Annotated in this window: 51 protein-coding genes and 3 tRNA genes (2 of these 54 running past the window's edge); 34 read left to right on the top strand and 20 right to left on the bottom strand. The window is 73.3% G+C overall.

What is annotated here, in order from left to right:
* Positions 1-773: the beginning of a DEAD/DEAH box helicase gene (locus ACFYUZ_RS29515; RefSeq protein WP_389314299.1), read on the bottom strand. The gene continues 3991 nt to the left of window position 1, outside the view; 773 of the gene's 4764 nt are visible here — the first part of the coding sequence; it begins with the start codon at positions 771-773; its stop codon lies beyond the left edge, outside the window.
* A gap of 532 nt (positions 774-1305) precedes the next feature.
* Here ACFYUZ_RS29515 and ACFYUZ_RS29510 point away from each other — a divergent pair.
* Genes ACFYUZ_RS29510 through ACFYUZ_RS29500 form a run of 3 tightly spaced genes read left to right on the top strand, consistent with a single transcriptional unit; the run spans position 1306 to position 5293 of the window.
* Entirely contained in the window at positions 1306-3432 is a 2127-nt protein-coding gene (locus ACFYUZ_RS29510) for a helix-turn-helix transcriptional regulator (RefSeq protein ID WP_389314510.1), read from the top strand.
* On the top strand, positions 3429-4421 hold the full coding sequence (locus tag ACFYUZ_RS29505) for a hypothetical protein (protein ID WP_389314297.1): 993 nt from the start codon (positions 3429-3431) through the stop codon (positions 4419-4421). The genes ACFYUZ_RS29510 and ACFYUZ_RS29505 overlap by 4 nt, the downstream gene beginning before the upstream one ends.
* A complete protein-coding gene (locus ACFYUZ_RS29500) occupies positions 4418-5293 on the top strand; it encodes a DUF6339 family protein (RefSeq protein WP_389314295.1) in 876 nt (291 codons plus the stop codon). The genes ACFYUZ_RS29505 and ACFYUZ_RS29500 overlap by 4 nt, the downstream gene beginning before the upstream one ends.
* A 9-nt stretch (positions 5294-5302) precedes the next feature.
* Here the strand turns inward: ACFYUZ_RS29500 and ACFYUZ_RS29495 are convergent, their stop codons facing one another.
* The 4 genes from ACFYUZ_RS29495 to ACFYUZ_RS29480 form a co-directional block, all read right to left on the bottom strand.
* Positions 5303-6535, bottom strand: a complete 1233-nt coding sequence (locus tag ACFYUZ_RS29495) for a DNA cytosine methyltransferase (protein WP_389314293.1) — start codon at positions 6533-6535, stop codon at positions 5303-5305.
* A gap of 66 nt (positions 6536-6601) precedes the next feature.
* A complete protein-coding gene (locus tag ACFYUZ_RS29490) occupies positions 6602-7573 on the bottom strand; it encodes a DNA cytosine methyltransferase (RefSeq protein WP_389314291.1) in 972 nt (323 codons plus the stop codon).
* A complete protein-coding gene (locus tag ACFYUZ_RS29485) occupies positions 7570-7971 on the bottom strand; it encodes a very short patch repair endonuclease (RefSeq protein ID WP_389314508.1) in 402 nt (133 codons plus the stop codon). Before ACFYUZ_RS29485 ends, ACFYUZ_RS29490 begins: the two co-directional genes overlap by 4 nt.
* A 70-nt stretch (positions 7972-8041) precedes the next feature.
* Positions 8042-9043 carry a hypothetical protein gene (locus ACFYUZ_RS29480; protein ID WP_389314289.1) on the bottom strand — a complete coding sequence of 334 codons (1002 nt, stop codon included), beginning with the start codon at positions 9041-9043 and terminating at the stop codon, positions 8042-8044.
* 63 nt (positions 9044-9106) lie between these two features.
* On the opposite strand from ACFYUZ_RS29480, the gene ACFYUZ_RS29475 reads away from it, so the two are divergent.
* Positions 9107-9922: a class E sortase gene (locus ACFYUZ_RS29475; RefSeq protein WP_389314287.1), complete on the top strand. Its 816-nt coding sequence runs from the start codon at positions 9107-9109 to the stop codon at positions 9920-9922.
* Here ACFYUZ_RS29475 and ACFYUZ_RS29470 read toward each other — a convergent pair whose 3' ends face one another.
* Positions 9923-11299, bottom strand: coding sequence for an MFS transporter (locus ACFYUZ_RS29470; RefSeq protein ID WP_389314285.1), 1377 nt, complete (start codon positions 11297-11299; stop codon positions 9923-9925). It lies immediately after the preceding gene.
* Positions 11300-11389: 90 nt separating this feature from the next.
* Between ACFYUZ_RS29470 and ACFYUZ_RS29465 the strand changes: the two genes are divergently transcribed.
* From ACFYUZ_RS29465 to ACFYUZ_RS29450, 4 genes are all read left to right on the top strand, one after another.
* Positions 11390-11920 carry a winged helix-turn-helix transcriptional regulator gene (locus ACFYUZ_RS29465; protein ID WP_389314283.1) on the top strand — a complete coding sequence of 177 codons (531 nt, stop codon included), beginning with the start codon at positions 11390-11392 and terminating at the stop codon, positions 11918-11920.
* Between the two features lie 269 nt (positions 11921-12189).
* On the top strand, positions 12190-12486 hold the full coding sequence (locus ACFYUZ_RS29460; protein ID WP_389314281.1) for a DUF6412 domain-containing protein: 297 nt from the start codon (positions 12190-12192) through the stop codon (positions 12484-12486).
* 86 nt (positions 12487-12572) lie between these two features.
* Positions 12573-13292, top strand: a complete 720-nt coding sequence (locus ACFYUZ_RS29455; RefSeq protein ID WP_389314279.1) for a YidC/Oxa1 family membrane protein insertase — start codon at positions 12573-12575, stop codon at positions 13290-13292.
* A gap of 137 nt (positions 13293-13429) precedes the next feature.
* Positions 13430-14287 (top strand): fumarylacetoacetate hydrolase family protein, encoded by an 858-nt coding sequence (locus tag ACFYUZ_RS29450; RefSeq protein WP_389314277.1) that lies wholly within the window; start codon positions 13430-13432, stop codon positions 14285-14287.
* Positions 14288-14422: 135 nt separating this feature from the next.
* On the opposite strand, the gene ACFYUZ_RS29445 is transcribed toward ACFYUZ_RS29450, so the two are convergent.
* Together ACFYUZ_RS29445 and ACFYUZ_RS29440 are read right to left on the bottom strand one after the other, a co-directional pair.
* A complete protein-coding gene (locus ACFYUZ_RS29445) occupies positions 14423-14899 on the bottom strand; it encodes a heme-degrading domain-containing protein (protein ID WP_389314275.1) in 477 nt (158 codons plus the stop codon).
* On the bottom strand, positions 14896-15987 hold the full coding sequence (locus ACFYUZ_RS29440) for a Gfo/Idh/MocA family oxidoreductase (RefSeq protein WP_389314274.1): 1092 nt from the start codon (positions 15985-15987) through the stop codon (positions 14896-14898). The genes ACFYUZ_RS29445 and ACFYUZ_RS29440 overlap by 4 nt, the downstream gene beginning before the upstream one ends.
* A gap of 77 nt (positions 15988-16064) precedes the next feature.
* Between ACFYUZ_RS29440 and ACFYUZ_RS29435 the strand changes: the two genes are divergently transcribed.
* The 13 genes from ACFYUZ_RS29435 to ACFYUZ_RS29375 all read left to right on the top strand — a co-directional run bounded on the left by ACFYUZ_RS29435 (position 16065) and on the right by ACFYUZ_RS29375 (position 28693).
* Complete coding sequence (locus ACFYUZ_RS29435; protein WP_389314506.1) at positions 16065-17159, top strand: ROK family protein; 1095 nt, start codon at positions 16065-16067, stop codon at positions 17157-17159.
* Positions 17160-17377: 218 nt separating this feature from the next.
* Positions 17378-18250, top strand: coding sequence for a hypothetical protein (locus ACFYUZ_RS29430; protein ID WP_389314272.1), 873 nt, complete (start codon positions 17378-17380; stop codon positions 18248-18250).
* 50 nt (positions 18251-18300) lie between these two features.
* Positions 18301-19059: a GntR family transcriptional regulator gene (locus ACFYUZ_RS29425; protein WP_389314270.1), complete on the top strand. Its 759-nt coding sequence runs from the start codon at positions 18301-18303 to the stop codon at positions 19057-19059.
* Between the two features lie 114 nt (positions 19060-19173).
* The gene (locus ACFYUZ_RS29420; RefSeq protein WP_389314268.1) at positions 19174-20295 is read left to right on the top strand and encodes a TIGR03364 family FAD-dependent oxidoreductase; all 1122 of its coding nucleotides are present in this window, start codon (positions 19174-19176) and stop codon (positions 20293-20295) included.
* Between the two features lie 5 nt (positions 20296-20300).
* Complete coding sequence (locus tag ACFYUZ_RS29415) at positions 20301-20978, top strand: phosphonatase-like hydrolase (protein WP_389314266.1); 678 nt, start codon at positions 20301-20303, stop codon at positions 20976-20978.
* Positions 20975-22027, top strand: a complete 1053-nt coding sequence (locus ACFYUZ_RS29410; protein WP_389314264.1) for an ABC transporter ATP-binding protein — start codon at positions 20975-20977, stop codon at positions 22025-22027. Before ACFYUZ_RS29415 ends, ACFYUZ_RS29410 begins: the two co-directional genes overlap by 4 nt.
* On the top strand, positions 22020-22925 hold the full coding sequence (locus ACFYUZ_RS29405) for a 2-aminoethylphosphonate ABC transporter permease subunit (protein WP_389314262.1): 906 nt from the start codon (positions 22020-22022) through the stop codon (positions 22923-22925). Before ACFYUZ_RS29410 ends, ACFYUZ_RS29405 begins: the two co-directional genes overlap by 8 nt.
* Positions 22912-23709 (top strand): ABC transporter permease, encoded by a 798-nt coding sequence (locus ACFYUZ_RS29400; RefSeq protein WP_389314260.1) that lies wholly within the window; start codon positions 22912-22914, stop codon positions 23707-23709. The genes ACFYUZ_RS29405 and ACFYUZ_RS29400 overlap by 14 nt, the downstream gene beginning before the upstream one ends.
* Before the next feature lie 23 nt (positions 23710-23732).
* Complete coding sequence (locus ACFYUZ_RS29395) at positions 23733-24791, top strand: 2-aminoethylphosphonate ABC transporter substrate-binding protein (RefSeq protein ID WP_389314258.1); 1059 nt, start codon at positions 23733-23735, stop codon at positions 24789-24791.
* Between the two features lie 146 nt (positions 24792-24937).
* A complete protein-coding gene (locus ACFYUZ_RS29390) occupies positions 24938-26488 on the top strand; it encodes an alkaline phosphatase family protein (RefSeq protein WP_389314256.1) in 1551 nt (516 codons plus the stop codon).
* A gap of 93 nt (positions 26489-26581) precedes the next feature.
* Positions 26582-27361: an HAD-IIA family hydrolase gene (locus ACFYUZ_RS29385; protein ID WP_389314254.1), complete on the top strand. Its 780-nt coding sequence runs from the start codon at positions 26582-26584 to the stop codon at positions 27359-27361.
* Between the two features lie 73 nt (positions 27362-27434).
* The gene (locus ACFYUZ_RS29380) at positions 27435-28025 is read left to right on the top strand and encodes a hypothetical protein (RefSeq protein WP_389314252.1); all 591 of its coding nucleotides are present in this window, start codon (positions 27435-27437) and stop codon (positions 28023-28025) included.
* Complete coding sequence (locus ACFYUZ_RS29375; RefSeq protein ID WP_389314250.1) at positions 28022-28693, top strand: class F sortase; 672 nt, start codon at positions 28022-28024, stop codon at positions 28691-28693. The genes ACFYUZ_RS29380 and ACFYUZ_RS29375 overlap by 4 nt, the downstream gene beginning before the upstream one ends.
* 72 nt (positions 28694-28765) lie before the next feature.
* On the opposite strand, the gene ACFYUZ_RS29370 is transcribed toward ACFYUZ_RS29375, so the two are convergent.
* Positions 28766-28839 (bottom strand) — tRNA-Lys (locus tag ACFYUZ_RS29370).
* Positions 28840-29023: 184 nt separating this feature from the next.
* Between ACFYUZ_RS29370 and ACFYUZ_RS29365 the strand changes: the two genes are divergently transcribed.
* The 6 genes from ACFYUZ_RS29365 (at position 29024) to ACFYUZ_RS29340 (ending at position 37494) form a co-directional block, all read left to right on the top strand.
* Entirely contained in the window at positions 29024-30541 is a 1518-nt protein-coding gene (locus ACFYUZ_RS29365; RefSeq protein WP_389314248.1) for a peptidoglycan-binding protein, read from the top strand.
* A 947-nt stretch (positions 30542-31488) separates the two neighbouring features.
* Complete coding sequence (locus ACFYUZ_RS29360; protein WP_389314246.1) at positions 31489-33042, top strand: SPFH domain-containing protein; 1554 nt, start codon at positions 31489-31491, stop codon at positions 33040-33042.
* 128 nt (positions 33043-33170) lie between these two features.
* A complete protein-coding gene (locus tag ACFYUZ_RS29355) occupies positions 33171-33764 on the top strand; it encodes a lytic polysaccharide monooxygenase (RefSeq protein WP_389314244.1) in 594 nt (197 codons plus the stop codon).
* Positions 33765-33817: 53 nt separating this feature from the next.
* The gene (locus tag ACFYUZ_RS29350; protein WP_389314242.1) at positions 33818-35515 is read left to right on the top strand and encodes an AMP-binding protein; all 1698 of its coding nucleotides are present in this window, start codon (positions 33818-33820) and stop codon (positions 35513-35515) included.
* Between the two features lie 72 nt (positions 35516-35587).
* Positions 35588-36901: a sensor domain-containing protein gene (locus ACFYUZ_RS29345; RefSeq protein ID WP_389314240.1), complete on the top strand. Its 1314-nt coding sequence runs from the start codon at positions 35588-35590 to the stop codon at positions 36899-36901.
* A complete protein-coding gene (locus tag ACFYUZ_RS29340; RefSeq protein ID WP_389314238.1) occupies positions 36832-37494 on the top strand; it encodes a response regulator in 663 nt (220 codons plus the stop codon). Before ACFYUZ_RS29345 ends, ACFYUZ_RS29340 begins: the two co-directional genes overlap by 70 nt.
* Positions 37495-37574: 80 nt before the next feature.
* On the opposite strand, the gene ACFYUZ_RS29335 is transcribed toward ACFYUZ_RS29340, so the two are convergent.
* Positions 37575-37648, bottom strand: a tRNA-Lys gene (locus tag ACFYUZ_RS29335).
* Positions 37649-37724: 76 nt separating this feature from the next.
* The gene (locus ACFYUZ_RS29330; RefSeq protein WP_017237127.1) at positions 37725-38483 is read right to left on the bottom strand and encodes an IclR family transcriptional regulator; all 759 of its coding nucleotides are present in this window, start codon (positions 38481-38483) and stop codon (positions 37725-37727) included.
* A gap of 315 nt (positions 38484-38798) precedes the next feature.
* Here ACFYUZ_RS29330 and ACFYUZ_RS29325 point away from each other — a divergent pair, with 315 nt between their 5' ends.
* Together ACFYUZ_RS29325 and ACFYUZ_RS29320 are read left to right on the top strand one after the other, a co-directional pair.
* Positions 38799-39872, top strand: coding sequence for an LLM class flavin-dependent oxidoreductase (locus ACFYUZ_RS29325; protein WP_389314236.1), 1074 nt, complete (start codon positions 38799-38801; stop codon positions 39870-39872).
* 275 nt (positions 39873-40147) lie between these two features.
* Entirely contained in the window at positions 40148-41854 is a 1707-nt protein-coding gene (locus ACFYUZ_RS29320) for a glycosyl hydrolase family 18 protein (RefSeq protein WP_389314234.1), read from the top strand.
* Positions 41855-41936: 82 nt separating this feature from the next.
* Here the strand turns inward: ACFYUZ_RS29320 and ACFYUZ_RS29315 are convergent, their stop codons facing one another.
* Positions 41937-43835, bottom strand: coding sequence for a putative bifunctional diguanylate cyclase/phosphodiesterase (locus tag ACFYUZ_RS29315; RefSeq protein WP_389314232.1), 1899 nt, complete (start codon positions 43833-43835; stop codon positions 41937-41939).
* Positions 43836-44189: 354 nt separating this feature from the next.
* On the opposite strand from ACFYUZ_RS29315, the gene ACFYUZ_RS29310 reads away from it, so the two are divergent.
* The gene (locus tag ACFYUZ_RS29310) at positions 44190-45440 is read left to right on the top strand and encodes a M6 family metalloprotease domain-containing protein (protein WP_389314504.1); all 1251 of its coding nucleotides are present in this window, start codon (positions 44190-44192) and stop codon (positions 45438-45440) included.
* A gap of 50 nt (positions 45441-45490) precedes the next feature.
* Here ACFYUZ_RS29310 and ACFYUZ_RS29305 read toward each other — a convergent pair.
* From ACFYUZ_RS29305 to ACFYUZ_RS29295, 3 genes are all read right to left on the bottom strand, one after another.
* Positions 45491-45564: transfer RNA gene (locus tag ACFYUZ_RS29305), tRNA-Lys, on the bottom strand.
* Positions 45555-46184 (bottom strand): hypothetical protein, encoded by a 630-nt coding sequence (locus ACFYUZ_RS29300; RefSeq protein ID WP_389314230.1) that lies wholly within the window; start codon positions 46182-46184, stop codon positions 45555-45557. The genes ACFYUZ_RS29305 and ACFYUZ_RS29300 overlap by 10 nt, the downstream gene beginning before the upstream one ends.
* A gap of 333 nt (positions 46185-46517) precedes the next feature.
* Positions 46518-46874: a hypothetical protein gene (locus tag ACFYUZ_RS29295; protein ID WP_030693847.1), complete on the bottom strand. Its 357-nt coding sequence runs from the start codon at positions 46872-46874 to the stop codon at positions 46518-46520.
* A gap of 473 nt (positions 46875-47347) precedes the next feature.
* Between ACFYUZ_RS29295 and ACFYUZ_RS29290 the strand changes: the two genes are divergently transcribed.
* Positions 47348-47515, top strand: coding sequence for a hypothetical protein (locus tag ACFYUZ_RS29290; RefSeq protein ID WP_185094555.1), 168 nt, complete (start codon positions 47348-47350; stop codon positions 47513-47515).
* A gap of 125 nt (positions 47516-47640) precedes the next feature.
* Here the strand turns inward: ACFYUZ_RS29290 and ACFYUZ_RS29285 are convergent, their stop codons facing one another.
* Genes ACFYUZ_RS29285 through ACFYUZ_RS29270 form a run of 4 tightly spaced genes read right to left on the bottom strand, consistent with a single transcriptional unit; the run spans position 47641 to position 52512 of the window.
* Positions 47641-48972 carry an AAA family ATPase gene (locus ACFYUZ_RS29285; protein WP_389314228.1) on the bottom strand — a complete coding sequence of 444 codons (1332 nt, stop codon included), beginning with the start codon at positions 48970-48972 and terminating at the stop codon, positions 47641-47643.
* Positions 48973-49032: 60 nt separating this feature from the next.
* Entirely contained in the window at positions 49033-50622 is a 1590-nt protein-coding gene (locus ACFYUZ_RS29280) for a hypothetical protein (RefSeq protein ID WP_389314226.1), read from the bottom strand.
* On the bottom strand, positions 50613-51740 hold the full coding sequence (locus ACFYUZ_RS29275; RefSeq protein WP_389314224.1) for a hypothetical protein: 1128 nt from the start codon (positions 51738-51740) through the stop codon (positions 50613-50615). The genes ACFYUZ_RS29280 and ACFYUZ_RS29275 overlap by 10 nt, the downstream gene beginning before the upstream one ends.
* Entirely contained in the window at positions 51670-52512 is an 843-nt protein-coding gene (locus tag ACFYUZ_RS29270) for a phosphatase PAP2 family protein (RefSeq protein ID WP_389314223.1), read from the bottom strand. The genes ACFYUZ_RS29275 and ACFYUZ_RS29270 overlap by 71 nt, the downstream gene beginning before the upstream one ends.
* A gap of 143 nt (positions 52513-52655) precedes the next feature.
* Here ACFYUZ_RS29270 and ACFYUZ_RS29265 point away from each other — a divergent pair, with 143 nt between their 5' ends.
* The gene (locus ACFYUZ_RS29265) at positions 52656-53252 is read left to right on the top strand and encodes a histidine phosphatase family protein (protein ID WP_389314221.1); all 597 of its coding nucleotides are present in this window, start codon (positions 52656-52658) and stop codon (positions 53250-53252) included.
* A 70-nt stretch (positions 53253-53322) separates the two neighbouring features.
* Here the strand turns inward: ACFYUZ_RS29265 and ACFYUZ_RS29260 are convergent, their stop codons facing one another.
* Positions 53323-54612: a tetratricopeptide repeat protein gene (locus tag ACFYUZ_RS29260; RefSeq protein WP_389314219.1), complete on the bottom strand. Its 1290-nt coding sequence runs from the start codon at positions 54610-54612 to the stop codon at positions 53323-53325.
* 224 nt (positions 54613-54836) lie between these two features.
* On the opposite strand from ACFYUZ_RS29260, the gene ACFYUZ_RS29255 reads away from it, so the two are divergent.
* Together ACFYUZ_RS29255 and ACFYUZ_RS29250 are read left to right on the top strand one after the other, a co-directional pair.
* Entirely contained in the window at positions 54837-55307 is a 471-nt protein-coding gene (locus ACFYUZ_RS29255) for a hypothetical protein (protein ID WP_389314217.1), read from the top strand.
* A gap of 55 nt (positions 55308-55362) precedes the next feature.
* Positions 55363-55799 carry the 5' portion of a fused MFS/spermidine synthase gene (locus tag ACFYUZ_RS29250; protein WP_356902475.1) on the top strand. 430 nt of this gene lie beyond the right edge of the window, so the window shows 437 of its 867 coding nt (coding positions 1-437); its start codon is at positions 55363-55365; the stop codon falls past the right edge of the window.

The following is a 55799-nucleotide window of genomic DNA, read 5'->3' as shown; positions in this document are numbered from 1 at the left end:
AGTTTTTCGTCACGGTCGGTGATGAGGGTCCGGCGCACGACGGGGCGCGGACGACGGTCCTCCAGAACGACCTTGGCGACGTGCGGGGAGAAGAGCTGGAAGCCGACGGGGAACTCCTCCCGGCCACCGGCCGGGGAGCCTCCGTGCATGTCCTGACCGAGCCGCTCGGCAGCTCCGTCGAGCAGGGGCAGACGCACGACGGTGGTGGCCCAGCCGAGGAGTTCGTCGAGGACGGGATCGGCCGCGCGCTCGACGGCGTCGTCCAACGGGCGGGCCATCCGGAGCACCGGGGCTTCGAACTCCTCGCCCAGACGAGCCGTGACCCCGGCGACGGAACGGATCTGCGCATAGGCCCACTCGCGGTCGAAACCGAAGGAACCGGTGCTGCTGAAGAACTGCGGGGCGTCGGTCACGACGAGTACGGATTTCACTCCCACGCCGAAGCGCCCGATCTGCCCCCCGCGCTTGCGCGACATGCTCATCCGGAGAATTGTCTCGGCGCCCTCGGGGGTGACGGGGGTGCCTTCGTTCGCGCAGTAGAGGTGTGTGTCCGTGAGAACGACGTGAACGGTCCCACCGGGTTCGGCGGCGATTTCGTCCGCCGCGTTCTGCACCAGTTCGAAGAGCTGCCGGTCGCCGTATCCGCCCTGGGTGATGCGCCTTTCTCCGTTCGCGTGCTCCGGAATGAGGCCGGGGTCGACGGCGTATGTCTGGAGGACGCGAGAGGACTGCTCGATCACGGTTTCGAGCACAGGGGTCGGTTCGAGGGACACGGGACTCCGATCCTGGAGTGGCGGCCTGAGAGCTGATGGTGATGAGACGTCAGTGATGTTCTGCAGTGCGAATGGTGGCGTGGACGGTCTCATTACGAGGGTGGTTCCGAGCGTGTGCCGAGCATTTTGGAAGGGGGTGGCGATCGCGGAAGAGGGGCGGAAGCATGACGCCGCGCGGAATGTTGCCAGGCGTCATCACATGTGCTGTCGCCGAAAGAAGACAAAGGAAAGGCGGCGCACTTCTACCAGGGCGTCGGAAATACGTTTCTTCCGAGGCGGGTGGGGCCGCTGAGGGGAATCTACTCGGCTGCGCCGAGGGGTGGCAAGGGGGGAGTGCACCCTGCGGCAGGCCTCGAAATGTCGCAGAACGAGGCAAATGTAGTGAAGGGTGCGGAGTCGTTCCCTCGGCCGACGGATCCCGACCTCGAGTCAGTGTCAAAGACCGTTTGACACGCGGTGGATTGTCAAAAGACCGAGTAGGGTGAGGGGCGCTGTACAGGACAGGTGGGGCAGGATCCGAGAGCAGGTGACCGTGGAAGCAGGCGAGGACTTCGGTCCATGGTTGGCACGGCAGTTGAGGCTCGCCGACATGACCCAGACCGAGCTGGCCCTGGCCGTGGATGTGACGCGTGCGGCGGTCTCGGCCTGGATCACCGGCAGGGCGACTCCACGTCCCGAGGCGATCGAACGTATCGCCCGGGCCCTGAACACGGATCTGGCCACGGTGCACACCCGCACCACCGACACCCAGGCCGGCCTTCCCGTGGGGTGGTACCACCGACCCGGACACGCGGACGGCGGAAGGGAGTTGGGCAACGCCGCAGCGTTCGCCTTCGACGCCGACGTGTCGGTCCTGGCCCGTGAGACCTGTCAGAACAGCCTCGACGAACGCATCGCCACCAACGGGCAGCCGGTGAGGGTGCGTTACACACTCCACGAGTTGACCGGGGAGGACCTCGCCCGCTTTCGCGAGGCCATCCACTGGGACGACCTCTACCCGCACTACGAGGTGGTACGGGAGCAGAAGCAGAAGGTCGGCAGGGTCGTCGACGCGGGCTTGCGTGACATGTACGAGCGCGACCGGCTAGTGCTGTTGAGGGTGGACGACTACAACGCGGCGGGCCTCACCGGCGACGACTACGACGACGGCCGGTTCGCGGCGGTGGTGAGGCGCCAGCTCGACAGTCACAAGTCGGGTGGTACGGCCGGTGGTTCGTACGGCCTGGGGAAGGCGACCCTCTGGGCGACCAGTCGGCTCGGACTCGTCCTCATCAACTCCACGCTGTCCGAACCGCACGAAGGGCGGACCGAGCGTCGTCTCGTCGGGCGCCTCGACCTCCCGTGGCGCCGGGTGAACGACGAGGCGTGCGCAGGGCCGGCGTGGTTGGGGCGCCCGGACCCCGACTCGCCGGGAGCGAGGGTGGCCCGCTCCTGGTGGGCGGACGAGGAGACGGTCGAATCCCTTCACCTGACGCGTGGGAGCGGTGAACCGGGAACCTCGTTCCTGATCGTGGGGGCTCACGATGTGGCAAGCCTCGCGGACGACAGCGCCGCACCTGAGGGCGACGAGGGGGAGGACGACGACAACAGCATCCAGCGGATGCACCACAGGCTCGTACGGGCCCTGGGGGAGAACTTCTGGGCCGCGATGACGGCCGGCGGGGATCGGCTTCCCCTTCTGGAAGCGTCTGTGCGCACCCTGCGCAATGGCGCTGTGGTCGTTCCGGAGGAGCGCGTGGACCCCGCGGTCGCCCAGCCGTCCCGGACGCGTGCCCTGAAGGCGTTCCTCGACGGGACGACCGTGGAGCGGCTCACCGAGTCCGGGCAGGTCGCCGCCGTCACCGTGCCCCTCAACCTGCCCGTCCAAGGCGGTGGACGCGCTTCTCTCGGGGAGCATCGTGCCGTGCTTCTGGTGACGGACGCCGAGGACGCGGACGGCAGGCTCAATCGCGTCGTGTCGATGCGCGGCAACCGTATGACGGTACGTGACACGGTGGTTCCCGGACTTTCGCCCACCAACCCCTTCCAGGCCGTGCTGCTCGCCGGTGCGGCTGCCGGCCCGCAGGCTCCGTTCGCCGCCGAGGCCGAGGTTTTCCTGCGGGCTGCCGAACCGCCTGAGCACAACAGATGGGGACAGACCGAGGAGTTGACGCTCACCTACTCGCCCTCGGCGTATCGGCGGATCAACGGGCTCACCCGGGAGACCAACGCGGCGATCAAGGCGCTGGTGGTCCGCCCCAAGAAGGGGCCCAGGCAAGGGGGCGGGCGGCTGGCCCCCAAGCTGACCATCGGTTCGGGGAAGAAGAAGCGTCGTCTGTCGGCGGTGAGCATGCCGTTCCTCGAGGAACTCGACGCGCAGGTCCTCGAAGACGGGGCCTGGCAGGTGATCGGCGAGATCAGGATCCCTCCTGGTGGTCACGAATGGAGGCTGGTCCCGGTCGCCAAGTTCGACGTGCGATCAGGCCCCCGTCCCACGATCGAATGGGACGAGATCGTCGGTGTGGACAACTGCCAGGTGGTGGAAGGCACGCTGCACTTCTCCGACGGTGCTCGCTCGGCGACGTTCCGCGGAGTGACCGATCCCGCCACACACGCCGTCAGGACGAGTCTGAGCGGCCTCGTCGTCGAACTGCGCACGGGGGAAGGGGAGTCGTCGTGAAGGTGTTCCCCTACCCGCGTCTGCGGGGCACGGTTTCGCTGCGTGTCGACTCGGCACGCGTGAAGGCGCCTGCCCAGCCCCGTGAAGAGCTCGACTCGCGTGCGCGATCCGTGATCGACCGGGTGGTGGCGCTCGGAGCCGCGGAGACGGAGGACTGGGAGACCGCTGTCCTGACCGTCTCGGCGACGATCCCTTCGAAAGCCACCGATCCGGAAGGACCGTGGTCGGAGGTGGCGGTGGTGGCTGTACTGACGGACCGGACGACCAACACCCGTGTCACTTCGACGTTGGCTCGGGAGACGGAGGACGGCCGGGACTGGCGCGGAGAGCTCCAGCTGCTGCGCTGTGATCTCCACGACCGCGCCGCGTTGACGGTGCAGGTGATCGCGACGGTGGACGGGGTGCCCGGTCGTATCGTCGGGGAAGCCGCCGAGGACTGGATCGTCGACGTGCGCAGCGATGTCCCGAGCCGGGAGCAGAGCTTCGACATCAGGGAGGTCGGCTTCACCAAGGGACCACGTTGGTTGCAGGGCTTCAGCGAGGCTCCGTGGATCGTGAATGCCTCAGGGGCAGTGCCCACCGTGCACATCAACACCGACTTCGAGGGCATGGTCGATGTCCTCGGCGCCGAGGGAGGACGAGCCGAAGGGCTGGTCAATGCCATGCTGGTCTCCCAGATGGCTGCGGAGGTGTGGACTGCCGTGTTCCACTCCGCCATCGGTGACCTGGAGCTGGAGGACGACGGCACTCCGCTCTTCCCGTACGGCTGGCAGGGCGAGGTGCTCCGCGAGATGCTGCCGGACGTGCTGCCTGAGCGAACCCTCGATGACGCGTTGCGCGAGGTGCACCGTCGGCGAGTGGGCGCCACGGGATGGACCGAGCTGCAACCACGGATCCAGTACGCGGCGATGCGTAGGGCCGAGGTGCCACGGGTGCTCTCGGAGACCGTGCGCGGCTTGGACAAGCTCAATCGTGAGGACGAGGCATGACGGAGAAGCCCGATCACCTGCCGGAGTATCTGGCACGGCTCGCCGACGAGGAAGCTGCCCGGTTCATCACGGACGGCCTGTTGTCCGGGAAGGACGACGTCCCCTCCATCGCCCTCAACCAGGCGGCTGAGCAACTGCCCGAGAGTCCGCGCCGCCGTCTCCGCGCGATCCGCGATCTGATCGACGACGCCATGTACATCCATCGGGACGAGCGGCCGACGCAAGCGGATGCCTGGCTCGCCCCGCGCCTGCACGCGATTCTTCGTCTGACGCGTGCAGAGGCGGCGGACCCCGCTCTGTGGAACTACCTGGCTCTGGGGGTAGCCCCCGACTTCGTGGTCTGGCGGCATCTGTCCGAGACGGCAAAGGCGGTCAACGCCCAGTACTTCAAGGGCCCTCACTACAAGCAGGCATTCGCCCGGCTCTGGTGGTCCGCCGAGCTTTTCCGGAACGGGCCCGACTACGAGCCGGTCGTCATCGCCTGCGGCAATCAGGACATGCTCAACACGGTGATGAGGTTGGACGTCATCGACCACCGCCCCACAGCCCAGGCCCTGGTCCGGCTGCTGCAGAGAGGGGTCGTGAGGACGGGGCGGGACGCCAACGCCTTGGCCAAGGTCGTCAACACGGCGGCCGCGACCGTGATGTACGACGTGATCGCGCAGGACGTGCCGCGAGACGGTGACGCCGTGCGGATGTGGATCGAGGAGGGAGAGGCCGGATTCACCGTTCATCACCGACCTCTCCCCACCGGTCCTGTCGAAGAGCCCGCGCCCGAGAGGTCGGTGGAGCTTCTGGCGAACAACTTCGCGGAACTGTTCGCCGATGCCCCGGTCCGAGGCAGGAGAGGGGATGAGGAAGAAGTCGAATGACCGTCCTCCCTATGGACGGTGAGGAGGGACCCAGGCCTTCAAGGCCTGGATGGCCTTCCGCTTCCTGTCCTCGTCCAGTTGTAGAGCCGTGCACAGGATGTGGACGGCCAGGAGGGGAGGGATCGCATTGCCGATCTGCTGCGCGATGTCGGTGCCCTGCCAGGGGTACTCGGCAGGAAAGGTCTGCAGCAGGCCGGCCTCGCGCGGCGTGAAGCGCTCCTGCTCGGGGCCCAGCTCGATGTCACCGTTCTCGTCGGCATGCTTGAGCTCGAACACCTTGTTCCGGCGCACCTTGCCGGTGACGGTGGCGGACGGCATGTCGGAGGTGCGGATGCCCCGCTTCGTGGGGTCGCCGCCCGATCCGTAGTTCGAGCGGACGACGAAGGCGGTGGGGCGGGTCTCCTCGAGCACGTCACGCATGGAGACCCACCCCCACGGCTGTTTCGGTCGTTTCCGACCGTCGACCTCGAAGAGTGGCTTCTGTGCGACCTCGCGGTCCGGGCCCTCGGGCATCTGGACAGGGAGGCGCTTTGCTCCCTTGCGATAGCGCTGGTGAGTCGGGTTCGGCAGAGCGAGGCTCTGTCCCGTGCCGCCCCGGTGGCGAGCGATCAGTACGGCCCTACGCCGTGTCTGGGGGACGCCGTACTCCTCGGTGTGCAGGATGTCGCACTCGGCGTCGTAGCCGATCTCGCGAAGGATGTCGCGGTACTTCTTCCAGACCGGAAGAACCGTCGGTACCTGTTCCAGCACCACCGTGTCGTAAGCGTCGCTCTTCAGCCGCTTCTCGACGATCCACCGGAGCGGCTGCAGCACAAGTCCTGTGCGCTCGTCGGTCCACTCCAGGACGCGTGCCCGCTCCTCGACCATCGCCCAGGCCTTCTCCAGCTCTCCGACTGTCTTGCTCAGCCCGACGAGCTCGGCGAGGTCCTGCACTTCGTCGAGGGCCTTGTGTCCTTCGCGGTTACCGGCCACGGAGTAGGTCTGGCACGGCGGTCCTCCGGTGAGGACGCGGGCCGAGGCCACCTCGGGGTCGAGCGGATTCACCTGCGCCACGTCGCGGATCTTCGTGGTGCGGAGTCCAGCGGCTCGTCGGGTCTCGCGGGTCGACTTCTCCCATTCCACCCCGATCGTGGGCAGGTCGAGCATCTCGGCTGCGATGTCCAAACCACCCGGACCTGCGAAGAGGTCGACGATGAGTGGCGGATTGCCCTGATCTTCGTGTGAATGAGGAGCTGAGGTCATGATGTGGGGCAGTGTAGCCGGCCGGAAGCCGACCATCGCCCCGGCGAGGGAATCCGATACCGGTGATCAGGAGCGAAGCGCCCGGGCGACAGCTCGGCCGAGGGCTTCTCCCACGGGGGGCGGCGAGGCGTGGCCGACCTGTCGATAGCGGGCCGTCTTCCTGCCGGTGATCTCCCAGGTCTCCGGAAAGCCCTGGAGCAGTGCGGCCTGGTCCACAGTGATCTTCACCAGGCCCTCTCTGCCGACATCCGGGGCCCAGACGAAATCCGCCCCCGGAATCTCGTCGCCCAGCGTGTGGGCGTTCACTCCCATTTTCTCCCACTTCCGCTTGGATCCGGTCGGCCCGAGGTCCGCTCCACCGCGATTCTTCGACCCGCCGACCAGGGTGGGGGCCACGCCGATCGCCTGTGCCGCCCAGCGGTCGGCGTCCTTCCACCCTCGCGAGCGCATGGACGGCGCCAGCGCCTCACCGAGGGACGTGTGGTCGGTCACGGTCGGGGACGGGGGCTGGAACGCCTGGAACCACTTCTTCCTGATCGCCACGAGGACTCCTTGCCTACGGTCCTGGGGCACCCCGAAGTCGGCGGCATTGAGGAGCAGCCAATTGAACTCGTACCCGAGGTGTTCGAGCTCCGCACGTGCGAACTCGTGGAAGTCGCGGAATCTGTCCGGGTCGACCAGCGTCGGCACGTTCTCGATGACCAACGCCCGAGGTCGTACCGCGTGGGCGAGATACACGGCGGCCCTCAGAAGTTCCTCTTCCTTGCCCGACCGGGCTCGGGCGGTCGTGGCACTGGACTTCACTCGCGGCAGCCCTGCGGACAGCAGGTCCACGTCGTAGCTCTCCGGATGCTCGCCGGGGTCGAGGTCCAGAAGGTCCGTCTGAAGCACGTTCCAGTGAGGGCGGTTGGTCCGAAGGGTCCGGCAGGCGTCTGCGTCCTCGTCGAGCAGCAGAGTCGGTTCGAAGCCGGCTCGCTCCAGTCCCAGGGCGAGCCCGCCCGCTCCGGCGCAGATATCGACGAACGTCAGCGCACTCATCGGTCCCCCCTCCTCCTTGCCGGTGCCCTTCGACGCTCCACCGCCTCGGTGATGTGCAGGACCACGTCCTCCGGCGGTTCATGCTCCCAGAAACGGAGTACTTCCCAGCCGGCTGCTGTGAGGTGTGCGGTCGTCTCCTTGTCCCGTGCCATGTTGCGGTCCAGCTTCTGCCGCCACCACTCGGCATTGGCCTTCGGCTGCGTGGCGTGCTCGGGGCAGCCGTGCCAGAAGCAGCCGTCGATCAGGACGGCCACCTTTACGGAGGTGAAGGCGACGTCGATTCGTCGTCGAGCCATGCCCGGCACGGGGAACTCGACGCGGTAGCGCAGGCCGGCCGCATGGAGCAGGCGACGGACCGCGAGCTCGGCGGCGGTGTCCTTGCTGACCTGCCTGCTCATGCGGGCCGAGACGGCGGGGGAGGACGGAACGGCTTCGGTCACACCTGCATTCTGCCGGAGGCCCGGTGCCTCACTCCGCTCCGTGGCACCCCCCATAAGCCCTCCCCGACCCGCACCAGCACTCCGCCCCCCGGGCCGGGGGCCAGGCTGTGGCTCGGCCTCGGGCTGCCAGGGTGGTGGCGTACTGGGGGAGGAGGTCCGCGTTCGAGGGGTGGGTGGATTCCGAGGCGGCGAAGGCCTCGTAGGAGGGGACCGTGGCGCGGACGATGCCGAGGTTCGGGGTGCCGGCGGCCGCGAGTTCGCGGAGGGACGCCTCGATGTCCGTCAGGTGGGCGCGGTACGTGGGGTACTCGGCCTCCAGCTCCGGGTAGGCCGCCAGGAGCTCGTCCAGTTCCGCTTCCGGCCAGTGGAGGACCGCGACCGGGAAGGGGCGGGAGAGGGCCGTGCGGTACGTGCCCAGTTCCGAGCGGAGGCGGGCGATCTCCGCCTGGAGCTCCGCCGGGTCCGAGGAGCCGAGCGACCACAGGCGCTTCGGGTCGTGGAGTTCGTCCAGTCCGACCGTGCCCGGGTGCAGGCGGTCCGCCAGGTCGTCCCAGTCGTCGTGGGGGAGCGCCAGCATCCGGCGGATCCGGTGCCGGGTGGTGATCAGGGAGCGGGTCGCGTGGGGGAGGTCCTCCTGCGCGGGCGGGGCCAGGAGGTTCGTCGCCTCCGTGAGCGTCGACTCCGCCGCTTCCAGTTCGTCGTGCGCCTCCAGCGTCTCCGCCGTGATCTCCCACGCCGCCGCGTCCGACGGCTTCGTCCGCCGGATGCCGTCGATGATGGCGCGGGCCTCGGCCTCGTGGCCGTACTCCCACAGGTTCGCCGCCTTCAGCGCCCTGATCAGGTGCGGGTTCGCGGGCTCTCCGGTGAGGAGCTCGTCGTACAGGGCCGTCGCGGCCGGGCGGTCCCCCGCCAGTTCGCGATGGGCCGCGGCCCGGAGGTACAGGGGTTCCCGGTCTCCCGGGTACTGAGCTGCCGTGCGCAGCAGACGCTCGGCTTCGGTGAGGTGGGCGGCAGGCGTGTCTGGGCGCATGCCCTCCACCGTACTGCTGTACGGGCCTGGAGAGTTGGCGCCCCAGCGCTTATCGTGCCCCGCGTGCGGGCCAGGGTGGGGCAGCGGGTGCCGGTCGTCGTCCAGACGGGAGGACGATCCCGTACGGGCGCCCGCGCGCTGTGGCTGGGCGCCGAGACCGCCGTCACCTGCGGGGTTCTCATCCTGCTTCTCGTCGTCCACCAGCTCTGGTGGACCAACCGGGAGGCCCGCGCCGAGGCCCTCGACCAGGTGCGCGTCCTGGAACGGGAGTGGGACGTCTCTCCGGTTCCCGGGTCCGTTTCCGAGATCGAGGACGAGGCGGCCGAGGTGGGTGAGGCGGAGGGGGTGCCCTCTGCCGGGTCCTCGGCAGAGCCTTCCGCGGGGGCCCCGGTCGAGGACACGTCCCGTGCCTCCGCGTCCTCCGCGCCCTCTCCTTCCGCCGCCTTCGCCGTCCTCCGGGTCCCGCGGCTCGGGCTCACCGTCCCCGTCGCCGAAGGCGTCTCCAAGCGGTCCGTCCTCGACAAGGGGTACGTCGGGCACTACCCCGGCACCGCCGGTCCCGGGCGCGTCGGGAACTTCGCCCTCGCCGGGCACCGGAACACCCACGGCGAGCCCTTCCGGTACGTCAACCGGCTCGGGGAGGGGGACCGGATCCTCGTGCGCACGCGTGCGCGTACCTATGTCTATCGGGTCGATCTCGTGCTGCCGGCCACCTCTCCCCGTGATGTCGGGGTCATCCGGGACGTGCCCCGGTCCCTGGTCAAGCCCTCTTACGGGTACGCGGAACCGGGCGCCTATCTCACCCTCACCACCTGCACCCCCGAGTTCAGCAGCGCCTACCGGCTCGTCGTCTGGGCGAAACTGGTGTCGGCCGGGTGATCACCCGTGGCCCCGGCCCAGGACGAGCGTGAGCGCCGCGCCCGTGACCGCGAGGGCCGCCGAGACGAGGAGCGCCGTGTCCGGGCCCGTCGTCACCAGCGCCAGCGTCAGGGCCACCCCGGCCGAGGAGCCGATGTAGCGGGCGGTGTTGTTGGCGCCCGAGCCCATCGCCGCCCGCTCCGGCGGTACGGAGTCGACCGCGAGGCGGGGCAGCGCCGCGTTCAGGAGGCCGCTGCCCGCGCCCGCCAGGAGGAGGCCGGGGACGAGTCGAACCCAGGGGCCTTCCAGGCCGCCGAGGAGGGCGAGGATCCCCGCCGCCGAGAGCGCGAAGCCCAGGGCCAGTTGGTGGGCGGCGGAGAGCCGGCCCGCCAGCCGGCGCGCCTGCAGCGCCGCCGCGAACGCCGTGCCCGACCAGAGCAGGAAGAGCCACGCCGAGCCCAGCGGTGTCATCCCCGCCCCGCCCTGCAGCAGCGCCGGCACCACGCTGAACAGGCCGATCACCGCCAGGCCCGTGAACAGCGCCCCCAGCGTCGACGCCAGGAACGCGGGCCGCCGCAGCAGCGCCAGGTCCACCATGGGCGCCCGGCTCCGGTGCTCGACCGCCACGAACAGCGCCGTCAGGGCGGCGGCCGCGAGCAGCAGCAGGCCCACCGGGGGCCGCAGCCAGCCGTCCCGGCCGAGCGTGAGGGCGGTGAGCAGCGCCGCCAGGGCCAGGCCGAGTGCCAGGGCCCCTGCGCCGTCCGGGCGTGACGTCACGTCCGGAGCCTTCGTCCCCTCCGTCTCCTTCGTCAGGGTCCGCGTTCCCGCCGCCGCGATCACCAGCGCCGCCGCGCCCAGCGTCCCGTACGCGAGCCGCCAGTCGGCCAGGCTCAGCGCGCCCGCGAGGAGCGGGCCCAGGGCGATGCCGGCGCTCACCGACGCGCCCCAGATCCCGGTCGCCCTGATCCGGTCCCGGCCCGCCGGGTACGCGTGGGCGAGGAGGCCCAGGCTGCCCGCCAGGACGGCCGCGCTCGCCGCGCCCTGGGCGATCCGGGCCAGGGTGAAGGCGAGCGTCGAGCCCGCGAGGGCGCCGAGCGCGGTGGTGAGGCCGAGGGCGAGGGTGCCGAGGAGGAAGACCCGGCGCCGCCCGTGCGCGTCGGCGAGGCTGCCGGCCACCAGGAGGAGGACGGCGAGGCCGAGCGGGGTGCCGTTGAGCAGCCAGGCCCGTGCCGAGGCCGGCGTCCCGAAGGCGGCGGCCATGTCGGGGAGGGTCAGCATCGGGGCCGTGTAGTTCATCAGCGCGACCGCGGTGGCCGCGGCCGTGACGGCGAGGGTGGCCCGGGGGCGGCCGGTGCCGGTGAGCGGCGTGGTGCCGACCGTGGTGGCGAGCTGGGGCATGGCGGGGACCTCCACCTGTCGGTTCGGTGAATGAACTCACCGTAGCAGGGTTGGTTCGTTCAATGAACCCGAATCGGTACGATGGGTCCCATGGCCCTCGGCAAGGACTACGCCCGACAGCAGTGCTCCATCGCCCGCGCCCTGGAGGTCGTCGGCGAACGCTGGACCCTGCTCGTCGTCCGCGACGCCTTCTACGGCGTCCGTCGCTACAACGACTTCCTCGTCCACCTCGGCATCCCCCGCGCCGTCCTCGCCGCCCGCCTCCAGGCCCTCGTCGAGGCCGGCGTCCTCGACCGGCGGCGCTACCAGGAGTCGCCCCCGCGCGACGAGTACGTGCTCACCGAACGCGGCCTCGCCCTCTGGCCCGTCCTGCGCTCGCTCGGCGCCTGGGGCCGGGCCGAGATCCCCGGAGCCGTACCGCTGCGCCACTTCCACCACGCCGACTGCGGCACCGAACTCGGCCCGTACGGCGAATGCCCCTCCTGCCGCCTCCCCGTGCCGCTCCCCGACGTCGAGATGCGGCCCGGCGCCGGGCTCGACCCCGACCCCGCCGATCCCGTCAGCCGCGCCCTCCTCCGGCCCCGCCGCCTTCTGGCCCCCCTGGAGCCGGAGTCCTCCTGAGTCGTCGGGTGCTCTCCTGGGGTGTCGGATGTCCTTCTGGGCCTTCGGACGTCCTTCTGGGTCTTCGGATGTCCTTCTGGGCTGTGGGGCGTCTTCCTGAGCCGTGGGGGGTCTTCCTGGGTCGTCGGGCGTCTTCCCGGGCCTCCGGGTGGGGCGGGGAGAAAATCCCGGGGGAGGTGGGAACTTCCCGGTCCCGCCGTGCGTCCTCCCCCTGAGACGACCGGCTGAAGACGGCCGGCTGAAGACGACCGGCGAGAGGAGGTGGCGGGATGACGATCAGGGCCCTGTTCCTGCGCATCGTCGCGCCGCTGTTCTTCCTGCTCGCCCTCGCCGACCTGCTCCTCTCCGACGGTGCAGGCCTCTCCGCCGCCGTCGCCCTCGCCGCGACCGGCGTCGTCCTCTCCCTCCTCGGCGCCCGTACGGCCCCCGCCGTGCCGCCCACCGCCGTGCGCACCGCCATCCGTGACCGCGAGCGGCGCACCGCCTTCCTGCCCCAGCGGGACCCCGACGCCGCCGGCCGTCGCAGACCCCGCGCTCCCGGCCGTCCCCTCCCGACGGCCGCGTAGGGAGCCCGTACAGCAAGCGCCTTCCGCGGATCCGTCATGCCGAATTCCCCTGCTCCCGGCACGACGAGACCCCACGGAGGGCTCCCTTGAACGTCTTCGCTTCCCTGGTCGAGCGGCTCGCCGACCTGCTCCAGCCGCTCTTCGCCACCACCGCCACGGCCGCCGCGATCGTCCTCTTCACCCTGCTCGTGCGGCTCGCGGTCCACCCGCTCTCCCGGGCCGCCGCCCGCGGTCAGAAGGCCCGCACCCGGCTCGCCCCGCAGGTCGCCGCCCTCCGGAAGAAGCACGCCAAGAACCCCGAGCGGATGCAGAAGGCGATCATGGAGCTGCACGCCCGGGAGAAGGTCTCGCCGCTCGCCGGCTGCCTGCCCAGCCTCCTCCAGGCGCCCGCGTTCTTCCTGATGTACCACCTCTTCTCCAGCGGGCGGATGGCCGGTCACAGCCTCTTCGCCGCCCCGCTCGGCGGCCACTACGCCGACGCGCTCGCCGACGGGGGCGTGTTCGGCCCGGCCGGCCTCGTCTACCTCGCGCTCTTCGCGATCGTCGGCGCCGTCGCCACGTACAACTACCTCCGGGCCAGGCGGCAGCCCGCGCCGGTCGCGGTGGAGCCCGGACAGCCGGGCGCCGGGGTGGCCGCGGGCCTGGCCCGCTATCTGCCGCTGCTCTCCTTCGCGACCCTGATCTCGGTCGCCGTCGTCCCGCTGGCCGCCGCGCTCTACATCGTCACCAGCACCACCTGGACCGCCGTCGAGCGCGCCTTCCTCTACCGGGACATGCCGCAGGCGGCCCTGGTTACTCCCGCGTAAGGGTCCAGTGTGTGAACGGGGTCTTGCAGAGTGACCCATTGTCTTGGAGGATCGACCAATCCTCCGATGGCCGCACTCCATCGGCCGGGGCACCTCAGGGTCCTTCCCGGGCCCACCTCGACCACAGGGAGAAGACCATGAAGCTGCTGCGTGTCGGCCCGCCGGGAGCCGAGCGTCCCGCCCTGCTCGACCAGGACGGAACCCTCCGCGATCTGTCCGCCCTCGTCGACGACATCGACGGCAGTCTGCTCGCCGACGCCTCCGCCCTCGACCGCATCCGGGGCGCCGCCGGCGCCGGTGTGCTGCCCGCGCTCGACGCCACCGGGCTGCGCGTCGGCCCGCCGGTCGGCCGCATCGGCAAGGTCGTGTGCATCGGGCTGAACTACCACGGGCACGCCACCGAGACCGGCCAGGCCACCCCCGCCGAGCCCGTCGTCTTCCTCAAAGCCGCCGACACCGTCGTCGGGCCGGACGACACCGTGCTCGTACCGCGCGGCTCGGTGAAGACCGACTGGGAGGTGGAGCTCGCGATCGTGATCGGCCGCACCGCCCGCTACCTGGAGACCGACGAGGAGGCCCTCGCGCACGTCGCCGGATACGCCGTCGCGCACGACGTCTCCGAGCGCGAGTTCCAGATCGAGCGCGGCGGCACCTGGGACAAGGGCAAGAACTGCGAGACCTTCAACCCGCTCGGCCCCTGGCTCGTCACCGCCGACGAGGTGCCGGACCCGCAGGACCTCGGCCTGAAACTGTGGGTCAACGGCGAGCTCAAGCAGGACGGTCACACCTCGGACCAGATCTTCCCGGTCGCGGAGGTCGTGCGGTACGTCAGCCGGTTCATGACCCTGTACCCGGGCGACATCATCAACACCGGCACGCCCGCGGGCGTCGCCATGGGCCAGCCGGAGCCCAAGCCGTACCTGCGCCCCGGCGACGTGGTGGAGCTGGAGGTCGAGGGCCTCGGCCGGCAGCGGCAGGAGCTCAAGAGCGCCTGATCCCGCGGGGGCCTGATCCCGCGGAGCCTGATCCCGCGGAGCCTGATCCCGCGGGGCCTGATCCCGCGGGGCCTGATCCCGCGGGGCGGGGGCGCCGACGCCCCCGCCGGTGGTCCGGCCCCGGGGGCCCGGTGGTCAGGCCCCGCCCGCCGCGTACGAGTCGAGCAGTCGCCCCAGCGCCTCGACGACCAGGGCGTGGTCCTCGGCCTGCGGCAGTCCCGAGACCGTGACCGAGCCGATCACGCCCGCCCCCTCGACCGCGATCGGGAACGAACCGCCGTGGGCGGCGTACCGGTCGGGGTCGAGGCGCGAGGACGCCTCGAACGTCGTCCCCTTGGCCCGGAAGCGGGCCCCGACCAGGAACGAGCTCTCGCCGTACCGCTCGACGACCCGCCGCTTGCGGTCGATCCAGGCGTCGTTGTCCGCGCTGGACCCCGGCAGCGCGCAGTGGAACAGCTGCTGCGCCCCGCGCCGGACGTCGATCGCGACGGGGGCCTTCCGCTCCCGGCCCAGGCCGACGAGGAGGGTGCCGAGCGTCCAGGCGTCCTCGTACGTGAACCGGGGGAGCGTCAGGCGGGCCTCCTGGGCCTCCAGTTCGGCGATCTCGGTCACAGCTTCACCAGGATTCCCTCGCGGGCCGACCGCCGTGCCGCCTCCAGGACGTCGAGGGCGGCGGCCGCCTCGTGCGCGGTGACCGGGTTCTCGCCGGTGCCGCGCACCGCGGCGGCGACGGCCGCGTAGTACGCCGGGTAGTCGCCGGGCAGCGACTCCACCGGGGTGCCGCCGCCGGTCGGCGGCGACTCGCCGGCGCCGATCCGGCCCCACAGCTCCTCGGGCTCGGCGCCCCAGACGCCGCCCGGCTCCGGCCGCAGCCCCTCGCGGAGGGCGGCCTCCTGCGGGTCGAGCCCGTACTTCACGAAGCCCGCGCGCTGCCCGAGCACCCGGAAGCGGGGGCCGAGCTGGGCGGTGGTGGCGCTCACGTACAGGTGGGAGCGGACCCCGTTCGCGTGGGTGAGCGCGAGGAAGGTGTCGTCGTCGGCCTCGGCGCCCGGCCGGCGCACGTCCGACTCGGCGTACACCGAGACGACCGGGCCGAAGAGGACGAGGGCCTGGTCGACGACGTGGCTGCCCAGGTCGTACAGGAGCCCGCCGATCTCCTCGGGCGCGCCCGACTCGCGCCAGCCGCCCTTGGGCCGCGGGCGCCACCGCTCGAAGCGGGACTCGAAGCGCTGGACCTCGCCGAGCGCGTCCTCGTCGAGGAGCCGGCGCAGGGTGCGGAAGTCGGCGTCCCAGCGGCGGTTCTGGAAGACCGAGAGCAGCAGGCCGCGCTCCTCGGCGAGCGCGGCGAGCGCGCGGGCCTCGGCGGCGGTCCCGGCGAGCGGCTTGTCGACGACGACCGGGAGGCCGGCCTCCAGGGCGGCCGTGGCGACGGCGACGTGCGTCTTGTTGGGGGAGGCGACGACGATCAGGTCGAGGTCGGCGGACGCCCCCCGCTCCCACAGCTCCTCGGGGCGGGCGGCGACCCGGACGCCGGGGTGGGCGGCACGGGCCTCGGCGGCCCGCTCGGGGTTGCCGGTGGTGACGGCGGCGAGGACGAGGTCCTCGGAGGCGGCGATCAGCGGGGCGTGGAAGACGGAGCCCGCGAGGCCGTAGCCGACGAGTCCGACGCGGAGCGGGGTGCGGGGGTCGGTGCCAGTCATGCGTTCCACTTAAGCAACGCTGTTGCCAAAGTGCAAGCGACCGCGACAATGGGGGAGTGAGGAAAGACCTGGTGGGAGTGAACGTGCCGGCCCTGCGCAGCCACAACGCGGCGCTCGTGCTCGACCTGCTGCGCACGGCTGGGGAGACCGGGATCAGCCGCCTGGAGCTGGCGGAGCGGACCGGGCTCACCCCGCAGGCCGTCAGCAAGATCACCGCGCGGCTCCGGGCCGAGGGGCTCGCCACGGAGGCCGGCCACCGCGCCTCGACCGGCGGCAAGCCCCGCACGGTACTGCGCCTGGTGCCCTCCGCCGCGTACGCGGTCGGCGTCCACCTCGACCGCGACGAGCTGACGACCTTCCTGGCCGACCTCGCGGGCACGGCCGTCGCCCTGCGCCGCCGCCCCGTGGACCTGGGCGCGGGGCCGGGCCCGGTCCTGGACGCGGTGACGGAGGAGGTGCGGGCGCTGCTCGCCACGGTCCCGGGGGGCGGCGGCGCGCCCGGGCCGGGCCCCGATCCCCTCCCCGGTCCCCGCCTCGGGCGCGTCCTCGGGGTCGGGGTCGCCATGCCCGGGCCGCTGGATCATCACGCCGGGGTGCCCGGCCGGGTGACCGGCTTTCCCGAGTGGGCCGGCCATCCCGTACGGGACGAGCTGGCCGCCCGCCTCGGGCTGCCCGTCGTCCTCGACAAGGACACCAACGCCGCAGCCCTCGGCCTCGCCCTGCGCCCCGCCGCCCCCGGCTCCTTCGCCTACGTCCACCTCGGCACGGGCCTCGGCGCCGGCCTCGTCCTCGGCGGCGCGCCGCTGCGCGGGGACAGGACCGGGGTGGGCGAGCTCGGCCACCAGACCGTCCAGCTCGACGGTCCGCCCTGCGGCTGCGGCGGGCGCGGCTGCCTGGAGGTCCTGTGCCTGGCGGCCGTCGCGCGCGGCGAACGCGCCGAGGCCGCGCGGATCCTGGGCGTGGGCGCGGCCAACCTCGTGCGGCTCCTCGACATCGACCAGGTCCTCCTGGGCGGCCGGGCGGTGCTGGCCGCGCCGGAGGTCTTCGCGACGGGGGTGCGGGAGGTGCTGGCCGGCCTCGACCTGGCGACCCCGGTGGGCCTCGCGACCGGACGGGACGCGGTGGCGGAGGGTGCGGCGTGGCTGACGCTGGCGCCGGTCTTCGGGAAGTGACCGGGCGCCGGCCTGGCGCCGGCCTTCGGGAGGGCTGAGCCTCGACCTTCGGGGTGCCCGCCCCCAATGTCCGATCATCGGAAAGTAGGCCGATCGGGCGGATGCGTCGGTCCTAACGGGGGTTCCCCCGGTGTCGTCGGCCCGCCCGGGTCCTCCCGCATGGCAGCGTCTCCGCCGTTCCCATGCCCTCCAGGACCTAGAGCAAAGGCACCCGTCCCATGGCCCCCGCTTTCCTGCGTCCGCGCGGCGTCCGCGTCGCCGTGACCGTGGCCGTCGCCACGGCCGCCCCGCTCGTGATCGCCGCCCCGGCCCCCGCCGCCCCCGCGCCCGATCCGCCCGCCCCCGCCTGCGGCACCCCCGACGGGGGCGGCTTCCCGCTGGACACCCGGATCCACGGGGGGCCCGACGACTACCCGGCGGGCGGCCCCTTCCAGGGCTGGAAGCTGGACCTCACCAACACCACCGACGCCCCCTGCTCGGGCGTCCACCCGGTGCTCGTCCTCACCGACCGCGACCGGGCCCTGCGCCCGGAGCAGATCCGGTTCGAGTTCTACGACGCCGGGTCGGCGCTCTGGCGCCCGGTGGTCTTCGAGTCGACCGAGGACGCCGAGAACGTGGGCGCGTTCACCGGCTTCGGCGGCTTCGCGGTGCCGGCGGGCCGGACGCTCACCGTCCCCGTGCGCCTGGCGTTCGAGGCGGGGACGGCGCCCGACGAGGTCGTCGTGAACGCGGCGGTCGTGCAGCGCCAGGGCGAGGACGGCGACTGGGTCGGCGAGTCCGGCGACTACCGCCTGACCGTGGGCCCCGCCGGACCCCGTGCCCCCACCGCGCCCGCCACGAGTCCCGCACCCGACACGACCCGCGCGCCCGATCCGTCGCCGCCGTCCTCCGGGGCGGCCCGCCCGCCCGCTCCCAGCGCGTCCGCCACCCGGAGCCCGGGGGGACCCGTCGACGAGCCGTCGGACCGCGAACTGGCCGGTACGGGACGGGAGTCGGAGGAGTACTCCCGCGTCCTCGTCCCGCTCGCCGCGGGCCTCCTCCTGCTCGGCGCGGTGCTGGTGCGGACCGCCCGGCGCCCCCGGCACCGCTGAGCCATGCTCCGTACACCTTCTCGTTCATCCCGGTCTGCGACCATCCCCGGATGAACTACCAGACCAGCCCCGGCGCCCCCGTCCGCTCCGGCATCCCCGAGCACGGCCGCGTCCCCAAGTACTACGCCGTCAAGGCGAAGATCGCCCTGATGGTCGACGAGTTGGGGGAGGGCGGGCTGCTGCCGACCGAGCGCGATCTCGCCGTCCGGTACGAGGTGTCCCGCGAGACCGTCCGGCAGGCGCTGCGCGAACTGCTCCTGGAGGGGCGGCTGCGCCGCCAGGGCCGGGGCACGGTCGTCGCCGGCCCCAAGCTGGAGCAGCCCCTCTCGCTCGCCAGCTACACGGAGGGCGTGCGCCGTCAGGGCCGTCGCCCCGGCCGCAGCCTGATCTCGCTCGACCGCTTCCCCTGCCCGGAGGCGCTCGCCCCCGAGGTCGGCGCCGAACGGGGCGAGCCCGTCTGGCACATGGAGCGCGTGCTGCTCGCCGACGACGAGCGGGTCGGCCTGGAGAGCACGTACGTCTCCGAGGCCCGCGCCCCCCGTCTGGACACCGAGTTCGACCCGGACTCCTCCTTCTACGCCTATCTGCACGACCGGCTCGGCATCTCCTTCGGCGACGCCGACGAGCGCATCGAGACCGTCCTCGCGACTCCGCGCGAGGCCCTGCTCATCGGCACGCCGCCGGCGCTGCCGATGCTGCTGCTCCACCGGGTCTCCCGGGACACCTCGGGGCGCCCCCTGGAGCGCGTCCGCACGCTCTACCGGGGGGACCGGTTCAGCTTCACCGCTCATCTGGGACGGCAGGGCTGATCACGCACTGGATAACGGAACGGTAACGGGTCTGGTCCAAGCTTGGCGGGCCGTTCACCGTCCCGTCGTCCACCCGACCCGTCCGGTCCACCCGGTCCCGCGACCGTCGACGTCATGAAGGTGATCGTCGTAGGAGCCGGCGTGGTGGGAACCATGCACGCCTGGCACGCAGTGGAACGCGGCCACGAGGTCGTACACATCGAGCGCGAGGCCGAGGCGCGCGGGGCCTCCCTCCGCAACTTCGGCCAGATCTGGGTGAGCGGACGGGCGGGCGGCGAGGAGCTCGACACCGCCCTGCGCGCCCGCGAGCTGTGGGAGGGCATCGGCGCCCGCGTCCCCGGCCTCGGCTTCCGGGCCATCGGCTCCCTCACCCCCGTACGGAACGAGCTCGAACTCGCCGTCGCCGAGGCGGCCGTGGCCCGCCCCGACGCCGCCGCCCGCGGCTACAAGCTGCTCACCGCCGACGAGGCACGCGCGATCAACCCCGCCCTGCGCGGGGCGTTCGAGGCCGCCCTGTGGTGCGAGCGGGACGCGGCCGTCGAACCGCGCCCCGCCCAGCTCGCCCTCCGCGAGGCCCTCCTCGCCACCGGCCGCTACACCTTCCTGCCGAACCGCGAAGTGCGGGACGTCGTCGGGGAGGACGCGGTCCGGGACGACCGGGGCGAGACCCACACCGGCGACGCCGTCGTCCTGTGCACGGGCGCCTGGCTCTCCGGCCTCGTCCGCGAGGTCGCCGGCGAGATACCGGTCCGCCGGGTCCGGCTCCAGATGATGCAGACCGCGCCCCTCGGCGAGCCGCTCACCACCTCCGTCGCCGACGCCGACTCCTTCCGCTACTACCCGGCCTATGCGTCCCCCGCCCTCGACGCCCTCGACGAGGGCCAGGCGCAGGACCCGACCGCCGCCGCCCACAAGATGCAGCTGCTCATGGTGCAGCGGCTCGACGGCGGACTGACCATCGGCGACACCCACGAGTACGAGCACCCCTTCGCCTTCGACACCCTCGAAGACCCCTACGAGCACCTCACCCGCGTCGTCGAGTCCTTCCTCGGCCGCCCGCTGCCGGCGATCCGGCGCCGCTGGGCCGGGGTGTACGCGCAGTGCGTCGACACCAGCCGGGTCGTGCACCGCCAGCGGGTCCGCGACGGCGTCTGGCTCGTGACCGGACCCGGCGGCCGCGGCATGACCTGCTCGCCCGCCATCGCCGAGACGACCGCGAACGAACTGGGCTGGTGAACACCGTGAAGAAGCACAACCTCGTCGTCCTGGACATGGCCGGCACCACCGTCGCCGACGGCGGCCTCGTCGAGCAGGCCTTCACGGCCGCCGCCGCACGCCTCGGCGAAGACCCCGCCACGATGATCGACTACGTCCGCGCCACCATGGGCGAGTCCAAGATCTCCGTCTTCCGCCACCTCTTCGGCGGCGACGAGACCCGCGCCCAGGAGGCCAACCTCGCCTTCGAGGCCGCGTACGGAGAGCTCGTCACCGACGGCCTCATCGCCCCGGTCCCCGGCGCGGCCGACGCGATCGCCCAGCTGAAGGACCAGGGGCGGACGGTCGTCCTCACCACCGGCTTCGCCCGCGTCACCCAGGACGCCATCCTCGACGCCCTCGGCTGGCGGGACCTCGTCGAGCTGACCCTCTGCCCGGCCGACGCCGGCGGCCGGGGCCGCCCGTACCCGGACATGGTCCTCGCCGCCCTCCTCCGCACCGGCGCCGTCGACGACGTCCGGCAGGTCGTCGTCGCCGGCGACACCTCGTACGACATGCTCAGCGGCATCCGCTCCGGCGCGGGGATCGTCGCGGGCGTCCTGACGGGCGCGCACGACGAGGCCGCGCTCAAGGAGCACGGCGCCACGCACGTCCTCGCCTCGGTCGCGGAACTCCCCTCCCTGACAGGGGCGTACGAGGCATGACCAGCGGCATCCGCTTCGACGGCGTCACCGTCGCCTACGGCGGCAACACCGTCCTCGACTCCCTCGACCTCACCGTCGAGCCCGGCGAGGTCATGGCCCTCCTCGGGCCCTCCGGCTCCGGCAAGACGACCGCGCTGCGGGCCGTCGCCGGATTCGTCCGGCCGGCCTCCGGGCGGGTGCTCATCGGTGACCGCGACGTCACCGCGCTCCCGCCGTACCGGCGGGGCATCGGCATGGTCGTCCAGCAGTACGCCCTCTTCCCCCACCTCAGGGTGGACGCCAACGTCGCCTTCGGCCTGAAGGCCCAGAAGGCGCCCAAGGGCGAGATCCCGGGACGGGTCGCCGAAGCGCTGGAGATGACCGGCATGGCGGCCTACGCCCGGCGCTACCCCCGCGAGCTCTCCGGCGGCCAGCAGCAGCGCGTCGCCATCGCCCGCGCCCTCGCCATCCGCCCCCGGGTCCTCCTCCTCGACGAACCGCTGTCGGCGCTCGACGCCCAGCTGCGCTCCGGGATGCTGGCCGAACTGGCCCGGCTCCACCGCGAGCTGCCGGACGTCTCGATCCTGTACGTCACCCACGACCAGGTCGAGGCGCTGACCCTCGCCGACCGGATCGCCGTCATGGACAGGGCCAGGCTCCGGGACTGCGGCACCCCGCAGGACCTGTACCGGCGTCCCCGTACGGAGTTCACGGCGTCGTTCGTGGGCAACGCGAACCTGCTGCCGGTGACGGTGGGGGCGAAGGGGGTCGCCTTCGAGGGCGTCACCCTCGACGTCCCGATCTCCGACGCGCTCCCGGGAGCGGGTGCCACCCTCTGCGTCCGCCCCCACCTCGTCGGTCTCGGCCCCGGGCCCAACGCCCTGAGCGGCCGGATCACCGAGGTCCAGTGGCGGGGGTCCACGCACCGGCTGTACGTCGAGGTGGGCGGGCACCGGGTGAAGGCGGACGTGCGGGAGCTGCGGGAGACGCCTCCGCTGGGGGCCGAGGTGACGGTGCACTTCGCCCCGGACGACGCGGTGCTGCTGGCCGCGGGGGTCGGCGATGGCTGAAGGTCTCGTCGAACGGCGGCCCGCACCGGGGGCCGTGCCCACCCCCTCCCTGACTCCTTCCGGGAGGGACCCCCACGCCCCGGCGGGGCCCGTGCCCACGACGGCCCCCGTCTGGCTCTGGGCCCTGCCCCCCGTCGCCGTCCTCGCGCTCGTCTTCCTCTACCCCCTCGCCCTCGTCGTCCAGGAGTCCCTCGCCCCCGGCGCGTACGCCGGGGTGTTCGCCTCCGCGTCCTTCCGCGACGCCCTCGTCACCACCGTGTGGCTGGCCGTCGCCGCCACCGTCGGCTGTCTGGTCCTCGGGTTCGCGCTCGCGCTCGTGATCGCGTTCGTGCCCTTTCCCGGCGGGAAGGCGGTGTCGAAGTCCATCGACGTCTTCCTCTCCTTCCCGTCCTTCCTGATCACGCTCGCCCTGCTGTTCCTCTACGGCACGGTCGGCATGGCCAACGGGATCTGGACGGACGTCACCGGCGCCCCGGAGGGGCCCTTCCGGTTCCTCACCACCCCGTGGGGCGTCCTCCTCGCCGAGATCACGTACTTCACGCCGTTCGTGATGCGCCCGCTCCTCGCCGCGTTCTCGCAGACGGAGACCGCCCAGCTGGAGGTGGCGTCCTCGCTCGGCGCCCGGCCGCTGCGGATCGTCCGGCAGGTGATCCTCCCCGAGGCGCTGCCCGCGCTCGCCGCCGGCGGCAGCCTCGTCCTCGTCATGTGCCTCAACGAGTTCGGGATCGTCCTCTTCACCGGCGCCAAGGGCGTCACGACCCTCCCGATGCTCGTCTACTCCAAGGCGATCCTCGAATCCGACTACGCCGCCGCCTGCGTCGTCGCCGTCGTCAACGTCGCCCTCTCCGTCGGCCTGTACGTCCTCTACCGGGGGGTGAGCCGCCGTGCTGGTGCATAGCCGTACGGGCAGGTGGACGGCCTGGGCCCTGTTCGCCGTCCTGTTCGTCCCGCTCTTCGCCCTGCCCCTCCTCGTCATCCTCGCCGCCTCGTTCTCCACGCACTGGTCCGGCGCCTTCCCCTCCGGGCCCACCACCGCCCACTACACGGCGGCCGTGCGCGGGGAGTCCCTCCAGGCGCTCACCACCAGCCTGGTCACCGCCGTCACCGCGAGCGTGGTCGCGCTGACCGTCGGCACCTGGGCCGCGCTCGCCGCGGCCGCCCTGGGGAAGAGGGGCAGGAGGGTCCTCGACGCCCTGTTCATGCTGCCGGTCGCCGTGCCGTCCGTGGTCGTCGGCCTCGCCGTCCTCGTCGCCTTCTCGCAGCCGCCGCTGCTCCTCAACGGCACCCGCTGGATCGTGGTCCTCGCGCACACCGTCCTCGTCACGGCCTTCGCCCACCAGTCGGTCTCGGCCGCCCTCCGGCGCCTGGACCCGATGTACGAGCAGGCGGCGGCCAGCCTCGGCGCCCGCCCCTCGTACGTCCTGCTCCGGGTGAGGCTCCCGCTCCTGCTGCCGTCCCTGACCGCGGCCGCCGGGCTCTGCTTCGCCCTGTCCATGGGGGAGCTGAGCGCCACGATGATGCTCTACCCACCGGACTGGACGCCGCTGCCGGTGCTCATCTTCACCGCCACGGACCGCGGCTCCCTCTTCACCGGCTCGGCGCTCGCCGTGGTCCTCATGGCCGCGACGCTCCTCGTGCTCCTCGCCGTCTCCCGCATCCGCACCAAAGCCTCGTACCGCTGAGTCCTCCAGGAGAGAACAACGTCATGCTTACGTACGCCAAGCCGGTCGCCGCCGTCACCGGCGCCCTCGTCCTCGCCGCCGCCCTCACCGCCTGCGGCGGCTCCTCCGACGCCTCCGCCGAGAAGGTCGTCACCGTCTACAGCGCCGACGGCCTCAAGGGCGAGGCGGGAGACGGCTGGTACGACAAGGTCTTCGCCGACTTCGAGAAGCAGACCGGCATCAAGGTGAAGTACGTCGAGGGCGGCTCCGGCGAGATGGTGCAGCGCGCCCTCCGCGAGAAGAGCAACACCCAGGCCGACGTCCTCGTCACCCTGCCGCCCTTCATCCAGCAGGCCGGCTCCAAGGGCCTGCTCCAGTCGTACGAGCCGAAGGGCGCCGATCAGGTCGACGGCGGCGACAAGTCCGGCGACGGCACCTGGACCTCCGTCGTGAACAACTACTTCGGCTTCGTCCACAACAAGAAGGAGCTGCCCCGGGCCCCCAGGACCTGGGAGGAGCTGCTCGACGCGAAGTACAAGGACAAGCTCCAGTACTCCACCCCCGGCGTCGCGGGCGACGGCACCGCCGTCCTCATCAAGGCGATGCACGACTTCGGCGGCAAGGAGCCTGCGATGGAGTACCTGAAGAAGCTCCAGGCCAACAACGTCGGCCCCTCCTCCTCCACCTCCAAGCTGGCCCCCAAGGTGGACAAGGGCGAACTCCTCGTCGCCAACGGCGACGTCCAGATGAACTTCGCCCAGGCCAAGACCATGCCGAACCTCGGCCTCTGGTTCCCGGCCAGGGGCGGCGGCAAGCCCACCACCTTCGCCCTGCCGTACGCCGCCGGCCTGGTGAACGAGGCGCCGCACACCGAGAACGGCAAGAAGCTCCTCGACTTCATGCTGAGCGAGGGCGCCCAGCGGCAGGTCAGCGCGATCGGCGGCGGCTTCCCGGCCCGCAAGGACGTCAAGGGCACCGACGCCAACGCCATCGAGCTGGCCGGGCTGATGGAGGGCGTCGAGGTCTTCGAGCCGGACTGGGCCGACATCGACAAGAACCTCACGGCGTACGTCGACGCGTGGAAGTCCGCGACCGGAAGCTGATCGGCCGCCGATCCGCAGCCAAGAGTTCACCGAACGGCTCTGGAAAGCCTCCGAACATCGCGGAAAGATAACAGGTACGGACCAACGCCCCTGAGTGATCAGGGGCGTTGGCGCGTCCCGACACCCCTTCCACGGAGGACTCCGACATGCCGATCACCGGCATCTCCGCCCCGCTCTCCCGCCGCACCGTGCTCGCCGCCGGTGCCGCCGCGGCCGTCGCCGCCACCGGGCTCGCCACCGCCCCCGCCGCCCGGGCCGCCACCGCCGCCCCGACGCTCCCGAACGGCACCAGCCAGGACAAGGTGCTCGTCGTCGGCATGGACGGACTGCGGTACGACCGGATCGACGCCGCCCAGGCCCCCACCCTCAAGTCCCTGATGGCGAACGGCACCTACGGCCGCTCCCTGCTCTACGCCAACCCGATGGCCGCGACCTCCTCCGGCCCCGGCTGGTCGACGATCTCCACCGGCGTCTGGCCCGACAAGCACGGCGTGAAGGACAACACCTTCACCGGCCGCGACTACGGCCGTTACCCCGGCTTCCTCGCCCGCCTGAACCAGGTCCGCCCCGAGCTCTCGCTCTTCGCCGCCGTCGACTGGCCCGAGCTCGACACGTACGGCACGGTCACTCCCGGCGCCGACGCCAAGCTCGTCTACGACAACGACTACGCGGTCAACGACCTCACGATCACCGACATCACCGAGGACGTCCTCCGCGACCAGAACCCCGACGTCCTCTTCGTCTACTTCGGCGAGACCGACGAGATCGGCCACACCTACGGCGCCGCCAGCACCAAGTACACCGACGCCATCGACGTCCAGGACGGCTACCTCGGCCGGCTCCTCGCCGCGATCAAGGCACGGCCGACCTACGCCACCGAGCGCTGGACCGTCATCGTCGCCACCGACCACGGCCACACCGACGCCGGCGGCCACGGCGGCTCCACCATCGAGGAGCGCCGCACCTTCGTCCTCGCCCAGGGCCCCGGCATCGCCGCCGGCGCCCGGCCCATCGACACCCGGCTCGTGGACGTCGCCGCCACCGTCTTCCAGCAGCTCGGCATCGTCCCCGACCCGGCCTGGGGCCTCGACGGCAAGCCGATCCAGCAGCGCTCCACCGACCCCTTCGACACCCTCCACCCGTCCCTCTCCGGCCGTGTCGACGAGACCGGCATCCCCGCCGGGATCCTCGGCTTCACCCACACCGCGCCCAGCGGCTGGTCCGTCGTCAACAGCGCCATGGGCACCGGCGGCATGACCGAGTGGCGCGGCTGGTCCTTCGCCACCGACGAGTTCTGGTCCCGCGCCCAGCGCGACCAGTCCCGCGAGCTCAACGTCCGCGCCCGCGGCGTCTTCGCCGTCGCCGACTCCGACGAGTGGGCCGACAAGCCCTTCTCCGGTACGTACGACTCGACCCTGGTCACCCCGGCGTACGGCGTCTCCGGCGCGACGGCCGTGAGGCTCGACTTCACGACGCTCTACCGCCAGGAGGGCGGCCAGAGCGCCCAGGTCCTCGCGAGCTTCAACGGCGGCACCCCCACGCTCGTCAAGAGCTACACCGCCGACGTCATCTCGCAGCCCCAGTCCCTCACGGTCGCCGTCCCCGCCGGCGCCTCCAGCGTGAGCTTCCGCTTCCGGTACACGGGATCCAACAACTGGTACTGGACGATCGACGGGGTCAGGATCAGCACATCCTGATTACGCTGGGGGGCGTCGCCACAGCGCTGTCGCGGCGCCCCCAGCACACCGCACGTCCCGTGCGTGCATCTGTACGGCAGGAGTCCCGCACCCATGGCAGAGCGCAAGCCGATCGAATCCTGGCTGACCGACATGGACGGCGTCCTCATCCACGAGGGCGTGCCGATCCCCGGCGCCGACGCGTTCATCAAGAAGCTGCGGGAGACCGGGAAGCCGTTCCTGGTCCTCACCAACAACTCGATCTACACGGCCCGCGACCTGCACGCCCGCCTCGCCCGCATGGGGCTCGAAGTCCCCGTCGAGAACATCTGGACCTCGGCCCTCGCCACCGCCGAGTTCCTCGACGACCAGCGCCCCGGCGGCACCGCGTACGTCATCGGCGAGGCCGGCCTCACCACCGCGCTGCACGACATCGGCTACGTCCTCACCGACCACGACCCGGACTACGTGGTGCTCGGCGAGACCCGCACGTACTCCTTCGAGGCGATGACCAAGGCCGTCCGCCTCATCAACGCCGGCGCCCGCTTCATCTGCACCAACCCCGACGAGACCGGCCCCTCCCTGGAGGGCCCGCTCCCGGCCACCGGCTCCGTCGCCGCCCTCATCACGAAGGCCACCGGCAAGGAGCCGTACTTCGCGGGCAAGCCCAACCCGCTCATGATGCGCACCGGCCTCAACGCGATCGGCGCCCACTCCGAGTCCAGCGCGATGATCGGCGACCGGATGGACACCGACATCCTGGCCGGCCTGGAGGCGGGCATGCAGACCTTCCTGGTCCTGACCGGTCTGACGACCCAGGCGGAGATCGACCGCTTCCCGTTCCGCCCCTCGAAGGTCGTGAAGTCGATCGCGGACCTGGTCGACCGCGTGTAAGGGGCTCCGGGACCTCCCCTGCGGATGCGAGAAGCGCCGATCCGGGTGACCCTGCCAGTATCAGGAGGTCACGATGCGTTCAGCTCCCATTGCTCTCCGTGCCGCAGGGGCGGCCCTGGTGCTCGTCCTGGCACCGGCGGCCGGTGGCGCGTACGCCCACGACGGGGTGAAGGCCACCGTCACCCCGTCCACCGCCTCGCCCGGCGCCGACGTCGACGTCCGCGTCCAGGGCTGCAAGGGCACGACCGGGGCCGCCACGTCCCCGGCGTTCGTCGCCGACGCGGAGCTCGTCGGCCGGGACGGCGGGGGCGGCCCGCTGTTCGGCGACACCATGATCCGCTCCGGCCTGGAGGACGGCACGTACGAGGTCTCCGTGACCTGCGACGGGCACGGCCACCCGGACGCCGGCACCGTGCAGGTCCGGCACCACCGGGAGCCGACCCACCGGCCGACGCATCACGCAACCCCGATCGCGCCCGTCCGCGCCGGCGGGGGAGGCACCGCCGCCTTCGCCGCGCCCGCGGCCCCCGGCGTCGCCCAGACCACCTCCGAGAGCGGCCTCGGCACCCCGTACACCCTGCTCGGCCTCGGCATGGCGGCGATCGCCGCCGTCGCGGTCGCCTTCCGCAGCTCCCGCCGCGGCGCCGGCGGCGACGGCGAGTGACCGTGCCGTCCGGCACCCGCCCGACGGGCACCGGGCGCTTCGTCACCGGCCTGGCCTGGGCGGTCCTGCTGTCCGGGCTCTGGCTCTGGGGCCGCGACGCCACCGAGGGCCCCGGCGGCAGCTCCGCGCCGACCACCGGCGACATCGCCGCCGTCGGCCGCCCCCTCGGCGTCGCGCTGCCCCCGGCCCACGCCCCGCTCCCGCCCCTCGAACCCCGGCGGGTCGAGATCCCCTCCCTGGGCATCGCCGCGCCCGTCGTGGCGCGCGGCCTGGACGACACGGGCGCCATCGACCCGCCGCCCTTCGAGATGCCCCACACGGTGGGCTGGTACGGCTCCGGCACCCGTCCGGGCGCGGCCGGCGCGGCCCTCCTCGTCGGCCACGTCGACACCGAGACCCGCCCCGCCGTCTTCTACGGCCTGAGCGCGGTCCGCCCCGGCGCGAAGGTCCGCGTCACCCGGACGGACGGATCGGTCGCCGAGTTCACCGTGGACGACGTCCAGGTCCTCCCGCGCGAGGACTTCGACCCCGCCGAGGCCTACGGCGTCCACGAGCCCCACCGCGCCGAGCTGCGCCTGATCACCTGCGGCGGCACCTTCGACCGGGCGACGGGGACGTACACGGCGAACGTGGTGGTCTCGGCGTACCTGACGGGGACGGGCGCCTGAGCCCGTCCTCCCGCACCCGCCCGAGAAAGACCGAGGCCCCCTCACCGATGGTGAGGGGGCCTCGACTCTGCGTGCGCCGCCAGGGACTCGAACCCCGGACCCGCTGATTAAGAGTCAGCTGCTCTAACCAACTGAGCTAGCGGCGCCTGCTGACAGAGAGAACTCTACCTGACGCGAGGGCGTGCTCCTGACCAATACCGACCGCCTCCGGCCTGTCGGATGGTCGTATCGGGCCTTCGATCCGTCAAAATGCGATTTGTCCAGACAGTTGAGACACTGACGCCCGAAACGAGGGTCCAGAAGATCTTGACGAGTGTGGAGGGGAATCGCATGAGCGTGCCGGTCTTCGAGGAGATCGAACCCGCGGCCGACTGCGGCTGCCCGGGCTGCGCCCGGCAGCGGCGCGACCTCGCCCTGGGCCTGCCCGTCCGGGCGGGCGGCCACCCCGCGGCACACGGCGCCCGCCGCGCGCTGGTCCTGGTGACGGCGGCGGGCGTGGTCCTGGGCGGAGGCGGGACCGGGACGGCGACGGCCCTCGCCGGCCCGCCGGGCCCGCTCACCCCGGCGGACACACCGGGCGGCCGGGCGGGAACGGGGCGGGCGGAAGCGGGTCCGGCGGAAGCGCGCCGGGCGGAAACGGACCCGGCGGAGGCGGGCCCCGCGGTCCTGCACGAGCAGGTGACGACCCGGGCCGCCGGCTCGGCCGGATCCGCCGGCGTCCCCCACACCCCCTGGCCGGGGCCCGAAGCCTCCTGGCCGGGGCCCGAGACCCCGCAGGGCGGGCGGGGGCCCCTGCACGGCGCGCCGGGGCCCGGAGCGGACCCGACCCCGATCTCCACCCCGACGACCAGTCAGGTCTCGACGGAGACGCTGCGGCGGACCACCCGCACGGAGATCGTCAACCGGGCCAAGACGTGGGTCGCCGCACAAGTCCCGTACTCCATGGAGAAGTACTGGTCGGACGGGTACCGGCAGGACTGCTCCGGCTACATCTCCATGGCCTGGAACCTGCGCAGCAACGAGTGGACCGGCAGCCTCGACCGCTTCGCCGAGCGGATCGACCGCGCCGAGCTCCAGCCCGGCGACGTCCTGCTCTTCCACAACCCGGCCAACCCGACCCGCGGCTCGCACGTCACGATCTTCGGCGGCTGGACGGACTACACCCACACCTCCTACGTCGCCTACGAGCAGACGAAGCCGCACACGCGGAAGCTGGCGACGCCCATGGCGTACTGGGAGAACTCCGACCGGTACGTGGCCTACCGCTACAAGGGCGTGATCAGCGGCAGCACGGGCGGCGGGGCGGAATCCACGGCGGCGACGCCCTTCCCGGGGGCGGGGAGGTTCGGCCCGGGCGCGAACAACGCGTACGTCACCCGGCTCGGACAGCTCCTCGTCGAGCGCGGCGGCAGGAAGTTCTACAGCCAGGGCCCCGGCCCGAAGTGGGGGGAGGCGGACCGGAGGGCGACCCAGGCGTTCCAGCTCGCGCAGGGCTGGAGGGGCGCGGAGGCGGACGGGCTGCCCGGGCCGCACACGTGGCGGCTCCTGGTGACCGGCGGGGGCAAGGACATCGGCGGTTCGAGTGGTTCGAGCGGTCCGAGCGCGAATGCGACGGGGTTTCCCGGGCGTGGCTACTTCCGTCCGGGCCAATCCAACGCATATGTGGAGAAGCTGGGCAAACAACTGGTGAAGCGGGGCTTCGGCAAGCACTACCTGTCGGGACCCGGTCCGCGCTGGACGGAGGCGGACCGCCGCAACGTCGAGGCGTTCCAGCGGGCACAGGGCTGGCGCGGCGGAGCGGCCGACGGCTACCCGGGCCCGGAGACCTGGCGGCGTTTGTTCCGATGACCCCGAGAGCATGAGGTGGACCCCGAATGACGGCATCGACCCCGAACCCCGCGGACTCCGGCGCGGCGGCCTCGCGTGACGCGGCCCGCACGGCCAGACGCCTGACGGACGGAACCCTCCCGCGCACGTCCCCACCGGGCAGGGACCGCCCCCTGGCCGCCCCCGCACCGGACCGGGGACCGGCCGCGGAGCCGGGGGACCCGGCGGGAGCGGCGCCGAGCGGGACGGGGGAGCTCCCGACGGGACCCGACGCGGCGGGGGCCGTGTCCGGTACGGCACCGGTGACCCCGACGGGCACGCCGGGACCGCCCCCGGCGGGACCCGCACCCGACGCGACGGGACCTGGCGGGGCGGGGCCCGTGTCCGGGGCGGCGGGATCTGGTGAGGCGGGGCCCGTGTCCGGGGCGATGCCGGTGGCCCCGGCGGGTACGCCGGGCCCGACCCCGGTCGGGGCCGTTCCCGGTACGGCGCCGGGGGTGCCGGAGACGGCGGTTCCGGCGGGTCCCGCGTCCGTCTCGGGGCCGGTGGTTCCGGCGGCGGCGGTTTCCGCCGGGTCGGCGCCGGGCTCGGACGTCCCGGCTCCGGCCGGACCTGCGCCCGCCTCGGGGGCGGTGCTTTCCGGCGGCTCGGCGCCCGGGGCGGGGGCGGGGGCTCCGGCAGGACCCGCGCCCGCTTCGGGGGCGGCGGTCTCCACCGGGCTCGCGTCCGGCTCGGGGGCGGCGGTCTCCACCGGGCCCGTGCCGGACGAGGGCGCCTCGTCCCCGGCCCCGGCCGGCCCCGCGCCCGCCTCCGGGGTATCAGCCCCGCCCGGCCCCGCGCCCGCCTCCGGGACATCGGCCCCGGCCGGGCCCGTGTCCGCCTCCGGGACATCGGGCCCGCCCGGCCCCGCGTCCGTCTCCACGACCTCGGCCCCCGCCGGGCCCGTGCCCGGCTCCGGCCCCGCTCGGGTGGTTCCCGACATCACGTCGGGGCCCTCGGCCGGGCCCTCCTCCGGCGAAGGGCCTGCCGTCGCGAGCGGTCCCGCCCCCGACACGTCGGCGGCGCCCCCGGCTCCGGCCCCCGCGCCCCGAGCCTCCGCCGCCCCGGCCCCCGACCGCCCCGTCGAGAAGGCCGTCGAGAAGGCCGTCGACGAGAGCGGCGACGGCGACAAGGCCCCCGCCCCGGCCCCCGCTCCGGACCTCGCCCCCGCCCCCGCCGTGCTCGACCTCCGGCGGATCAGCGGGGCGCGGGTCGGCACCGTCGCGGTGCCCGTCGCCGCCGTGGTGCGGGTGGCGCGGCGGAAGAACGTGATCGGGACCGAGACCACCGGCTCCATTCCGGTGCACCTGCTCTTCCGGGAGGAGCCGGAGACCGCCGCCCCCGTCGCGGCGGGCGAGGGCGGAGGCCCCGACACGATCTCCAAGGCCGGCCCGGCCTCCCCGGCGGCGGGCCGCAGGCCCGCCATCCCGGCTCCGTCGAAGGTCCAGGCCGCCCCGGCCAAGCCGGATCCCGAGGCGAAGCCGCAGCCGCGCTCCACGCCGCGGTCCAAGGCCCCGGCCCGTCCGCGACCCGAGCGCGGGCCGAGGGTCGCCGCCTCGCGTCCCGCTCCCACCGCCGATCCCGCGCTCGTGGAACGCCCGGGGGCGGTGCTGCCCGGATGGGTCGGGGTGGTAGCCGGGGTGCTGGCGATCGCCTGGTGCGCGGGGGTCGTGTGGTGGGTCGGGGCGGTGCCCGCCGAGGCGGCGCGGATGCTGCGGCTGCCGACGCGCCCGTACCACGGCATCCCCCTCGGGCAGTGGGCCCTCCTGGCCCTGGGCGTGGTGCTCGCCCTGTTCTCGCTGGGCGGTCTCGGCCGTGGCCGGGTCGGTTACGCCTTGGTGCTGTCCCTGTTCGGCGACTACCGCGGCACGGTCCGCCGTACGGGCCTGGTGTGGGTCAGCCCGCTGCTGCTCCGCCGCCGGGTGGACGTCCGGCTGCGGCACTGGCGCAGCGAGCCGCTGTCGGCGGTGGACGCGAAGGGCACCGCGCTCGACGTGACCGTCCTGGTGGTGTGGCGGGTGCGGGACACGGTCCGGGCGGTGCTCGGGGTCGACGGCCACGAGGACTACCTGCGGGAGCAGGTGGAGGCGGCGATGGCCCGGGTGCTGTCGCAGCTTCCGGCGGACGCGTTCCACGAGGACGCCCCGACGCTGCGGGACGCGGAGGCGGTCGGCGAGGCCCTGACGCGGATGCTGTCGGCGGAGTGCGCGCCGGTCGGCGTGGACGTGTTCTCGGCGCAGCCGACGCGCATCGAGTACGCGCCGGAGGTGGCGGCGGCGATGCGCCGGCGCCGGATCGCGGCGATCGACGCGAAGCACCGGGACAGCGTGCTGACCTCGGTGGTGGACGCGGTGGACGACGTGGTCCACCGGCTGACCAGTCGTGGTCTCGTGGAGCTGGACGACTACGAGCGCAAGGCGCTGGTCAAGGACCTGACGGTGGCGTTCTACACGGGCAGGACGGGGCCGGTCGAGGGGGCGTGAGGGGGATGGACATGTCCGACGTCCGTCCATACCTTGGTACTTGGTCCAGACCAAAGAACGAGTGAAGCAGTACCGTACGCGCGCGCACGGCCCACCGGAACTCCCCCACGTTCTCCTGGAGCGACAGCATGCGCAAAAAGTCAGTCGGGGCGGCGGTGGTGGCGCTCGGCGTCGCCGGCGCCACCCTCCTGGGCACCGGCACCGCCGGCAGCCACGGCTACACCGACTCGCCGATCAGCCGTCAGAAGCTCTGCGCCAACGGCACCGTGACGAACTGCGGCCCCATCCAGTGGGAGCCGCAGTCGGTCGAGGGCCCGAAGGGCTTCCCCGCCGCCGGACCCGCCGACGGGAGGATCTGCTCCGCCGGGCTGTCGCAGTTCGCGCAGCTCGACGACCCGCGCGGCGGCGCCTGGCCCGCCACCCGGCTCACGGCGGGGCAGAGCCACAGCTTCCGCTGGCAGTTCACGGCCCGCCACCGCACCACCGACTTCAAGTACTACATCACCAGGAACGGCTGGGACCCGACGCAGAAGCTGACGCGGGCCGCGCTCGACCCCCAGCCGTTCCTGACCGTCCCCTACAACAACCAGCAGCCGCCGGCGACGCTCTCGCACTCCGGGACGATCCCGGCGGGCAAGACGGGCCGGCACCTGATCCTGGCGGTGTGGACGATCGCGGACACCGCGAACGCCTTCTACGCCTGCTCGGACGTCACGTTCTGACGGGCCTGTTCTGACGGTTCAGTTCTGATGGACCGTCAGTTACAGTCCGGCCCATGAGGAGCGCGGACACCGTCGCGGAGCTCGTACGGCGCCAGTGGGGCGACCACCGGACCGGCCTGAGGGACGAGCACCACACCCTCACCCACCACCAGGTCGCCGCCGGCGCCGCCGCGCGGGCCGCGCTGCTCGTGGACCTGATGCCACCCGCGCCGAGGGGTGAGCCACACCTCGGCGTCCTGCTCGACAACACGCCGGAGTACCCGCTCTGGCTCAGCGCGGCGGCCCTCGCGGGGGCCGCCGTCGCCGGGATCAACCCCACCCGGCGCGGCCCCGAGCTCGCCCGGGACATCCTCCACACCGAGTGCCGGGTCCTCGTCACCCAGCGCGCCCACCTGCCGCTCCTCGACGGGCTCGCCCTGCCGGGCCTGCGGATCCTGGTCACGGACACCGAGGCCTACCGGGAGCTCCTCGCCCCCTACGGGGACGCCCGGCCGGGAGACGCCACCCTCGGCCCCGTACGCCCCGACAGCCGCTTCCTGCTCTCCTTCACCTCCGGTTCGACGGGCGCGCCGAAGGCCGCCCTGTGCAGCCAGGGGCGCCTGGCCGCCGCGGGCTCCTCGCTCGTCGCCCACTTCTCCGTCGGCCCGGACGACGTCCACTACGTCTGCATGCCGATGTTCCACGGCAACGCCGTGATCGCCGACTGGGCGCCCGCGCTCGCCGCCGGGGCCGGGGTGGCGCTGCGGGCCCGCTTCTCGGCCTCCCGCTTCCTCCCCGACGTACGCCGCTTCGGCGCCACGTACTTCACCTACGTGGGCCGGGCCGTGCAGTACCTCCTCGCCACCCCGCCCGGCCCCGACGACCGCGCGCACCCGCTGCGGCTCGGCTTCGGCACGGAGGCGGGGGCGGTGGACGCGGCCCGCTTCCGGGAACGCTTCGGGGTCCCGCTGGTGGAGGGGTACGGCTCCTCGGAGGGCGGCGCGGCGATCCAGCGGACCCCGGACACGCCGACGGGCGCGATCGGCCGGGCGGCCCCCGGCGACGACCTGGCGGTCGTCGCCGCCGACACCGGCGAGGAATGCGCCCCCGCCCGCTTCTCGCCCACCGGCCGGCTCCTCAACGCCGCCGAGGCGGTCGGCGAGCTCGTCAACCGGGGCCGCACCCCCTTCGAGGGCTACTGGCGCAACCCCGAGGCGGAGGCGGCCCGGCTGCGCGGCGGCTGGTACTGGACCGGCGACCTCTTCTACCGGGACGCGGACGGCTTCCTCTACTTCGCGGGCCGTACGGACGACCGCCTGCGGGTCGACAGCGAGAACCTGGCCGCGGCGATGATCGAGAACATCCTCGCCCGCTGGGACCGGGCGGCGGGGGTCGCCGTCTACGCGATACCCGACCCCGTGACGGGCGACCAGGTCATGGCGGCGATGGCCCTGCGGCAGGGCGCGGACTTCGAGCCGGCGGCCTTCGCCGACTTCCTGGCCGCCCAGCCGGACCTGGGGACGAAGATGGCGCCGCGCTTCGTCCGCGTGATGCGGGAGCTGCCCCTCACGGCCACGAACAAGATCCACCGGGTGGCCCTCCGCCGGGCCGGCTTCCACTGCGAGGACCCGGTCTGGTGGCGCCCGACGCCCGGGGCCCCCTACGAGCCCCTGACCCCGGAGTCGACGGCGGCCCTCCACGCGGAGTACACCCGCCACGCCCGCACCCCGTCCGCCGGGCAGGACCAGCCCCGCACCCCGTCCGCCGGGTAGACCCAGCCCCACCCCCGTCACACCCCCCAGCCCCCTCGCCCCGCCCCGTCCCGGCGCCTACCGTGGCCGTTCATGGACCCCCGTACCCCCTGGCAGGCACTCACCCGCCCCCGTTTCCCCCTCGGGGGCTGGCCCTGGCGGGCCGGGGGATACCTCGCGAGCGGGGGGCTCGTCGGTGCCGCCGTCGGTGCCGTGCTCCTGGTGCTCGGGGTGTTCTCGTTGTTCCTCGTCGGGCTGCCGCTGCTCCTCCTCTCCGGGCTCGCCGTCGGCCGGGTCGAGCGCCTGCGGCTCCGCCTCGTCGACCTGGACCCCGTCCCCGACCCGCACCGGGTCCCCGCCGCACCCGGCCTGGCCGCCTGGTTCCGGACCCGGGTGACGGAGCAGGCCACCTGGCGGGAGCTCGCGTACGCCCTGCTGCTCGGCACCGTCCTGTGGCCGCTCGACCTCCTCGCCCTCGCCGTGGGCGCCGGCCTGCCCCTCGCCCTCCTCAGCGCGCCCCTCCGCCTCGCCGCGGACGGGTACGAGACCAAGGTCGTCAAGGCGTACCTGGTCACCTCCTATCCGGAGGCCCTCGCCGCCGCCCTCGTCGGCGCCGCCCTCCTCGTCGCCCTCGCCTACCCCCTCGCCGCCGTCGCCGGGGCGCGCGCCGCCCTCGCCCGCGCCCTGCTCACCCCGCGCGAGGCCGAGCGGCCGGGCGCGATCGGCGAGGTCATCGCCTCCCGGGCCCGGCTCGTCGACGCCTTCGAGGCCGAGCGGCGCCGCATCGAGCGGGACCTGCACGACGGGGCCCAGCAGCGCCTGGTCGCCCTCACCATGACCCTGGGCCTGTCCCGGCTCGACGCCCCGCCCGGCGGTCCGCTCGCCGAGCAGCTGGCGAAGGCCCACGCGGAGGCCGGTCGGGTGCTGACGGAGCTCCGCGAGCTGATCCACGGCATCCACCCGCAGGTCCTCGCCGACTACGGCCTCGGCCCGGCGCTCGCGGACGCCGCCGACCGCTCCGCCGTCCCCGTCGACGTCGGAGCCGACGTCTCCGCCCTGCCCCGGCTGCCCGTCGCCGTCGAGAGCGCCGCGTACTTCGCCGGCTGCGAGGCCCTCGCCAACATCGGCAAGCACAGCGGCGCCGGCCGGGCGCGGATCACCGCCCGGCACGCCGGCGGGGTCCTGCGGCTCGACGTCGAGGACGACGGGCGCGGCGGCGCGGACCCGGCCCGGGGCTCCGGCCTCACCGGACTCGCCGACCGGATCGCCGTCCTCGATGGCACACTGACGATCACGAGCCCGCCGGGCGGGCCGACCCTCCTGAGAGTGGAGATCCCGTGTCCCGCACCGCCGACAGGCTCCGCGTCGTCCTCGCCGAGGACAGCGTCCTCCTCCGGGAGGGGCTGATCGGGCTCCTGGCCCGGTTCGGCCACGAGGTCGTCGCCGCCGTCGGTGACGCCGACGCGCTCCGCGACGCGGTCGCCGCCCACGAGCCCGACATCGTCGTGACCGACGTCCGGATGCCGCCCGGTTTCCAGGACGAGGGCCTGCGCGCGGCGGTCGCGCTCCGCGCCGAGCGGCCGGCCCTGCCGGTCCTGGTCCTCAGCCAGTACGTGCAGCGCAGCTACGCCGCCGATCTCCTCGACGCGGGCGACGGCACCGGCGTCGGCTACCTCCTGAAGGACCGGGTCGGGCAGGTGGAGGAGTTCGCGGACGCCCTGGCCCGGGTCGCGGCCGGCGGCACGGTCGTCGACCCGGAGGTCGTACGGCAGCTGCTGCGCCGGCACCGGGATCCGCTGGAGGCGCTGACCCCGCGCGAGCGCGAGGTCCTGGGGCTCGTCGCGGAGGGCCGTTCCAACGGTTCGATCGCCCGCCGTCTGGTCGTGACCGAGGCCGCGGTCGGCAAGCACATCGGCAACATCCTGGCGAAGCTGGACCTGCCGCCGGCCGAGGACAGCCACCGCCGGGTCCTCGCCGTCCTCACGTACCTCCGGGCATGACCCCGGAGGGAGCCGCCGGGCGGGCCTCCCGGCATGACGAGAAGGCCCCCTCACCGGAGTGAGGGGGCCTTCTCTGTCTGTGCGCCGCCAGGGACTCGAACCCCGGACCCGCTGATTAAGAGTCAGCTGCTCTAACCAACTGAGCTAGCGGCGCCTGCTGACAGAGAAAATACTACCTGGTCCCGAGGGGTGCTTCCGACCACCCCGCGGGACCAGGCCGGTCCGAGCCCTCAGATCGCCAGCGAGAGGACCACCGGGGCGGCCCTGCGGTTGAGCGTGTCCGCCGCCGCGCGCAGCCGGTGGGCGTGCTCGATCGGCAGGGAGAGGGCCAGGCAGCCCACGGCCGAGCCCGCCGTCAGCGGGACGGCCGCGCAGACGGTGCCCACCGCGTACTCCTGGAGGTCGAGCACGGGGACGGTGGCCGGCTGGCTGTCGAGCTTGGAGAAGAGGATCCGCTCGCTGGTGATCGTCCGGGAGGTCAGCCGGGCGATCTTGTGCCGGGAGAGGTGGTCCCGGCGCCCGTTCTGGTCGAGCTGGGTGAGCAGGCACTTGCCGACCGCGCTGGCGTGCGCGGCCGAGCGGAAGTCCACCCACTCGTTGACCTTGGGCGTGCGCGGGCCGTCGGCGAACTGGGTGATCTTCACCTCGCCGTCGATGTACCGGCTGATGTAGACCGCCGCGCCGACGGAGTCCCGGAGCTCGGTCAGGGTCTCCTGGAGCTTGGCCTCCAGGGCTTCGCGGCGGGTCAGGCCGGAGCCGAGGAGGACGAGGGAGTCCCCGATCACGTACGCGCCGTCGGCGACCTGCTCGACGTACCCCTCGCGGCGGAGCATGAGGAGCAGTGAGGACAGGTGGGCGACGGGCAGGCCGGTCTCGCGCGCGATCTGGACGTCTGTCACTCCGCCACCGTGCCGTGAGACCGTCTCGAGGACGCGCAGGGCGTATTGCACCGAGTGGAACGGCGCGGTGGGCTCGGGCTTCAGCGCCACGGTTTCCCCCTACCAGGTTGTGACCGCAAGCTTTCGTACCACGATAACCGCCAAGGGCCCTTTACGGGGCGGCTGTTGGCGAGAATGATGCGGCGCACCGGGCCCCTGGGCTGGGACGCGACACCCTGGCATATGCCCACGTCATGAGTGGTGCGCAGAGCCTCAGGTCAGGGCCGTGGGGGGCGCCGCCGGCGTCGGTGTTCGGCCATCGGCGCGCGGCAGAAATTTTCCGCACGCGAGGGGACGGAATAAGCGGAGACACCCTCCTGTTGTCGTTCCGATGTATCCGCATGTGTGCCGAGGAGGGTCCCCACAGTGACCGACGCCGTTCGAGGAGAGGCGCGGGGCAGCGCGCCCGTGCCGCTGTCCGTGCTGGACCTGGTGACCGTCGGCAGCGGGCGGACCGCGACCCAGGCGCTCGCCACGAGCGTCGAGCTGAGCCGGCTCGCCGAGCGGCGCGGCTTCCACCGGCACTGGGTGGCCGAGCACCACTCCATGCCCGGGGTCGCCTCCTCCTCCCCGGCCGTGATCCTCGCCCACCTCGCCGCCCACACCCGGCGCATCCGGCTCGGCTCGGGCGGCGTCATGCTGCCCAACCACGCCCCGCTCGTCGTCGCCGAGCAGTTCGGCACGCTGGAGGCCCTCGCCCCGGGCCGGATCGACCTCGGCCTCGGCCGCGCGCCCGGCACCGACGGGGCCACGGCCGCCGCCCTGCGCCGCAGCGCCACCCTGAACGAAGGGGCGGACGACTTCCCGGAGCAGCTGGCCGAGCTGACCCGCTTCCTGGACGACGACTTCCCGGACGGTCACCGGTACGCCCGGATCCACGCCGTGCCGGGGCCGGTGCAGGGCCCGAAGGGGCGCCCGCCGATCTGGCTGCTCGGCTCCTCCGGCTTCAGCGCCCGCCTCGCCGGGGTGCTCGGACTGCCCTTCGCCTTCGCCCACCACTTCTCGGCCAGGAACACGATCCCGGCGCTCGACCTCTACCGGGACTCCTTCCGGCCCTCGGAGGTCCTCGACGCCCCGTACGCGATGATCGGCGTCTCGGCCTTCGCCGCGGAGGAGGCGGCCCGGGCCCGTCGCCAGGTCCTCGCCGGCGCGCTCGCGATGCTGCGGCTGCGCACCGGCCGGCCGGGTCTGGTGCCGACGCCGGAGGAGGCGGAGGCGTACGGATTCAGCCCCGCCGAGCGGGAGTTCGTCGACGGCTGGCTCGCGAACGTCGTGTACGGCACGCCGGACGAGGTGCGCGTCGGCCTGGACGACCTGCGGAAGCGGACGGGCGCGGACGAGCTGATGATCACGGCCAACGGGCACGGCGGCGCGGAGCGGGTGCGGAGCTACGAGCTGATCGCCGACGCGTACGAACTGCCGGAGCTGCCGGAGGCCTAGAGGGCCCGGTGTCGGAGGCGCAGGGGCCCGGGGGCCGAAAATCCCGGGCCGTTGGTTCAGCGTCGAACGAACCGCGCGCTTGCCCTAAGTGAACCTTAAACCGCTCGTCACCGATGGTGGCGGGCGGTTTCCTTTTGTGCTTCACCCCTCTGACAAGGGCTTTCTCCATCGAATTGGTCTAGTCCTCAATCTGGTTCAGACCATTGACGCGCTGTTCACGCGGCGGATATCACTGCTCCAACTTCCGTACCGCCACCCCCTCCCGGAGGCAGCACGTGCACCCCCGTAAGCCCTTGATCGCCGCGCTCCTCAGCTCGGCCCTCGCCGCCGGCGCCCTCGCCGCCACGGCGGGACTCGGCTCCGCCCAGGCCGCCGAGACCGGCACCACCGCCTCCACGGGAGGCGTGAAAATCGCGTACTACGACCAGTGGAGCGTCTACGGGAACGCCTTCTACCCGAAGCACCTCGACGAGCGGGGGATCGCGGCGGGCCTGGACGTCATCAACTACTCGTTCGGGAACATCCACCCGACCGACCTCACCTGTTTCGAGGCCAACAAGGCCGCGGGCGACGACAACAACCCCAACGCGGGCGACGGCGCCGGCGACTCGTACGCCGACTACCAGAAGTCCTTCTCGGCCGCGGACAGCGTCGACGGCGTCGCCGACAAGTGGGACCAGCCGATCGTGGGCGTCTTCAACCAGTTCAAGGAGCTGAAGGCGAAGCACCCCAAGCTGAAGATCAACATCTCGATCGGCGGCTGGAGCTACTCCAAGTGGTTCTCGGACGCGGCCAGGACCGACGCGAGCCGCAAGAAGTTCGTCGCCTCCTGCATCAAGCAGTACATCCAGGGCGACCTGCCCGTCGAGGGGGGCTACGGCGGCCCCGGCACCGCGGCCGGCATCTTCGACGGCATCGACATCGACTGGGAGTACCCCGGCTCGGCCGACGGCCACCTCGGCAACCACTACGCCCCCGAGGACAAGCAGAACTTCACGCTCCTCCTCGCCGAGTTCCGCAAGCAGCTCGACGAGTACGGCGCGGCCCACGGCGGCAAGAAGTACCTCCTGACCGCCGCGCTCCCGGCCGGCCAGGACAAGATCAAGAACATCGAGACGGACAAGATCGGCGCGTACCTCGACTACGCGAACATCATGACGTACGACATGCACGGCGCCTGGGACGGCGACGGGCCCACGTACCACCAGTCCCCGCTCCGCTCCGGGACCAACGACCCGACCGACGTCATCAAGCCGGGCACCGAGAAGTACTCGATCGAGAACGCCATCGACTCCTGGATCGACGGCAAGCCCGCCTACGGCATCACCGGCGGCTTCCCGGCGAACAAGCTGACCCTCGGCTACGAGTTCTACTACCGCGGCTGGAAGGGCGTCCCGGCCGGGACCACCAACGGCCTCGCGCAGCCCGCGACCGGCGGCTCCGGCGCCCGTCCGCTGAGCCAGGCGGCCGGCATCGCGTACTACAAGGAGCTCGGCGGCATCGTCGACAACCCGTCGACCACCTTCTGGGACGACCAGGCCAAGTCCGCGTACTTCTACAAGGACGGCGAGTTCTTCACCGGCCTGGACAAGCGCACCATCCAGGCGCGCGCCGACTACGCCCACAACCGCGGCCTGGCCGGCGCGATGATGTACTCGCTCCTCGGCCTCGACGCCAACGCGACCCTCTTCAAGGACATCGTGACGGCGGTCGGCTCGTCCCCGACGACCCCCACCACCCCGCCCACGACCCCGCCGACGACGCCGCCCACCACCCCGCCGACCACCACGCCGCCCACCACCCCGCCGACGACGCCGCCCGCGGGCTGCACCGCCCCGGCGTACGTGGCCGGCCAGGTCTACACCGGCGGCTCGCTCGTCTCCCACAAGGGCCGCACCTGGAAGGCCCAGTGGTGGACCCAGAACGAGGAGCCGGGCACGACCGGCGAGTGGGGCGTCTGGAAGGACCAGGGCGCCTGCTGATCCCGCCCGCCGCATGAACCACTGCCCCCGCCCGGAATGTCCCTCCGGCCGGGGGCAGTTCCATGCCCGGTCCCGTACGGGGTCAGACCGGCAGCGGCTCGGTGCCGATCAGCTCGGCGATGCGCTCCGGGGTCACCGCCCGCGAGTACAGCCAGCCCTGCCCGGTGTCGCAGCCGATCCGGCGCAGCCGGCTGGCCTGCCCGGCCGTCTCGACGCACTCCGCGGTCACGGTGAGGCCGAGCCGGTGCGCCAGGTGCACGAGCGCCTCGACGATCAGCTCGTCCGCCGGGTTGGCGTGCTCCTCGTCCTGGAAGCCCCGGACGAAGGAGCCGTCCAGCTTGAGCACGGAGACCGGCAGCCGGCTCAGATAGGCGAGGTTCGAGTAGCCGGTGCCGAAGTCGTCGATCGCGATCCGCACCCCCATGTCGCTCAGCGCCTGGAGGGCCTGGAGCGGCCGGCCGTTCGAGCCCATCACCGCGGACTCGGTCAGCTCCAGCTGGAGCAGGTGCGGTGCGAGACCGGTCTCCGCGAGGATGCCGGCCACGTCCGCGACCAGGTCGGAGTCCCAGACCTGGCGGACGGCCACGTTGACGCTGACGAAGAGGGGGCGTTCGCGCGGATGGTCCTTCTGCCACTGCCGGGCCTGGCGGCAGGCGGTGCCGAGCACCCACCGTCCCAGCTCCACGATGGAGCCGTCCTCCTCGGCGATCCCGATGAACCGATTCGGCGCGAGCGAGCCGAACTGCGGGTGGTTCCAGCGCACCAGCGCCTCCACCCCGCGCACCGCCCCGTCGGCCAGATCCACCAGCGGCTGGTACTCCAGGGCGAACTCCCCGCGCTCCACGGCGGGCCGCAGGGTGGAGGAGAGCGACTGCCGGGTCATGCGGTGGGCGTTGCGCTCCGGGTCGAAGAGCGTCCAGCGGGCCTTGCCGTCCGCCTTCGCCCAGTACAGCGTGGTGTCCGCGGCCTGCATCAGGGCGGTCGCCGTCGTCCCGGGCGCCGCGCGCTCGACCACGCCGATCGAGGCGGAGACCGAGAGTCGCTGGCCGCCCAGGTCGAAGGGGTGCTGCAGCGCGTCGAGCACCGAGCGCGCCAGGTCCGCCAGTTGTTCCGTGCCGGTGGAGTCCTCGACCAGGATCGCGAACTCGTCGCCGCCGAGCCGCGCCACGAGGTGGCCGCCGTTGCGGGTGTAGCCGTCGCTGTCCGCGCACTCCGTCAGCCGGGTGGCGACGGCGGCCAGGAGCCGGTCGCCGACCCGGTGGCCGAGGGTGTCGTTGACCGCCTTGAAGCCGTCCAGGTCCAGATAGCAGAGACCGATCCGCCCTGTTCTGCCATAGCCGTACGACTCGTATGACTCGTGCGACTCATGTGACCGGGGGGCGTCCTGGAGGTCGTGCCGTGCGCGGGCCTCGGCGGCCGCGGCGTCCTGGGCGGCGGCCTCCAGGGCCGCCGAGAGGCGCTCGAAGAACAGCGCGCGGTTGGGCAGCCGGGTCACCGGGTCGTGCATCTGGAGGTGGCGCAGCCGGGCGTGGAGCTCGCGCCGCTCGCTGATGTCCGCGATCGACAGCAGGACGCGCCGGCTGTCGGGCACGGGGGCGACGGTGACCTCGGCCCACAGCGAGCGCCCGTCGGCGTGCTTGAGGCGGCGGGTGCAGCGGAAGCGGGAGCGGCGGCCGCCGAGCACCTCGCGGTAGGCGTGCCAGGTGCGGCCGTCGGAGGCGAGGTCGACGAGGTCGGCCGCGGCCTGCTCGCGGAGCGCCGCGGGCTCGGTGCCGAGGAGGGTGCCCAGGGAGTCGTTGGCGGCGACGACGACGCCGTCCTCGTCGACCACGGCCATGGCGAGCTGGGCGACCCGGAAGGCGGCGCGGTAGTCGCGGAGTTCGGCCGCCCGGCGCGCGAGGTGACGCTCCGTGAGTGCGGGTTCGGCCGCGTGTGTCTCCGCCGGCTCTGGGTGCACCGGTCCTTCGGGGGTTCCGCTCACCGCTCGCTCCCGTGTGCAGTCGGGCCGGTCACATGTGGTCGGGATGGTCGGCCAAGGAAGAGTGAGCCGATCATAGAGCCAGCCGGGGGAGCGTTCCAGCTCCCGGGCGTCCGCGAGGGGCCTCCGGCCCTGTGAGGCTGCCCACCGGACCGACCCGCGCGATCGTTTCTGCGCGGGTCTGACACGGGCCGTCGAGGACATGACCGAATGTGACTTTCCGTGAGCTGAAGCGCGCTCGTGTCGCGTCGACCTCATGGCGCGCCCTCACCCGACCGGGGCAGCGGAAACGTGCGAAACGCCGCAAATCGTCACAAGGTGGGTGGGGTGTCCCGCATTCCCGATCCGGAGGTCCACGTGAGGGCTCAGCAGCCACCCGGGGGAGTGGAACGCCCACGGCTGCGTGCCGGCGCGGCGGCCTTCACCGCGCTCGCCGCCCTGGCCGCCACGGGGCTCGTCGCGGGCCCCGCCGTCGGCGCGTCCTCGGCGAGCCCCTGCGCCCTGCCCCGTACCGCCGCCCACCACTCGCTCGGCCTCGACACCTGGAACGGCTCCTACTCCCGGCCGAACCAGGACCTCGACGCGGTCATGATCTTCCTGTCCTTCCCGGACTCCGCACCGCTCACCGAACCGGCCGAACTCGCCGCCGACCACTTCCCCGCCACCAGCGAGTACTTCGCCCGCGCCTCCTACGGACGCTTCGACCTGCGCCCCCACCCCCGGCCCTCCTGGACCCCGATGCCGCACGCGTCGGAGGAGTACGACATACGGCGGGACTGGGACGCCGGGAAGCGGGCCGCCTACCTCCGCGACGCGATCGCCGCCGCCGACAAGGACGTCGACTTCTCGCGGTACGACGTCGTCTACCTGGTCGCCGACCCGGACGCGCCCGGCGTGGACTCCGACGCGACCAAGGTCGTCAACCTGGAGCACCCGCTGGAGGCCGACGGCACCGAGATCAAGCGGGTGGTCACCGTCTTCGAGCGGCACCCGCCCGACCGCAACGTCCTCGCCCACGAGACCGGCCACGTCTTCGACCTGCCCGACCTCTACCACCGGCCGGTGGACGGCAAGGGCGACTGGGACACCCATGTGGGTGACTGGGACGTCATGGGCAGCCAGTTCGGACTCTCCCCGGACCTCTTCGGCTGGCACAAGTGGAAGCTGGGCTGGCTCTCCCGCGCCCAGATCACCTGCGTCCAGGGAGCCGGCTCCCGGCTGGTCAGCCTGGAGCCGGTCGACGCCCCGCCCCCGGCCGGCGGCACCCTCGGCACCCGGCTCGCCGTCGTCCGCACCGGCCCCGACAGCGTCCTGGCGATCGAGGCCCGGAGCAGCGCCGGGAACGACGCCGACACCTGCACCGAGGGCGTGCTCGTCTACCGGGTCCGCAGCGACGCGGCCTCCGGCGACGGCCCGGTCGAGGTCGTGGACGCGCATCCGGCCACCCAGGCGTGCGTGGACCGCTCCGTCTACCCGCCGCTCGCGGACGCCCCCCTGGAGGAGGGCGAGACCCTGACCGTGCCCGGGACCGGGGTCCGCGTCGAGGTCACCGACCGCACCGAGGCGGGCGTCTGGACGGTGAAGATCACCCCTCCCCGAGGGGCGTGACCCGGAAGACGAAGAAGCCCCCCGCTTCCGCGAGGGGCTTCTCCTGTCTGTGCGCCGCCAGGGACTCGAACCCCGGACCCGCTGATTAAGAGTCAGCTGCTCTAACCAACTGAGCTAGCGGCGCCTGCTGACGTCGTAGACATTAGCATCCGGATCGGCGGGAGGAAAAATCGATACCCGCACGTCGGCGGCGGAGGCCGCCCGGACGGCCCGCACGCAGGCCCAGAGCACGACCTCGGGGCCGGGCAGCCACGGGTGCCGGCTGTCCGGGGCCACCAGCCAGCGGGGCCCGGCGGAGTCGGACGGCACGAGGGCCGGCACGGTCACCGCGTCCCCCCGTCCGTGACAGAGCGGCCGGGGGACCGCCTCGCCCCACTCCTCCCAGTCGAGCAGGGCCGGCAGCCGCTGGGCCGTCCCCGGCGCGGCGAAGATCATCATCCGGCCCCGGTGCGTCGCGACGGGACCCGAGCCCGGGCCCTCCTCCCACAGCCGGTCCAGCATCCGGCGGCCGAAGACCGGGTCCACGTTGACGACGTCGAAGACCGTCCCGCAGGGGAGCGCCGCCGGGGAGGCGGGGCGGGACTCCCAGCGGGTGAGCGCGGCGCCCTCGCGGCCCCCGGCGGCCGAGGCGAGCCAGGCGGCCCCGTCGGCGGTCACCCGGGCCGTCTGGTGCCGTCCCTCGTCGCCCTGCCGGAGGAACCGGAAGATGTCGTGCGGGGTATCGTCGCGCAGCCAGGTCGTCATGGATCCAGGTCTACCCGGTGTGATCACCCGATTGCCGAGGGTTCCCGGAATCCCGGACAGGAGGGGTGGGGGAGGAGTATCGTGCCCCCTCGGCATATGCCAGGGGTGGTTTTTCGGTCAGTCGTACGCCTCCGAGCCAGGCGGGCGCGCCACCGACCCGCGCCGGTGCGCCACCGAGCCGCGCCGGTGCGCCACCGAGCCGCCGATTCGCGCCGGTACGCACGCCCGGCGCCCCTATGCGCGCCCCCGCACACGTGCGTCCGCCCCGCGCGCACGGGCCCGCCCCGGCGCCCGGGGCGCCCGCCCGGTCCTCCGCTGCCGGCCGGGTGGCGCTCAGTCCTCCGTCGGCTGTCCGTTCGTCCGGATCAGGTCGCGGCCGAATTCGATCATCTTCCGGGCGTAGTCCTCGGTCCACGCCGCCCGCTCGGCGACGTCCGCCGCCGTCAGCCGGTCGAACCGGCGCGGATCCGCCAGCTGCGCGGCCGCGATCGCCTGGAACTCGGTCGCCCGGTCCGTCGCCGCCCGGAACGCGAGCGTCAGCTCCGTCGCCCGGGACAGCAGCTCGCGGGGGTCCTCTATCGACTCCAGGTCGAAGAAGTGCTCCGGGTCGGCGGTCGCCTCGGCAGGCTCGAAGATCAGCGGTGCCGGCCGAAGCCGCCGCTGTGCGCTCCGCTCCGCGGGTTCCGCCATCGTCCTTCTCCTCCTCGCACAGGCACGGCCCGGACTCCCGGGCCGTCTTCCATTGTCTCGCGTCCCGCAAGAGCGCGAACCTTTGCCCGTACGCCCCCGCGGCCCCTCCGAGCCCCCGTTTCGACCCGTGCGGGACGGGTCACGGCGTCCAGGTCGCCCGCTGTTCCTCCGGGTGGGAGAGGACCGCCTCGGAGACGGTGGGCGTCGCCCGAGCCGCGGCGGAGTCCAACTCCGCCGTCGCCGCGAACGGTTCGCGACCGGCCGCTTCCGTGTGCGTGTCGCCGGGCCGGTGTTGTACGCGCTCGGTGAGCACGGGGCCGGGCGCGGCCGGCTCGCCACCGTCCGAACTCCTCCCGTTCCGGACTCATTGACGCATTCAACTTCCTTTGAGGCATTTGCCTCTTGACGTCACGAGGATGCGAGGAGAATCGTGGAAGGTGAGCCTGCGATTCGTCATAGCCAGGTGATGCCCCATGCAAGCAGCCCTTCGCAAACGCGCCGCCCTGAGCGTGTGCGGCTTCGCGCTCTGCGGGGCCCTCGCCGCACCGGCGGCCATGGAAGTGGTGTCGGTCGTCACCGACACCCAACAGACCCACGTCGACGCCGTGAGGAAGAAGCCGAAGAAGCCGCCGAGGCACTAGGAGGTCCAGGTCGGACGACCGGCTGAGCGGCAAGGACGGAGCCGCGCCGGTACCGGCGGCGCGCCGTGGAGGCAGGACGCGCGGGGCAGGTGCTCCGCGGCGCCCGAGCCTCCTCGACGCCCGCCTCACGGCGTCCAGGCCACCCGGTGTTCCTCCAGGTGGGAGAGGACCGCGTGGTTCGCCTCCCAGCCGTCGGGGAACGAGACCGCGACCCCCAGCCGCACCGGATCCGTCGACGGGTGCTCGTCGAGGAGCTCCGCCATGCCCGCCCGGCAGACCACGACGCACGCGTGCCGGTGCCGGGAGGCCAGCACGCACAGCCGGCCCGTCTCCAGGTGGAAGGCGGTCGCGTCCGGGCGGCCCGACAGCGGGTGCAGGACGACCGTCACGTCGTACTCACGGCCCTGGAGCCGGTTCGCGGTGTCCACCGTCACGCCCGTCACACCGAGGTCCGCGAGCGCCGCCCGGACCGCCGCCGCCTGGTCGCGGTGGGCGGTGCCGACGGCGATCCGGTCCGGGGTGAGCGGGACCGGGGTCTCCGAGCGCTCCGAGACCGCCGCACCGCCCCGGTCCAGGAGCCGGCGCACGACCAGGGCGATCGCGCCGACCGCCTCGGGGTCGGCGCGGGGAGTGTGCCGGGCCGGGAGTTCGAGCAGGCCCCAGCCGGACTCGGCGGCCTCGTCGAGGACCCGGTCGGGACCGGAACCGTCCGAGGGCACCCCGAAGGAGAGGCTCCGGTCCCCGTGCCCGGTGCCGCTGCGGAACGGCGTGTACGGGTAGAAGGCGTCCGACACCAGCGGCGCCGCCGTGGCCGGCAGCCGCCAGGAGACCGGCAGCCGGTGCTGCGGCAGCTCCGGGTTGTGCGCGAGCAGCGTGGAGACGGCACTCGCCGACGGGTCGTACGTGAGCCCCGCCCACTGCTCCGCGCCCACCACCGAGAACGGGTCGAGCTGCCCGGGGTCGCCCACGAACAGCGCCCGCTCGAAGAGGCCCGCCACGGCGAGCAGCGCGTCCGAGCGCATCTGGTACGCCTCGTCGACGATCGCGTGCGCCCACGGCTCGACGTTCTTCACGTGCCCCCACTTGGCGGCCGTGGACAGGACGACCGGCAGCCCGGCCAGCTCGCCCGCCTTCGCCGACTTCCGTACGTTCGCCAGGTCGTCGAGCGCCTTGTCGTACGGGTCGGAGTCGCTGGAGTGCAGCCGGCCGACCTCCAAATCCGGCTCCTTCTCCGCGAGCCGCAGCACCAGATCGTCCACCTGCGCGTTCGTCTGGGCGACCACCATCAGGGGGCGCCCGGCGGCGGCCAGCTCCAGGGCGGCCCGGACCACGAGCGTCGACTTCCCGGCGCCCGGCGGGGAGTCGACGACGACGCCCCGCGCGGTGCCGTGCAGGGTGTCCGCCAGGATGGCGGAGGTCGCGCGGGCGGCCTCGGCGGACGGGTCGAACACGGTCACGGCAGGTCCTCGGGGATCACGGCGTCGAACAGGGGCACAGCACGTCCTTCGGAGTCGGGGTCACAGCACGTCTTCCGGGGTCACGGCGTCGGGCGGTTCCACGGCGTCCGTCCGGGGCGGGCCGCCGTGCGTCCAGGGCGTCTCCTCCGGGTCCGGCAGCTTCGGACCGACCCGCTGGTCGTGCTCGAACAGCGTCCAGGCGATCCGCTCGCCCTTCTCCGGCACCGAGCCCTCCGCGGGCTCCCTGGACCGGCCCATCCGGTCCAGGATCCGCAGGAGCAGCGAGCCGTCCTCCTCGTACCGCACGAACTCCGCCGTCTGCGGCTTGCCGTCCAGCGAGCGGTACACCCTCGCCTTCTCGCCCAGGTGCGGCCGGTCGTCCGTGCGGACCGTGACGAGCGGGCGCGGCGCGGGCCGCTTCGACTCCGTCCACGCCATCGTCACCTCGACCACCTCGGCCGTGAACGCCTCGCCCGCGAGCCGCCGCCCCGCCAGGACCAGGGGGTCGTCGAGGGCCTCCTGCGCCTCCAGCTGGCCCTGGGCCTGCTCGCGGGCGGCGAGCTTCGAGGCGGCCGTCACGGCGTCGTCCCGGCGCGGCTGCGGCGGCTCGCCGGCCGCGATCCGGTCCCGGTGGCCGGTGAAGGACCAGCGGTCGCGGGTCCAGCGGTCCTCGACCCTGGCGCCCTCCGGCAGCTCCCGCAGCAGCTCGACCGCCCGCCAGACCGCGTCCCAGGTCGGCTTCAGCTGCGAGGCGATCAGCCGGCGCAGCTCCCGCTCGGCCCCGTGCAGTGCGGCGAGGCCCGTGTCGGCGCTCTCGCCGTCCTCGGCCGCGCCGAGCGACTGCCGGGCCCGGTCGTACCGCTCGATCGCGGGTGCCAGGAGCTTGTTGTCGAAGGCCGGGTCGGTCGCGGGACCGGCCGGCGGGCAGAGCAGCTGCCCCTGGGCGTCCCGGCCGACCTCGGCCCGCAGCGCCCCCTCCGGGCCCGACTCCCCGTCCCGCGGGGCGATCCAGGCGAGCAGCGCGCCCAGGTGCTGGTCCTCCAGGGACGACTGGCCGGTCGCCCAGTGCCGGTTGAGCAGGTCCGTCGCCGCGAGGAGCAGCGAGGAGCCGGGCACCCGGGCCCGCTCGCCGAAGTGCGTCAGCCACCGGCCGAGCAGCGGCACCCGCGGCGGCGCCGGGAACGGCGTCTCCGGGTCCTGCTCGGCCGTCCGCCGGAACCGCGTCGACCGCCCGAGCAGCCGCACGTACTCGATGCCCGCCCGGCTCGGCACGATCAGCTGCGGCGCGTCGGCGCACAGCTCGACCTCGACCTTCACCTTCTTGCCGGTCTCCGGGTCGACCTCGTTCCGCTCCGCCGCCTCCACGACGTCCGTGAACGAGTCGACGTACGGCAGGATCTCCTCGGCCAGGTCCGCGAGGAACGCGAACCGCAGGTCGCGGTCCCGGGGTTGCGGCACCACCAGGAGCCGCGGCTCCTCGGGGTCGGTGCCGACCAGCGCGCCCAGCGGGGCGCCCGCCTCACCGGCCGTCGTCAGCGGCACCAGGACCAACGGCCGCGCGGACAGCCGCCGGTGCCGGACCGTGGCGAGCGGCTGCGCCCGGCCCGACTCGACGGCCTCCATCCGGGCGAGCGTGGAGATCAGCGACATGCCGCCACCCCCGCCAGGGCCTCGTCGCGCAGGGCCCGCGCCCGGCGCAGCGCCGCCACCGCCGGGTCCTCCGGGTCGCCCTCCTCGCCGCGCGCCGCCGCCAGGACCGCCCCGACCGTCGTCAGACCGCCCAACTCCCCCCGTACGGAACGGCCCAGGGTCTCCACCGCGCCCGCCTCCCGGGCGCGCGCCCGGCAGTGGAAGGCCAGCTCGCAGGCGGCCAGGCACTCCGGCGCGTACTGATGGGGGACGCACTCCACGGCCGCCGTCAGCTCCTCCGGGGTCCGCTCCACCACGTCGAAGCTGATGCCCTCCGGCAGGGCCCGCGCGATCTCGTCGATCCGGGTCAGCCGGGCCAGCTGACGCCGGGTCACCGAGCGCTGCTTGCGCACGTCGACCACCGAGGCCGTCGGCACGTTCGAGAAGTCCTTCGGGCAGACGAGGAGCACCGACTGCGCGACCCGCGCGCCCTCCGTGCGGGCCGCCACCCGCTCCAGCGCCAGCACGTACACGGCGGCCTGACGGGCCGCCGCGCCCACCTTCGCCGCGTCGGCCGAACCGTCGATCATCGGGAACGACTTGATCTCCACCACCGTCCACCCGCCGTCGGGGCGCACCACCACCGCGTCCGGCTCCAGGTAGACGGGGGAACCGGCGACCTCGAGGGCGAGCAGCGGATGGTCCAGAAGCGCCCAGGCCCCGGCAGCGGTCGCCTCCCGCAGTGCGAGCGCCGTGCGCGCCACCCGCCCCTCGGGCCCGGCCGCCGCCAGGTCGGGCACGGACACCTCGCCCGGCTCCTCCACGCCGATCAGACGCAGCAGTTCGCGCCCGCCGTCCGCCTTGACCTTCGCCTCGAAGGAGTTGCCCCGCACGATCGCGAACTGCGACTGGCCGAACGGCGCCGGCGAGCCGAGCTTCGCGGCCAGCGCCGACTTGTCGACGCCGGCGCCGTCGAGGACGGCCCGCCGCCGGCAGCCCGGGTTGGCCGCGAGCGCCGCGAGGGCTCGGGCGTCCAGCGGACGCGGCACGACGGCCGGTCCGCGCAGCTCAGCCAGTAGTTGCCGAGGAGGTGTCGTCCGCGGTGCTCGGGACGGACCGCTGTCCGGGGATGCGCTCACCCGCGGAAGTCTCCCATCCGCCACTGACAACCGGGAGCGCTTCCGCCCTCCCGCCGATCCGGTCGGCGAGCCGCAGCGCGTACGGGGCGAGCAGCAGACCCGCGCCCATCACGGCCGCACCGGCGACCGCGTCGAGCAGGTAGTGGTTGGCGGTGCCCATCACGACCACCGTCGTGACCAGCGGATACGCCACCCCGAGGGCCTTCGTGAGCGGCGTCCGCCCGTACCGCCACAGCATCACCCCGCACCACAGCGCCCAGCCGACGTGCAGGCTGGGCATCGCCGCGTACTGGTTCGTCAGACCGCCGAGCCCGCGCGGCGCGCTGGCCTCGCCGCCCCACCAGCCGTACGCGCTGAAGTGCGCCATCGTGTCCGTGAAGCCGTGGGCGGCGTCGAGGAGCCGGGGCGGGCAGGTCGGCAGCAGCGTGAAGCCGACGAGGCCGAGCAGGGTGGAGAGCATCAGCCAGGTGCGGGCGGCCCGGTAGTGCGCGGGGCGGCGGCGGAAGAGCCACACCAGGACCGCCGGGGTCACCAGGTAGTGCAGCGAGGCGTACGCGAAGTCCGCCGGGACCCCGAGCGCGGGGACGTCCGTGAACAGCCGGTTCAGCGGGTGCTCGGCGTCGATCCCGAGGCCCTCCTCGAACCGCAGGACCGCGAGCCCGTGCGCCACGGCCGAGGCCTCGTCGCCCTTCACCAGGAGCCGCCCGCCCGAATAGGCCGCGTACACGACGGCGACCAGGGACAGCTCCGCCCACCAGCGTGGCTTGCGCATGAACGAGTCCCCCAGTCGGTGATCGGCCCGGGGGAGGGGACGCGAGGAGGCCCCGGCGGGTTGCCCGGGCGCCACCGCGCGTTCACGTCGGCGATGATGGGAGGAGGCACGTCCGCACCGTGAACCCCTGGAGCGTCCTTCCCATGGCACCGCGCATCCTGCTCGCCCGGCACGGCCAGACCGAGTGGTCCCTTCTCGGCCGGCACACCGGCAGGACCGACATACCGCTGCTCGACGAGGGACGGCGAGGGGCGAAACTGCTCGGCGAGCGCCTGCACCGGGGTCCCTGGCAGGGGCTGCCCGACGTGGAGGTGCGCACCAGCCCGCTCGTCCGGGCCAGCGAGACCTGCGAGCTCGCCGGCTTCGGGGACCGGGCCGAGCCCTGGGACGCGCTGATGGAGTGGGACTACGGGGCGTACGAGGGGCTGACCCCGCCGGAGATCCGGAAGATCCAGCCGGACTGGTTCATCTGGCGCGACGGCGTCCCCGAGGGGGAGACGCTCGCCCAGCTGTCGGACCGCGCCGACGGGATCGTGGAGTGGGCCCGCTCCGCCGACCGGGACGTCCTGGTCTTCGCCCACGGTCACATCCTGCGCTCGATCGGGGCGCGTTGGCTCGGCGAGGACGTCTCCTTCGCCTCCCGCATCCGCCTGGACCCGACGAGCCTCTCGGTCCTCGGCTGGGCGTACGGCGCCCCGGCGATCGAGCGCTGGAACGACACGGGGCACCTGGAGCAGTAGCCCGTGGAGCGGGGCCCCGGGGCCCCGCCCGGCACGTGCCGCTCAGTACGTGCCGACCAGCACCTGCCGCTCAGTACGTGCCGGCCAGGACCCGGCTGGTCTCCGAGAGCAGGTCGCGGATCCGGGCCGAGGCGATGCCGTCGAGGGAGTCCACGACGCGCCGCGCCTCCGCCGCCGCCTCGTCCCGGCGGCCGGCGTGCGCCAGGTCCTTGGCGAGGTGGGCCCGGTAGAGCGCGAGGTTCCGGGCGAAGTGCGGGTTCTGCAGGACCACCGCCCGGTGGGCGTGGCGCGCCGCCCGGCCCCACTCCCCGAGCGCCGACCAGCACCCGGCCTCCAGCGCCTCCCGCTCCGGCTCGCCGAAGAAGGACATCCACTCGGGGTCGCCCTCGGCCGGGCCCCGCTCGAAGTGCTGGTGCGCGCGGCCGAGGGCCTGCTCGCAGGCGGAGCGGTCGCCGAGCCCCGCCCACCCGCCCGCCTCCCGCAGCGAGAGCAGCGAGAGGAGCCGGTCCGAGTCCAGCGGCTGCGCGGCCCGCAGGCCCGCCTGGGCCGCCCGGACCGCCTCGCGGTAGCGGCCGGTGTCCCGGGCCAGGAACGAGGTGTTGCAGAAGGCGTGCGCCTCCAGCGCCGCGTTCCCCGCCACGCGCGCGGTGGCCAGCGCCTCCGCGTAGTGCGAGCGCGCGTCCTCGTGCCGGCCCGAGTCGTGGGCCAGCCAGCCGACGGAGAGGGAGAGCTCGCCCGCGCCCGCGTGCAGCCGGTCCTCGGTGGAGCGGCGGGTCATGGTGCCGGCGTCGAGGAGCGCGTACGCGGTGCGGAGCGGCTGGGCGGCCACCTTGTAGAGCCCGTCGGCGCCGTGCCGGTCGTCGAGCAGCCGGATCCGTCGCACGGCGTCCTCGACGGCCCGCACCTCGGTCTCGCCGATCCGGTGGGTGCCGCGGGGTGAGGGGATCGCGACGGCGGGGCCGCCGAGTCCCAGCGAGGCGACCGCCAGGGTGGCGGAGCCGCTCGTCATGAATGCGCGACGCAGCACGTCGCTCTCCTCATCGTTCCGGGTGGTGATGGCGGCGGGAGGCGCTGCCCCGGCCGGGACGGCCTGCCGCCGGCCGCGCACCGTCTCCCGCGCGGAGAACCCCAGGTCGGAGAGGCTCAGACCGGGGAACATGTGCAGGAAGACCCGCTCGTACGCGTAGTTGGGGCAGCGGATCTCGCCCGCCTCCACGCGCCCGATGTAGCGGGCGTCGCACGCGACCTGTTCGCCGATCTCCCGCGCCGCCCGGCGGACCGCCGCGGCGAACTCCGCCGGCGAGTGCTGTCCGCGGAGCCGACGGAAGGCGAGATTGGGAACTGCCCGTGACATCGCCATGGCCGAGCCCTCTCCTGGTGCTGCCGGGTTTCCGGCGGCAAGAACGTACCTGCTGTGACCGGACGCGTACGCTGAGTTTGGCTACAAATCGGATATCTCGCCTGCGATCTGCCATGAACTGCCATCCTTTGCGGCGGCATCCCGCCGTAGCCGTTGACGTGCACGGGCGTTGAACCGTAAAGGAGAGACGGAACGCGTCTCCTCTGGAGCGAGGAGGGGTCCCCATGTCGGAGATCGGTTCGCAGGCGGCCACGCGGCACGTGCCCACCCCGGAGGCCGCGCACCACGCACCCGGCCGGGAGGCCGAGGGGTCCCGGGTCGCCGCCGGCGCCTGGGACCTGGTGACCGTCCCGGTCCGCCAGGGCCTGGAGGCCGTGGACATCCTGCGCCGCGCCGCCGCCCCCGCCGTCGGACCGGTCGTCCACGACGGCACCTGCGACACCCTCGGCTTCCTGGTGCCGCCCGGCACCGCCGCCGCCTGGGACATGCCGGGCAGCGCCTGTACGCGCACCTCGGGGCGGGGCCTGCGCCTCCCCGAGCTGCCCGAACTCCCCGAGCCGGCGGGCGACGCGCCGCGCCCCGCCGGCTGGCTGCTGCCCCCGGGCGACGCCGACCCCGTCACCGACCCCGCCGTCCTGCGCGAGGCGCTCGGCGAGGCGGCCCGGCTCATCGAGGCGGCCGACGGCTGCCACTGAGCCGCCCCACGGCTGCCACTGAGCCGCCCGTCGGCCGTGCCCCGATAATGGGCCCGTGGCCAGGAACAAACAGCGGGACCGGGCGGCGGCGGCCGTCCCCGTCGTCGAGACCGTCGACGGCGGACTCGCCGAACTCATACCCGACCGGGAACGCCCGCGCGGCTGGACGCTGCTCATCGACGGCGCCCCGCAGTCGCACGTCGACCTCGACGACCCGGCCCGCCTCACCTTCGAGTACCAGCGGCGCCTCGGCCACATCGCCGACCTCGCCGCCCCGCCGAACCGGCCGCTCCAGGCCGTCCACCTCGGCGGCGGCGCCTTCACCCTCGCCCGGTACGTCGCCGCGACCCGGCCCCGCTCCACCCAGCAGATCGTGGAGCTCGACGCGCCCCTGGTCCAGCTCGTCCGCCGGGAACTGCCCCTCGACGCCGGGGCCCGCATCCGGGTCCGCTCCACCGACGCCCGCGCCGGCCTCGCCAAGGTCCAGGACGG

It is taken from the genome of Streptomyces sp. NPDC004266, assembly GCF_042874095.1.
Lineage (GTDB): Bacteria > Actinomycetota > Actinomycetes > Streptomycetales > Streptomycetaceae > Streptomyces.
This window is presented reverse-complemented; position numbering and strand designations above follow the sequence as displayed.

Excerpts from the sequence above, each read along its gene's own strand:
- ACFYUZ_RS29500 (WP_389314295.1), top strand. The coding sequence starts at position 4,418 with ATGACGGAGAAGCCCGATCACCTGCCGGAGTATCTGGCACGGCTCGCC.
- ACFYUZ_RS29495 (WP_389314293.1), bottom strand. The coding sequence starts at position 6,535 with ATGACCTCAGCTCCTCATTCACACGAAGATCAGGGCAATCCGCCACTC.
- ACFYUZ_RS29490 (WP_389314291.1), bottom strand. The coding sequence starts at position 7,573 with ATGAGTGCGCTGACGTTCGTCGATATCTGCGCCGGAGCGGGCGGGCTC.
- ACFYUZ_RS29485 (WP_389314508.1), bottom strand. The coding sequence starts at position 7,971 with ATGAGCAGGCAGGTCAGCAAGGACACCGCCGCCGAGCTCGCGGTCCGT.
- ACFYUZ_RS29480 (WP_389314289.1), bottom strand. The coding sequence starts at position 9,043 with ATGCGCCCAGACACGCCTGCCGCCCACCTCACCGAAGCCGAGCGTCTG.
- ACFYUZ_RS29470 (WP_389314285.1), bottom strand. The coding sequence starts at position 11,299 with ATGCCCCAGCTCGCCACCACGGTCGGCACCACGCCGCTCACCGGCACC.
- ACFYUZ_RS29465 (WP_389314283.1), top strand. The coding sequence starts at position 11,390 with ATGGCCCTCGGCAAGGACTACGCCCGACAGCAGTGCTCCATCGCCCGC.
- ACFYUZ_RS29460 (WP_389314281.1), top strand. The coding sequence starts at position 12,190 with ATGACGATCAGGGCCCTGTTCCTGCGCATCGTCGCGCCGCTGTTCTTC.
- ACFYUZ_RS29450 (WP_389314277.1), top strand. The coding sequence starts at position 13,430 with ATGAAGCTGCTGCGTGTCGGCCCGCCGGGAGCCGAGCGTCCCGCCCTG.
- ACFYUZ_RS29440 (WP_389314274.1), bottom strand. The coding sequence starts at position 15,987 with ATGACTGGCACCGACCCCCGCACCCCGCTCCGCGTCGGACTCGTCGGC.
- ACFYUZ_RS29430 (WP_389314272.1), top strand. The coding sequence starts at position 17,378 with ATGGCCCCCGCTTTCCTGCGTCCGCGCGGCGTCCGCGTCGCCGTGACC.
- ACFYUZ_RS29425 (WP_389314270.1), top strand. The coding sequence starts at position 18,301 with ATGAACTACCAGACCAGCCCCGGCGCCCCCGTCCGCTCCGGCATCCCC.
- ACFYUZ_RS29420 (WP_389314268.1), top strand. The coding sequence starts at position 19,174 with ATGAAGGTGATCGTCGTAGGAGCCGGCGTGGTGGGAACCATGCACGCC.
- ACFYUZ_RS29410 (WP_389314264.1), top strand. The coding sequence starts at position 20,975 with ATGACCAGCGGCATCCGCTTCGACGGCGTCACCGTCGCCTACGGCGGC.
- ACFYUZ_RS29405 (WP_389314262.1), top strand. The coding sequence starts at position 22,020 with ATGGCTGAAGGTCTCGTCGAACGGCGGCCCGCACCGGGGGCCGTGCCC.
- ACFYUZ_RS29395 (WP_389314258.1), top strand. The coding sequence starts at position 23,733 with ATGCTTACGTACGCCAAGCCGGTCGCCGCCGTCACCGGCGCCCTCGTC.
- ACFYUZ_RS29390 (WP_389314256.1), top strand. The coding sequence starts at position 24,938 with ATGCCGATCACCGGCATCTCCGCCCCGCTCTCCCGCCGCACCGTGCTC.
- ACFYUZ_RS29385 (WP_389314254.1), top strand. The coding sequence starts at position 26,582 with ATGGCAGAGCGCAAGCCGATCGAATCCTGGCTGACCGACATGGACGGC.
- ACFYUZ_RS29380 (WP_389314252.1), top strand. The coding sequence starts at position 27,435 with ATGCGTTCAGCTCCCATTGCTCTCCGTGCCGCAGGGGCGGCCCTGGTG.
- ACFYUZ_RS29365 (WP_389314248.1), top strand. The coding sequence starts at position 29,024 with ATGAGCGTGCCGGTCTTCGAGGAGATCGAACCCGCGGCCGACTGCGGC.
- ACFYUZ_RS29355 (WP_389314244.1), top strand. The coding sequence starts at position 33,171 with ATGCGCAAAAAGTCAGTCGGGGCGGCGGTGGTGGCGCTCGGCGTCGCC.
- ACFYUZ_RS29350 (WP_389314242.1), top strand. The coding sequence starts at position 33,818 with ATGAGGAGCGCGGACACCGTCGCGGAGCTCGTACGGCGCCAGTGGGGC.
- ACFYUZ_RS29345 (WP_389314240.1), top strand. The coding sequence starts at position 35,588 with ATGGACCCCCGTACCCCCTGGCAGGCACTCACCCGCCCCCGTTTCCCC.
- ACFYUZ_RS29300 (WP_389314230.1), bottom strand. The coding sequence starts at position 46,184 with ATGACGACCTGGCTGCGCGACGATACCCCGCACGACATCTTCCGGTTC.
- ACFYUZ_RS29295 (WP_030693847.1), bottom strand. The coding sequence starts at position 46,874 with ATGGCGGAACCCGCGGAGCGGAGCGCACAGCGGCGGCTTCGGCCGGCA.
- ACFYUZ_RS29290 (WP_185094555.1), top strand. The coding sequence starts at position 47,348 with ATGCAAGCAGCCCTTCGCAAACGCGCCGCCCTGAGCGTGTGCGGCTTC.
- ACFYUZ_RS29280 (WP_389314226.1), bottom strand. The coding sequence starts at position 50,622 with ATGTCGCTGATCTCCACGCTCGCCCGGATGGAGGCCGTCGAGTCGGGC.
- ACFYUZ_RS29270 (WP_389314223.1), bottom strand. The coding sequence starts at position 52,512 with ATGCGCAAGCCACGCTGGTGGGCGGAGCTGTCCCTGGTCGCCGTCGTG.
- ACFYUZ_RS29265 (WP_389314221.1), top strand. The coding sequence starts at position 52,656 with ATGGCACCGCGCATCCTGCTCGCCCGGCACGGCCAGACCGAGTGGTCC.
- ACFYUZ_RS29260 (WP_389314219.1), bottom strand. The coding sequence starts at position 54,612 with ATGGCGATGTCACGGGCAGTTCCCAATCTCGCCTTCCGTCGGCTCCGC.
- ACFYUZ_RS29255 (WP_389314217.1), top strand. The coding sequence starts at position 54,837 with ATGTCGGAGATCGGTTCGCAGGCGGCCACGCGGCACGTGCCCACCCCG.